This window comes from Micromonospora sp. NPDC049049, assembly GCF_040649115.1.
Taxonomy (GTDB): domain Bacteria; phylum Actinomycetota; class Actinomycetes; order Mycobacteriales; family Micromonosporaceae; genus Micromonospora.
Window position 1 is genome coordinate 38,271 of sequence record NZ_JBEZEX010000002.1, and the last position, 57,089, is coordinate 95,359.

A 57,089-nucleotide genomic window follows, 5' to 3' on the forward strand; every position below is an offset into this window, starting at 1 on the left:
CCGTAGCCGGCCTGGTCGTAGCCCCGGTCGTCGTAGCCGCCGCGCTGCTGCGGAGGCTCCTGACCGTAGTTGCCGCCCTGGTCGTAGCCGCCGGCGGGCTGGCCGTAGCCGGCCTGGTCGTAGCCCCGGTCGTCGTAGCCGCCGCGCTGCTGCGGAGGCTCCTGACCGTAGTTGCCGCCCTGGTCGTAGCCGCCGGCCGGTTGGCCGTAGCCGCCCTGGTCGTACCTGCCAGCCTCCGGAGCGCCGTATCCTGCGGTCGGCTCGGCGGCGCGACCGCCGTACGGGGCGGCATCGGGCTGGCCGTACCCCTGCCCCTGCTCGGGCTGGTAGACGCCGGTGGCGTACGGGTCGGCCGGGGCCGGGTACTGGGTGCTGTCGCCGGTGTAACGGCCGGTCGGCTCGTCGAACCGCTCGCCGTAGCCGGCTCCGCCAGCGGGAGCCGGCGGGTAGGCGGCGGTGCCGCCCGGGGCGTCGTAATCACGACCGCCGTAGCCGCCACCGGAGGCGGGGGCGTTCCCGTAGCCGGCACCGGAGGCCGGAGCATTGCCGTAACCGGCGCCGGGCGCGGCACCATAGCCGTCACCGGCCGCACCAGCGCCGTAACCGCCCTCGGGGCCGGCCGGGGAGCCGTAGCCGCCACCGGAGGCGGGGGCGTTGCCGTAGCCGCCGGCACCGTACCCAGCGGACGCTGGCTCCTCGCCGTAGCCCGCGCCACCCCAACCCTGCTGACCCGCGCCGCCGTAAGGCTGGGCGGGCGCGCCGTACGGGTCCGGCGGAACGTCGTCGACCACCGGGCGGTGCATCATCGTCGGCGCCTCGCTCAGCGCTGCGCCGCCGACCATCGTCGGATCCGCTCCACCGCCGGGCCGACCGCCGACCATGCGGGTCTGGTCGTCCGGACCGCGGAAACCGCCCCGTGAGGGAGGCACCACACCGCCGCCGCCGGCAGCCGCCGGAGCGTCGTCGTCGTCGCCGTTCTCCCTGCGCTTCATCCAGAGCAGCACGATCGTGCCGACGCCGGCGGCGACCAGGAGACCACCGAGCAGAATGATCAGGTACGAGCTGAAGCCGCCGCCGTCGTCCTCGCTGCTGTTCGCGGCGTTCGCCGGAGCACCCTGGCTGGCCTCCTCGGTGGGCTCCTCCTCGGTGCCCTCCTCGGTCACCTCGTCGGTGGGAGTGGCCTCGGGGGTGGCGGACGGCGTGGCGCTGGGCGTCGTCTCGACCTTGATCGCGAGGCTGAGCCGCTGACCGGTGACTGCCTGCCCGGCGCTGGCGTTCAGGGACTTGAACGCCTTGATGTTGTCGAACGACGCGCCCAGGTCGATCCGTCCGGGCGCGATCGGGTTCTGGGTGGTGCCGGTGAACCGGAAGTCGCCGCTGCCATTGCTGGTGGCGTCGTAACGGTGACCGGCGGTGTCCTGGAGGACCACGAAGGCGTTCGGGACGGCCTTGCCGTCGCCCTGCGCGACCACCTTGCCGGAGACCGACCGCACGGTCTGGTTCTGCGGCGGCGGCGGAGCGGCCTTGCCCTTCACAGTCAGCGAGACGGTGGCGGTGTCCGGGCCCGACTCGGCCTCGACGGCCACCGTGATGGTCGCGGTCGCGTCGCCAGCGTTGTCGTTGGCCGCGATCCTGACCAGCGCCGACCCTGTCGGGTTGCCCAGGCCGCCGCCGGAGAGTTTGACATCGCCGCAACCACTGGCGCAGCTGACGCCGGACGGCAGGCCGGCGAGGCTGACCTTCGCCGACTCGTCGCCATTACCCCCAGTGACGCGCACGGTGATTGTGGCGTCGCTGCCGGCGTTTACGGTGATCGAGCCGGGGGAAACGCTGACATCTGCGGCCATGGCTGGTGTGGCGGGGACGGCGAGCAGAGCGCCGGCAACCAGCGCTACGACCACACCGGCCCGCTGCTTCCAGGCACGTCGGTGTGTTGACACGTCCACCGCCTTCCGGGCTGACTTCCCTCTGACCGGCGGGGCGCCGGGCCGGGGATCATCACGGTACGAATACGCCGTCGGCAACTATGCCTTGTCCGACTGCATGAGCGCGACCCAGGGCCAGCGTCGCGTGTTTGGCCTGGGGGTCGTATCGTCCCGTCGTGTCCTCTCCGCACAGTAAGTCCGCTGCCGTTGTGGCCGCGTTGTCGGCGCTCGACGAGGGGCGTACGCCCGAACGGCCGGTGTTCCGAGAGGCGGTCCGGTCGCTGTTGGCCGTCCTCGCGGAGCGCGCCCCCGGCCGATCGGTGGAGGTGCGCGTTCCACCATACGGGGCGATCCAGTGCGTACCGGGGCCTCGACACACCAGGGGAAATCCACCAAACGTGGTCGAGATGGCCCCGAACACCTGGTTGGAGCTGGCAACCGGCAGGGTCGCCTGGGCTGAGGCGGTCACCGACGGTCGCGTCCAGATGAGTGGCAACCGCGCGGACCTCTCGGCCTATCTGCCCCTCTAGTTGTCCCGATGTCCACTCCCCGTAACGCTGAGCAGGGTAATCGTGACTTTCTGTATTGACGCCGATTCGCGTACACTGTCAGGCGATGACAGTGGTCCCGGCAGAGGAGAGTGGATCCGCCCGTGATCCCCGCCCGGCCGGTCCAGACCAGCATGAGGGAGCGGTAGGTGCCCCGAGGCGACGGCCGGCTGAGCCACGACCTTGATCCCCAACGACCTGGCCCCCAGGATGCCTGTGGCGTCTTCGGCGTCTGGGCCCCCGGCGAAGAGGTTGCCAATCTGACCTACTTCGGCCTCTACGCCCTACAGCACCGCGGCCAGGAGGCGGCGGGCATCGCGGTGAGCGATGGCTCGGGCGTGGTGGTCTACAAGGACCTCGGCCTCGTGGCGCAGGTCTTCGACGAGCCCACCCTGGCCAGCCTGCGTGGTCACCTGGCGATCGGGCACGCCCGATACTCCACCACCGGCGCGTCCAACTGGGAGAACGCCCAGCCGACGATCCGGTCGACGACCTCCGGCACGACCATCGCGCTGGCCCACAACGGCAACCTGGTCAACACGGCCGAGCTGGAGAAGGAGGTCGCCGAGCGCGGCCTCATCGCGGACGGCTCGACAAACGACACCTCCCTGGTGACGATGCTGCTCGCCAGCCGACCGGATCTGTCGGTCGAGGCGGCGGCGCTGGAGGTGCTGCCGCAGCTGCGCGGCGCGTTCAGCTTCGTCTTCATGGACGAGTCGACCCTCTACGCGGCCCGCGATCCGCACGGCGTCCGCCCGCTGGTGCTCGGCCGCCTTGAGCGCGGCTGGGTCGTCGCCAGCGAGACGGCCGCCCTGGACATCGTCGGCGCCAGCGTGGTGCGCGAGGTCGAGCCGGGCGAGTTGATCGCGATCGACGAGAACGGGCTGCGCTCCACCCGGTTCGCCGCGCCGGAGCCGAAGGGCTGCCTCTTCGAGTACGTCTACATCGCCCGCCCGGATGCCACCATCGCCGGGCGCAACGTCCACTCGGCGCGGGTGCAGATCGGCCGGCAGTTGGCCAAGGAGCACCCGGTCGAGGCCGACCTGGTGATCCCGGTGCCCGAGTCGGGCACCCCGGCCGCCATCGGGTACGCGGAGGCGTCCGGCATCACGTACGGCGCCGGCCTGATGAAGAACCCGTACGTGGGCCGTACCTTCATCCAGCCGTCGCAGACCCTGCGTCAGCTCGGCATCCGGCTCAAGCTCAACCCGCTGCGGGAGAACGTCCGCGGCAAGCGGTTGGTGGTGGTGGACGACTCGATCGTGCGCGGCAACACCCAGCGCGCCATCGTGCGGATGCTGCGTGAGGCGGGGGCGCTGGAGGTGCACGTCCGGATCTCCTCCCCGCCGGTCAGCTGGCCGTGCTTCTACGGCATCGACTTCGCCACCCGGGCGGAGCTGCTGGCCAACGGGTTGGACAACGACGGCATCCGGCGCTCCATCGGCGCCGACACGCTGGGCTTCGTTTCCCTTCCCGGTCTGATCGCCGCGACCGAGCAGCCGAAGACCAGGTTGTGTCGGGCGTGTTTCGATGGGGAGTACCCGATCGAGTTGCCAGCCGGCAACCTGATCGGTAAGCACGTGCTCGAAGGGGTGGGTCGACGCGTCGCCAACTCGGCGCCGGAGGCCCCGCTCACCAACGGCTCGTCCGTCGCCACTCCGGGTGGCGTTACCGCAAACCGCCCGTAGCACCAACCGGCGCGGCCCGGCTACCGCCGGCGGCACCGAGAACCAAAGGGGAGAACCGTGACGCACGTGTCCGAGCGCAGCGGCGCAGGAAGCAGCCCGACCGGCGCCGGCGGCGACCGCCAGCCGTGGACGGGCGGTGCTGGCCGCCAGGCGCGCAAACGCTCGGTCTCGTACGCCGACGCCGGTGTCTCCATCGACGCGGGTGACCGCGCGGTGGAGTTGCTCAAGTCGAAGGTGCGGCAGACCCGCCGTCCCGAGGTGCTCGGTGACCTCGGTGGCTTCGCCGGCCTGTTCCGGCTGGACACGAAGAAGTACAAGAGCCCGATCCTGGCGTCCTCCACCGACGGGGTGGGCACCAAGCTGGTGATCGCCCAGCAGATGGACATTCACGACACGGTCGGCATCGACCTCGTCGCGATGGTCGTCGACGACCTGGTGGCCTGCGGCGCCGAGCCGCTGTTCCTGCTCGACTACATCGCCACCGGCGAGGTGGTGCCGGACAAGGTCGCCGAGATTGGCGCGGGCATCGCCGACGGCTGCCGCTACGCCGGCTGCGCGCTGCTGGGCGGGGAGACCGCCGAGCACCCCGGCGTCCTGCGTCCGGACGAGTACGACATCTCCGCGACCGGCGTGGGCGTGGTCGAGGAAGCCGACATTCTGAGCCCCGAGCGGGTCGAGGTCGGCGACGTGGTGATCGCCATGCGCTCCTCCGGCCTGCACTCCAACGGGTACTCGCTGGTCCGGCACGTGCTGCTGGGCGCGGCCCGGATGCGTCTGGACATCGTGATCGACGACTTCGGTCGGCAGCGGACCCTCGGCGAGGAGCTGCTCACGCCGACCAAGATCTACGCCAAGGACTGCCTCAAGCTGATCGCCGAGGCCGAGGTGCGGGCGCTGTCCCACATCACCGGTGGCGGCATCCCCGGCAACCTGGTCCGGGTGCTGCCCGAGCACGTGGACGCGGTGGTCAACCGGTCCACCTGGAAGCCGCAGCCGATCTTCGACCTGATCCAGACGAAGGGTCGGATCGACGACCACGACATGGAGTCGACCTTCAACATGGGCGTCGGCATGTTCGCGATCGTCTCGGCCGAGGACGCCGACCGGGCGCTGGCCACCCTGACCGGCCGTGGCGTCGAGGCGTGGCAGGCCGGCGAGATCATCGAAGGCACCGGCAACGTGCAGATGGTCGGTCAGCACACCCGAGGATGATCACCCTCCGGTGATCGTACGGGCACCTGATCAGGGCTTCACCCGAGTGGCCAATGCCGCCTAGCCTGAAGGGCACCCTTCAGAGACGGTCGGAAAGCCCCGAGGCTTCCCGACCGCCTCTCAGGCTAGGCGGAGGAGGGCAATGGCTGCTCGGGGACAGTCGTTCAGCGGGATGCGCGGCCTTGCCGCCGTCCCGTCGTACGTCGTCATGCAGCCCACCACCCTCTGCAACCTCGACTGCGCGTACTGCTATCTGCCGTTTCGCGCCGCCGACCGCCGGATGCCGGTGGCGGTGGCCGAGGCGGTCGCGGCCGCTGTCAATCCGTGGGCGGCGACTGGTCGGTTCTCCGTCGTGTGGCATGGCGGCGAGCCCCTGGCCGCCGGTCGAGAGCACCTGGCCGATCTGATCGCCCCGTTCGGGCCGGCGGTCGAGCACCACGTGCAGACCAACGCCACCCTCATCGACGACGACTGGTGCGATTTCTTCGCCCGGCACGAGATGCGGGTGAGCGTGAGCGTCGACGGGCCCCGGGCGCGTAACGGCGACCGGGTCAACCGGGGCGGTCAGCCGGCGTACGACCGGATCCTGCACGGCATCTCGGTGCTGCGCCGGCGCGGTCTGCCCTTCTCCGCGCTGGCCGTGGTGTCCCGGCCCGAGCCGGGGCTCGCGACCGAGCTGTACGACTACTTCCTCGAGCTGGGCTGCGATGTGCTGGGCATCAACATCGAGGAGACCGAGGGGGTCAACACCCGCGACAACCGCCACGACCCGTCGGCGGTGTCCGCGTTCTGGGCGGAGTTGGTCGGGGCGTGGCGTCGGGAGCCCCGGATCCATCTCCGCGAGATCGAGTGGTCGTTGCGTTACGCCGCGGCGGTGCTGGACAACTCGGCGGACGGGGTGCTGCCCCGCCATCTGGACCCGATCCCGACGATCGGTCACGACGGCTCGGTGATCGTGCTGTCGCCGGAGTTGGCCGGGTTCACTGACCCCCGCTACGGCGACTTCAGCAGCGGCAACGTGCTGACGACCCCGTTGGCGCAGATCCTCGGCAACGCGGCGTCGACGCCGTGGGTGGGGGAGTTCCTGGCCGGTGTGGAGGCGTGTCGGGCGTCCTGCCCGTACTTCGGCTTCTGCGGTGGTGGTCATGCCGCCAACCGTTACTTCGAACTGGGGCGTTTTGACGGTACGGAGACCGAGCACTGCCGCAACAGCAAGATCCGCCTATTGGAGGGAGTGTTGGAGCATGCCCGAGACCACCAGTCACCGGCGGCCTGAGCGCGAAGCGAACGACGGAGTCACCGAACGGGTGCGGGACGCGGCTCCCGCCCTCGTCGCGCTGCTCCAGGAGGCCGAGGACGCACGGCTGCTGCGTTCGGAGGTGTCGGGCGGAGGGGACTCCAGCGCGGTCTGTGCCTGGAACCACTTCGAGAACATCCCGACGTTCTACAACTGGAACAATCGCCCGCGCTGAGGGAGCCGTTGTCAGGGGCCTGTCGAGCGGCCGGAGTGGATCCGGTCGGGCCAGGCCCCTGATCGTCGGCGACTGCACCTGCTCGGGACGTGCGTGAGCACGCGGGGGTTACCGCGTGCTCAGCTGCGTCGAGAGGTCAGCGGGTCGGACGGACCCAGGGATCTGGGTCGTCGTCAGCGTGATCCTCATCATCATCGCCGACGGACTCTTTAGAGTCGTCGTCGAAGTGGTGCTCAGACTTACCAGCACCCGCCAGTTCGCGCTGCAAAGCGGTGAGGTCGGTGTTCGGGGAGTGGTACTTCAACTCCCGCGCCACCTTAGTCTGCTTGGCCTTAGCACGGCCGCGCCCCATGGCTCGACCCCCTCGCACAGAATGCGGGGCAGCCCGAAGGCGGGCCCCGATGACGTCAGGCATCTCTCGTGGCTCTTACGGTACATGGGGATGCCATCGTTCGGCACCTCGGGTTACCGTCAGCCGGCTCTGCGCGTCGCGTCGATCCGGCCGTCACCCAGTGTACCGGGTAAGGGGCGGAACGGTTAGCACCCGTGACACCGGACAAACCGCATCAAATTTGACCCCGGCTCAGCTTACCCAGCGAGGCCCGGCACCGGGGCCCGGAGGCGGATCTCGTCGACCCGCCCCCGGGGACGCTCAGCGAAGGTGGATCGCGCGCAGCCGGCCGACGTCCGCCATCCGCCGCTCCGCCAGCCGGTCGGCGGCCACCGCCGGGGGCACGCCCTCCGCGTCAGCCAGGTGCAGGATCTCGCGGGTGGTGTCGTAGATCCGGGTCGCCCGCAGCTTCGCCCGGTCGAAGTTGAAGCCCTCGATCTCGTCGGCCACCTGGATCACGCCGCCCGCGTTGACCACGTAGTCCGGGGTGTAGAGGATGCCCCGGTCGGCCAGCAGCTTCTCGATGCCCGGGTGGGCGAGCTGGTTGTTCGCCGCCCCGGTGACCACCTTGGCGCGCAACGCCGGCACGGTGTCGTCGTTCAGGGCGCCACCCAGAGCGCACGGCGCGTACACGTCGATGTCCGCGGCGACCAGCGCGCTGGCGTCGTCGACGAGGGTGACCTCAGGGTGGTTGCTGCGCACCCACGCCAGCGCCTTCGGGTTGACGTCGGTGGCGACCACCTCGGCGCCATCCTCCAGCAGGTGCCCGGTGAGGTACTTGCCGACCTTGCCCAGCCCGGCCACGCCGACCCGCCGGCCCCGCAGGCTCGGAGTGCCCCACACGTGCTCGGCAGCGGCGCGCATCCCCTGGAAGACACCCCAGGCGGTGAGGATCGACGAGTCGCCGGCGCCGCCGTGCTCGACGCTGCGCCCGGTCACGTAGCGGGTCTCCCGGGCCACCACGTCCATGTCCGCCACGTACGTGCCGACGTCACAGGCGGTGTAGTAGCGACCGCCCAGCGACTCCACGAAGCGGCCGTACGCGCGCAGGAGCGCCTCGCTCTTGATCTGCTCCGGGTCGCCCCAGATGACGGCCTTGCCGCCGCCCAGGTCCAGCCCGGCGAGCGCGTTCTTGTACGCCATCCCGCGGGACAGGTCCAGTACGTCGGCGAGGGCGTCGTCCTCGCTCGCGTACGGGTAGAAGCGGGTGCCGCCGAGTGCCGGGCCCAGCGCGGTGGAGTAGATCCCGATGATCGCCTTCAGGCCGCTCTGCTTGTCCTGGCAGAACACGACCTGTTCGTGACCGGTCGATACCGGGTCGTCGGTGCTCGCGAATACGCCCATTGTTGGCTCCTACTGTGGTGTGCGTCCTTGTGGGACGCGGACCTGGTGGACCCCGGCGGGGATGCTGCCGGTGTGATCGAGCCTAGTATCGGCCGCCGGGCAGGCGCTCGACGTGCCGCCGCCGTCCCACGGTGCGGCGCGCGTGCTCCGGCCGCTGACCGCGTACGGGCGTGGTTCGTGGGAGGATCGCGCGGTGCCGTCGCTCTTCGCTTCTTACCTGCGCGTGTACGAACCGCTGGCCGCGTTCGATCGGGACCGGCAGAGCTACTGGCGCCGCTACGTCTCGGAGGGGCGCGCGATCGCCCCGGTCGAGGGGCCCGGTCGGCAGCGGACGGCGGTGATCGAGGCGCTGGGCGCTGGCTGGACCCGGCTGCCGGACCTGCCGGAGGAGGCGTACGTCCTGGAGACGGACGACGGCCTGCTGGTCTGCCCGTGGAACCTGCGCATCCGGGTCGCTGAGGCGGCGCTCAGCGCCCGGGACGGGGTGCCCTCGGTGCTCGCCGACGCCTTCGTGCCGCCGGTGCTCGCCGGGCAGGCCAGGGCGGTGGTGGACGACTGGCGCAGTGGCGCCCGGGTGCTGGAGCACGGGGTGCCCCGGGTGCACGAGCAGATCGCCACCTGGGGCGTGCCGCTGCGGTGGTTCGTGCTCTTCGACCCGGCGGAGCGGGACCTGGTCACCCAGCCGGGCCGGCGGGCGTTGCGCTACCGCACCGAGATCTCCAAGGCTCGACGCCGCTCGTCGCGGGCGCTGTCGGTGCTGCGCAAGTCGGTGGGCGAGGCGCCGATCACCGAGGCGGTGGAGGAGGCGGCCCGCTGGCTGGAGGAATTCCATCCGCGGTCCGTGGTCGAGCTGGACTACGGCGGCCTGGTCGACCTGCTCTCCGACGAGACGCTCGCCGCGGACGACTCGCCCGAGCTGGTCGCCAGTGGCCTCGCGGGGCTGTCGCGCGGCGAGGCCGAGGAGGCGTCGGCCGCGTACGACAAATTGGTGGCCCGGTGGCGCGCGGTGCAGCTGTTGGAGCGGTGCAACTAGGGCATATCGCACTAGGAGCGCTCCCAAGGCGAGTTGTGCTCGTAGTTGACGCATCACGAACCGTGATCATGAGTCCTAATAAGGTACTTTCTGCCGTGTAAAAGTCGTAAAAATCGGGCATGGTTCATCCGTCCGTCTAGGGACCTTCATCCGTTCGGCCCATGTCGGACATCGGGGACTAGCCGGACCATGGGAGACGCGTCGGCCGGCGGGACCCCGGCCGATGTCTATACATGTGGAGGAGTGACCGATGGCATCGCGAACGCACGAACCAGAGCCGCTACTCACGCCGGCCGAGGTGGCGTCGATGTTCCGGGTCGACCCGAAGACGGTGACCCGGTGGGCCAAGGCTGGCAAGCTCAGTGCCATCCGCACCCTGGGTGGCCACCGTCGGTACCGTGAGTCGGAGGTCAGGGCGCTTTTGCAGGGCCAGATCCCGCAGCAGCGGCAGGGCGACTGAGCAGCGATAGTTCTTCGAAAGGGGCGGTGGATCTCGATCCGCCGCCCCTTTTCATGCCCCCCGACCGCGCGCGGGGTCAGCGCCGTGGCTCGGCCAACGTCACCCTGATGCCCACCGTGCCGCCCTCGCCGCGACGCAACCGGCTGCTCAGCAGACTCAGTCGACCGATCACGCGGTACTTGTGCTTGAGCAGGTCGCGGATCCGGCCGGTGTCACCACCTCCGTAGAGCGTCGCGTGAGCTGGCACCTCCGCGCCGTGTGGTCGACCCCGGACGTCGCACGGGGCGACGGTCACCTCGCCGTTGCGGCGGATCCGCTTCACCTTGCCGGAGTCGGCCCGGGTCCAGACTGCCAACGCCTCGCCGTCGCGCACCGCCCAGACCGGGGTCGGCACCGCCCGACCGTCCTTGCGGAAGGTCGTGAGCAGGATGTACTTCTCGGCCGACAGCCGGTCCAGCATGGTCACGCCGCCAGGATACGGCCGGTGCGGGGCACTGAGTGGCCAGATAGCGTGAACGTCGTGACGGTGGAGCCCCAGATCGGTGACGTGGTCGGCGAACTGCTGCGGGACACGCTCGCCGTGGCCACCGGGGTGGGCCCCCGGCCCCTGGTCGGTGGTCGACTGCCGCGACCGGTCATCGAGATCATCGAACGGGACGACGGTCTGATCAACGGCGCTCCGTCCGCGCACTACCTGGACGGGCCGGCGGAGTGGCAGCCGTACGACCACCGCGCGGTGGACCGGGCGCACGGCGAGACGCTGGACATCGGCACCGGAGCCGGCCGGATCGCGCTGCTGCTCCAGGAGCGCGGCGTACCGGTCACCGGGCTGGACACCTCCGCCGGCGCGCTGGAGGTGAGCCGGCGTCGCGGTGTCCGGCGGCTGGTGCACGGCACCGTCGACACGCATGTCGCCGACGGGTCGCGGTACGACACGTTCCTGCTGCTCGGCAACAACCTCGGGCTGTTCGAGGGGCGGGGGCGTGCTCCCGAGTTCCTGGCCGCGCTGGCCGCGCTGGCCCGACCGGGGGCGCAGATCATCGCGCAGGGCACCAACCCGTACGGCACCCGCGACCCGCTGCACACCGGCTACCACGAGCGCAACCGTCGACGCGGCCGGTTCGGTGGCCAGCTGCGGCTGCGGCTGCGCTACCGCGAGTTGAGCACCGAGTGGTTCGACTACCTGGTCTGCTCGGCGGACGAGTTCGCCAGCCTGGTGCACGGCACCGGTTGGCGGCTCACCGATGTGGACGACCGTGACGCCCCCTACTACCTGGCCACCCTGCGCCTCGTCGACTGAGCAGGACGGCCCCCGCTCACCGCCGGGCGGAGAGCGGGGGCCGTCCGTACGTCTCAGACCTGGACGGTCGGGGGGAGCTGCTCGGGCGGAAGGCCGCCGTCGCCGTCGACCACCTCGTCCGGTTGGCCGTCCTCGTCGATGTCGACCATGGTGATGTCCACCTTGCCGTCACCGTCGGTGTCGAACTGGAACAGGTCCGCCTTGCCGTCGCCGTCGGTGTCGACCACCCACACGTCGGTCTTGCCGTCGTTGTTGGTGTCGGCGCGCAGCAGTTCGACCCGCTCGTCGCCTCGGGTCTCCACGGTCTCCCCGGCGGTGACGCTCTCCGGTGCCTGGCTCATGTCGATGCGGTCCTTCCCTCGGTTGACGGGGCGTCATTACCCGATCCGGCGCTCCCCCACGCATGGACCGGGTCGTCGCGCTGTCTAGGGTCGCACCATGAGCGAGCGGAGCGGGCGGGACACCCGGGCCGGCGTAGCGGGGACCCCGCGCGTCGGCGGGCGGGACAGGGAGGCGTGATGAGCGATCGTTTCGTGGTCGTCGGTGCCGGCACGATGGGGCTTGGCATCGCGTACGTGGCGGCCGGCGCCGGGCACGCCGTCGAGTTGGTCGAGGTGGACCCCGAGCGGGGTACGGCCGCGCTGAACCGGCTCGCCGAGCTGTGGGAGCGGGCGGTGCAGCGCGGGAAGTTGAGCGCCGACGAGGCCGCCACGAACCGGCAGCGGGTGACGCTGCGCCCAACCCTCGCCGATGTCGCTCCCGCCCCCCAGGTGATCGTGGAGGCGGTGCCGGAGCGCCTCGAGCTGAAGCGTGCGGTTCTCCGGGACGCCGCCGCGCTGCGTCCGGCACTGCTGGGCAGCAACACCTCCAGCATCGCCATCGGGGCGCTGGGCGCCGAGCTGGACGCGCCCGAGCGCTTCCTCGGCCTGCACTTCTTCAACCCGGTCTGGGCGATGGCGCTGCTGGAGATCGTGGTCGGCCCGGCCACCGCCGAGGAGACCACCGCCGCGGCCGTCGCGCTCGCCGGCCGGCTCGGCAAGGACCCCGTCGTCGTACGCGACATGCCCGGATTCGCCACCTCCCGGCTCGGGGTCACCCTCGGGCTGGAGGCCATCCGGATGGTCGCCGACGAGGTGGCCAGCCCGGCGGACATCGACAAGGCCATGGTGCTCGGCTACCGGCACCCGATCGGGCCGTTGGAGCTCACCGACCTGGTTGGGCTCGACGTGCGGCTGGACATCGCCCGCACCCTTCAGGCCGCGTACGGGGACCGTTTCGCGCCGCCGCCGCTGCTGGTGGAGATGGTGGCCGCCGGGCGGCTGGGCAAGAAGTCCGGGCAGGGCTTCTACCGCTGGGAAGGCGGGGTCAGGCAGTGAGCGGGTTGCGGATCGAGGAGCGTCCGGACCGGCTGGTGGTCACGCTGGACCGGCCGGAGAAGCGCAACGCCATCGACGCCGACCTGATCGCCGAGCTGCACCAGGTCTGCGCCGAGTTGGAGGCCCGCCCGCGCCTGCTGCTGCTCACCGGCGGCGCGTCGGGCATCTTCGCCGGTGGCGCCGACATCGGCCAACTTCGCGAACGGGGTCGCACGGACGCCCTCGCTGCGATCAACTCGGCTGCCTTCGCCCGTATCCGGGCGCTGCCGATGCCGACCGTGGCGGCCGTCGACGGCCCGGCGTTGGGCGGTGGCGCGGAGCTGGCGTACGCCTGCGATCTGCGAGTGTGCACGGCGCGGGCGGTCTTCGGGCAACCGGAGGTGCGGTTGGGCATCCTGGCCGGCGCCGGCGCGACCCACCGGCTGCCGGCGTTGATCGGCGAGGGCCGGGCCAAGGAGCTGCTCTTCACGGGCCGGCGGGTGGACGCCGCTGAGGCGCTGCGGATCGGCCTGGTGAACCGGGTGGTGGACGAGCCCGGCGAGCTGCTGACGGTGGCGCACGCGTTGCTGGACGAGATCGCCCTGGGCTCACCGTTGGCGGTGCGGCTGACCAAGCTGGCGGTGGACGCGCCGGCCGCCGCGCACCCGCACCTCGACCTGGTCAGCCAGGCGGTGCTCTTCGAGGACGACGAGAAGCAGCGCCGGATGACCGAGTTCCTGGAGCGCCGCCGGCCGCGCTGATCCCGCGTACGCAGAAACGGCCGCACCGGCGTGAAGCCGGTGCGGCCGTCGTCGTTTCTGGGCCTGCCTACTGCCGGATCTGCACCCCGGCGTCGGCCAGGCCGCGGATCACCTGGGCGGACTCACCGAAGCCGATGATCAGCACGGCGTCCGCGCCGAATGCCTTGATCTCCTTCGCGCCGCCGCTGAAGTCGACCGGGGCGGCCTTCGCGTCGGCCGGCGGCTCGTACGTCAACAGCTTGAGCCGGTCGTTGGCGATACCGGCCTTCTCCAGCTCGTCGCGGACGGTGCCCTGGAGGCCCTCACCGTAGGAGTCCTTGCGGGCGACGATGACGATCTTCTGCGACCCGTCGCGGAGGATCACGTCGGCCAGCGCCCGGCCCTGGAGGCTGTCCGGCGGGGCGGTGCGGAAGTAGAGGCCGTTGTCTTCCACGTCGGTCAGCCCGCTGTCGGTGTTGGACGGGGAGAAGAGGACCTTCCCGGCCTGCACCACGTCCGGCAGCACCGCCCGGGAGATGCCCGAACCGCCGGCACCGATGATCACGCTGACGCCGTCCGTCACGTGCTTGGCCACCGTCGCCTTGGCCACCGCCGGGTTGGTGCCGTCGTCGCCGTCGAGCCACGTCACCGGCTTGCCCAGTGCGCCGCCAGCGGCGTTGACCTCCTTGATCGCCAGCGCCGCGCCGGCGGCCATCGGCGGGTAGGCGATCGAGAGGTCACCGGTCTTCGGCAGCAGGCCACCCAGGATCAGTGGCTCCTGGTCGGCGGCGGCGCCACCCGGGCGCTGCTTCTTCGGCTTCGGCGGGGCCTTGGTGCTCGCCGCCGACTCGATGCCGGCACCGACGAACTCGGTCTTGCCGTCGTTGATCTGCTGCCCGTCGAAGGTCAGCGTCGCGTAGCTCGCGGTGGCCGGCTCACCCTTGTCGGTGAAGCCCGCCCGGGTCAGCGACACGCTGCGGTACTCGATGTCCTGCCCGTTGCGGGCCAGCGCGAGACAGCTCGTCGGGTTTTCGCAGCGCTGCCCGTCGTTGGTCACGGCGACGATCTGCTTCGCGATGTCGGTGGGGTCGGTGCTGCCGGCCAACTGGGCGGCGAGTACGGCGATCACCACCGCGTCGTACGTCTCGGCGGAGTAAAGATAGTCCGTCAGCGCCGGATTGACGGCCCGTAGCCGGCCCTTGAAGTCGTCTGGCAGCGGCACGAGGGGCGTGGTGCCCTTCATCCCGTCGACGAGACTCGCCCTTTCCTTCAACTCCGCTGGATAGGAGTTGAGCATGTTGCCGTCCGTGCCGTAGAGGCGCACCTGTTGGGCGCTGGCCTCTTCGGGCTTGTCATCCCCGCAAGCGCTTGTGGCGAGCAGGATCGTCGCGCAGGCAGCCAGTGTGGCTACCCGCGAGCGGCGTGATACGAACATGGTCGTCCTTCCTCCGGCGAAGGTCCGCTGCGCACATTAGCGTGCCGAGGCCGGCGGCGGGACCGTGGAGGTGGCGTAATGCGCAGGTAGCTCGCGTTGAACACGGACAGTGACGGTTGAGGGGGCACTTGACCACCCGTCCTACTGTGCGCTGCGTGACGGACCTACCACAGCAGACGTTCGATGACGCGGCCGCCGTGCTCCGTTCGGCGCTGACCGGCGATGGAGACGCGGTGGTGGGAGCCTTCGACGCGGTCGTCGACCGGGCCGGCCTGGACGGCGCGTACGACGTCGCCTGGTGCCTGGCCGCGACGATGCTCGGTGACGCGCCGGCAGCCAGCGGGGCGGCGCTCGACTTCCCGGGGATCGACCAGGCCGGGTACGACACCCGCTGGGTGGCCCGCTTCGTCAGCGCGTACGCGAATCGGGACGAGCCGACCGGGGAGGCGCTGTTCGGCGCGGCGGCCGCCGACGGGCTGCTCCCCGACTGCCTGCTCACACTCGCCGGTTCGACGATCGCCACACTGCGCAGCCGCGCGGAGTGAACCGCCACCGGGTCGCGGCGTCCGTCGGGGGGCGGACGCCGCGACCGTGCGGGTCGCTCAGAACGCGTGGTACGCGATGAGCGGTTCGTACTCGTAGCGCAGGTTCTCGAAGCGGACCCGGAAGTTGACGCCGTCCCGGACGTCGGTCGCCACCGTGATCCAGCCCGAGTTGGCCGGCAGGTACGTCCAGTAGTTGCAGGCGCTCGTCTTGTCGACGAAGATCACGCACGCGTCGGTGCCGTACACGCTCGCGTTGCGCACGTTGATGTCGCGGCAGCGCGTCGTGGTGCGGTACTGGCCGGCTGAGCCGCCGTAGCGGCCGGTCTCGAAGTACGACCGGACCGCCCCGCCGTAACAGGTGGCGAGCGGGGCGAACACGTTCGGCCCGGAGCTGACCGGCGTGGTCGGGGTGGTCGGCTCTGCCTGGGCGGGCGTGCCGACGGCGAGCAGTGCGATGGCCGTGGCGACGGCGAGCAGACGAGCGGTCGGGGATGGCATCCGTTCGTTCCTCCAAACAGTTGGTCAACGGTCCGTGTCGGACTGATCATCTGGCCGTGACGATGATACGTATCGATCGATTGCCGCGCGGCCCCGGTGGTGTCCGGCCCGTGTGGTAGCTCTGTAGGCATGTCCGAGGCCATGCTCAGCAAGGTGCGCAAGCTGTTGGCCCAGGCCGAGGACCCGGCCTGCACGCCGGCCGAGTCCGCCGCGTTCACCGCCAAGGCGACCGAGCTGATCGCCCGCTACGGCGTCGACCGGGCGCTGCTCGCCGCCCGGGACCCGACCACCGACCCGGTCGGCGATCGGGTGCTCGACGTCGTCGCCCCGTACGCCCGCGACAAGGTCGGCCTGCTCGCCGCGGTGGCCGAGCCGCTGCGCTGCCGCTGCGTACGCCGCCGGCAGGGCAACGGCTTCGCCCTGCACCTCTTCGGCTTCGCCAGTGACCTGGAACGGGTCGACCTGCTCTTCACCTCACTGCTCGTGCAGGCGGCGCACGGCCTGGCCGCCACCGAGGTGCCCGCCGACGACCACCCCGCCGCCTTCCGCCGCTCCTGGCTGGCCGGCTTCGCGGAGGTGGTCGGAGGGCGACTCTGGGCGGCGGAGTCGGCGGCGGCCAGCGAGTCGGGCACCCCGTCGGTGGCGCTGGTGCTGGCCGACCGGTCCGACCGGGTGCAGCGCCGGCTCACCGAGGAGTACCCACGGCTGCGTACGGCACCGCCACGTCGGTTGGGCGGCACCGGCTTCGGTTCGGGGGCGGAGGCCGGGGAACGCGCGAACCTCGGTGGTCGGGACCTCGGCGGTGCCGCTGCCGGTCGGCGGCTCGGCCAATGACCCGGTAGGCCCGTCAGGCCGCCGTGCTGGGGCGATGACGCGACACCGTGGCGACGTAGCGGGTGAGCAGCTCGTGCCAGCCGGCCGTGAGCGCCTTGCGGTAACCCTCGGCAGCCTCGCCGTGCCGGTCGAAGTGCCGGTGCTCCAGTTCGAGCCGGGTCTGTTCCGGCCCCTCGGCATGGAACAGCACCTCGACCTCGCTCGCGCGGGCCGGGTCCGGCACCGGTGCCCGGTCGGGGCCGATCTGCCACACGAAGACCAGTCGGCGAGGCGGATCCCAGGTGAGCACCCGGCCCCAGTCGGCCCGGAAACCGTACGGGCCGATCTCGTAGAGCATGCCGCCGGCCCGAGGCTCCATGCCCAGCTCGGCCAGTGCGTCCGGGCCGGACCAGGTGTATTCGGTGACCCACCAGTCGGTCAGCTCGTCGCTGAAGACCGCGAATGCGTGCTCGGCAGCACCCGGGACGAGAACGCTGCACCGGAGAGAGAACTGGCCGACGTCCTGCCGGATGTCGGCCGGATCAGTCAATTCCTGTCCCATAGGCCCGGACCATACCGGCTGATGCCTCGGTGTGCAGCTTCGCGCGGTGCCCGGTTCCAGACAGAGGGTCGTCGAGTCGTCACGGACGGGATGCCCGGCCGGAAAGCGGGTAACCGCGCGGACGACCGGGACTTTCGGGCGGGCGGGCGGGAGATCATGAGCGAGAACGCGCAGCAACGAGGGCCGGACCGGACCGTCGACGACGCAGCAGACCCGGACGTCCTGCTCGACATTCCGAAGGTCACCGTCGACTCCATCCGACTGGCGGTCGACGGTCTGGAGGCCGACCTGTCGCTGCGGGCCCGGGTGGCGAACCTGCTCCAGGTCGACGCCGGCGTACGGGTGCACCTCAACGGCGGTGAGTTGAACATCGACGGGGTGAACGCCGAGGCGCAGCTGCGGGTGCGGTTGGAGCAGTTGACCAGAATCCTGGGCCGCGCGCTCGACACGCTCGACCACAACCCACACATCATCGAGACGCTCGCGCGCACGGCCGGCACCGCCGTCGACGACGTGAACCGCGGCGCCCAGCAGCTGGCCGCAGGCTCAGCGGAGATCAAGGCATCGGCTCGACGCTCGGACGACGTCCGCGACGAGCCGAGCCGGCAGGTCGGTGCGGCCAGCCCAGTGGCCGACCGCGACCGGCTGGGCTCCGACCGGACTGGTCCAGGTTGGCCATCGGGCTCTGGTCAGACGGGTCCCGATCGCCGTGGTCTCGATCAGCCGGAGCTGGATCAGCCGGGTTCCGGGCGACCGGGTCCTGACCGGCCGGATGCGGATCGGGCGGATGCGGGTCGGGCGGATGCGGGTCGGTCCGGGGCTGGCCCGGTCGGCTCAGGACCGGGTGCCGGCGGTCCTGGACCGCGAGCCGGTGGCCCAGGACCGGCCGACCAGGCGCAGCCGCAGGGCCAGCGTCCGGAGGGCCAGCGTCCGGAGGGTCAGCGTCCGGAGGGCCAGCGTCCGGAGGGGCAGCAGCAGGAGGGCCAGCGTCCGGAGGGCCAGCGTCCGGAGGGGCAGCAGCAGGAGGGCCAGCGTCCGGAGGGCCGTGAGTCGGAGACCGGCCCGCCGGCTGCTGATGGCTCGGAAGGTCAGCGGCACGAGGGTCCGCGTCGCACCGAAGAAGCCCGCAAGCGGTCGGATGGGTCGGGTCCGAGCCCGTCCGGTGGCGGCGACGGTGGTCTGCCGGGCGCGGCGCAGGCTGCGGCGCAGAGCGCAGCCCAGTTCGCCGAGCAGGCGGGGGAGACGCTGCGAGAGGCCGGACGCAGCGTGTGGGAGGCGATCCAGGTCAGCGTGGCCCAGCATCGCCCGCAGGGTCGCCGCGACCACTGACGCCGTGCGGCCGTGCGGCATGTCCGCCGTCGCTGCCCTGATGCGGAGGTGACCGCAGGCATGATCGACTCGGTTTCCTTGAATACGCGGTGTCGCGCCAGCCGGGACCCCGCGACTTCCAGAAAGTCGTGTTGATCACGCCCGCCAAAGCAAGATCCCCACCTGCGTATTCGCTGGTGGGGATCTCTGTAGCCCGGCGAAAGGCTATGTGGCCAGGGGCGGGGTCGAACCGCCGACCTTCCGATTTTCAGTCGGACGCTCGTACCAACTGAGCTACCTGGCCGTGTCGCTCGGCTCATGTTACCCGGCAACCGGACGAACCGGCGGCAAGGCGACCTGCTCCGATACGCAGAACGCCGCGCGGGGCGCGGCGTCAGCGCTGCGGTCCTGACGGGACTTGAACCCGCGACCTCCGCCTTGACAGGGCGGCGAGCACTCCAACTGCTCCACAGGACCTAGCTTGTGTTGCTCCGGCTTGCGCCGGCCTTGCCCCGGCTTTCGCCGGTCGTGCCCCCAACGGGATTCGAACCCGTGCTACCGCCTTGAAAGGGCGGCGTCCTGGGCCGCTAGACGATGAGGGCGGCCCCGCCATCATTGCACACTCGCAACTTCAAGCGGACTTGCTCCCATCCGGCCCCGCCGGAGGCTCCGAAAGCATACGTGATGCTCCGTCGGTCGACAAAATCGGTGTCGGCAAGGGCTTGGGACGGGCAATAACAGCAGGTCAGAGCGGTTCTAGTGGAGTCGGGTGATGCCGAAGCGCTGCTTCAGATCGGCGATCATCTTTGGGCATGCGGCGAGTGTCGCGGCCCGATCACCGCCTCCGTCATGCAGAAGAACGATCGCACCGGGCCGGGTGGCGGCGTGGACACGCTTGCCGATCGTGGCTGCGGTCGGCTTGTCCCAGTCCTGCGGGTCGACCGACCAGTGCAGTGGACGCATGCCGAGGTCCTTAGCCACCCTGACCACCTCCGACGTCCACCGGCCGCCGGGCTGCCGGTAGAACGACACCTTCGCGCCGGGAACGGCCTTCTGGATGGCCTTGTTGGTGCGGTCCAGGTCGGCCCGGATTTCGCCGACGGGTCGACGGGCGAGCTCGAGGTCGTGTCGCCAGCTGTGGTTGCAGAGCTGGTGTCCCTCCCGGACGATCCGCCGGACCAACTCCGGGTGACGCTGTGCCTCGCGACCGACGACGCAGAAGGTCGCTGTCACCTTGGCGGCCTTCAGCTGGTCGAGCACCTTGGGTGTCCAGGCCGGGCTGGGCCCGTCGTCGAACGTCAGGGCCACCGGGCGTACGCCGGTGTTGCGCCCCAGGCCGGAGGGGAGCTTGGCCGGCAGCGGCCGCAGTGGCGGCTTGGCCGGCTTGGTGACGCTGGGGTGCGGTTTCGGGGTGGGCGGCGGTGTCGATGCCACCGGCTTCGGAGCGGCGGCGGGTGTGATGGTGCGGGTTGGCTGGGCGCAGCCGGACAGGAGCAGCGCCACGGCGAGGACGGACGCCAGGATGGCGCGGGCTTGCATGTGCTCGCTCCCGGAGGGTCGGGGTAGGCGGACCCGCCCGACGGTAGTTCACGCCGCGATCCGGCGACAGTGCGATCAGTCACGCCTCGACTGGTCCAGGGAGTCGCGGACGGCGGCGGAGAGCGAGACCGCCTCGGCCAGGTCGACCGGCCGCACCACCCCGGCGGGCAGTGTGTCGGCTCGCCAGCCGGGGCCGGCGGCGAGCACCAGCAACGGGCGCCGGGGGGCAGCGAGCAGTGCGCTGAGTTGGGTCGGGTCGGCGGTGGCCCGGGTGTGCGACCAGAGCACCACGGCGGCGGGTCCGGTCCGGTTGACCGCCTCGACGAGAGCGGCCACCGGCACCCGGGCGCCGAGCATCCGGTAGCTGACACCGGCTTCCGCGAGAGCTGCCGCCAACGCTTCCAGTGGCAGCGTGTGCTGTTCCTCGTCGGCGCAGGAGAGCAGGATCCGGGCCGGCCCGGTGGGGACCTTGGCCCGACTGGCCGCCGCGAGCGCTTCCGAGACGCAGCGGGACATCAGGTGTTCCACCTCGATCAGGCCGGCGGTGGCGGCGTGCCGTTCGCCGATGCCGGCGAGCACCGGGCGCAGCAGGCCCTCCCAGGTGGCCACGACCCCGTTGGTGGCCAGGGCGTGCGCGATCGTCTCGCTGATCGCCGCCGTGTCCAGTCGCATGGCGGCCCGGGCCAGGCCGCGCGCCGCCGGACCGGCGCGGCCGACCGGGATGGAGCCGCCGCCGTCCCGGCCGGTCGGGTGGATCCGGGCGGGGGCGACGGTGCCGTTGGGCATCGGGTCCGGTGCCTGGCGGGCCCAGCGGGCCGCCTCGGCGGGGCTCACTCCCTCGGCGGTGAGCCGTCGCATGATTTCGAGACGGGCCAGATCGGTGGGTGTGTACCGGCGGTGGTGACCGGGGATGTGTTCGCTGGGCCCGAGCCCGTAGCGCTGGTGCCAGGTGCGGAGGGTCGTCACCGCGACCCCCAACCGACGTGCGACGGCGCCCGCGCTCAGCGCCTCATCGACCACCCGACCGCTCCGCCGTGTCATCCGCCGACGATCCGGGCAGCGTCATGGCCGGGCCGGTTGCGCCCGACCGGGACTCCGCGGGGCGGAGCAGCCGGTGCACCACCCCGCCCAGCCAGGGCGCGTACGACCGGGGGTCGAGCTTCAACTCAGCCTCCAACGCGGCGGGGTCGGCCCACCGCAGCTCGGCTACCTCGTCCGGGTCGGGCAGCAGCGGAGCGCCGGGCAGGAACTCGCCGCGCAGCACGTGGTCGTACTCGAACTCGACCCGACCGGTCGCCGGGTCCTCGGCGTAGTAGACGTAGATTCCGACCTCGGTCAGCTCGACCGGGCCCGCGCCCAACTCCTCGCGCAGCCGTCGGTTGGCCGCCTCGGCGAGCGACTCGCCAGGCTGCGGGTGGCCGCAGCAGGAGTTGGCCCAGCGCAGCGGGAACCGGGTCTTGACGGCGGCTCGGCGCTGGAGCAGCACCTGGCCGTCCGGGTCCACCAGCAACACCGAGAAGGCCCGGTGCAACTGCCCCGGTGGTTGGTGCGCGGCCGCGACGGTCGTCTCGCCGTGGGCCGTGCCGGTCTCGTCGACCAGCTCGACAAGGTGCTTCTCGCGGCTGCTCATCGGCCTTCCCCGGTGATCCGGCCGGCGGCGAGCTTGCCGGAGATGAGCACCATCGGTACGCCGACGCCGGGTTGGGTCCCGGAGCCGACGAAGACCACGTTCGACAGGTCGCGGTGCAGGTTGGACGGGCGGAACGGGCCGGTCTGAAAGAGGGTGTGCGCGGCGGCGAACGGGGTGCCGGCGGCCATCCCCTGCTCCTCCCACTCGGCGGGGGTGATCGCCCGGAGCACCTCGACCCCGGCGCCGAAGCCGACGTAGCCGCGCTCCTCCAGGGTGCCGATGAGCTGGTCGGTGTAGCGCTGGGTCAGGTCGCCGCGCCACTCGAACGGCGCCCGGTGCAGGTTGGGCACCGGGGCGAGCACGTAGTAGGTGTGTCGGTCCGGCGGGGCCACCGCGGGGTCGGTCCGGCTGGGGTTGGTCACCAGCAGCGACGGATCGGTCATCAGCTCACCCCGTCGGATGACCTCATCGAAGGTGCCCTTCCACGCGCGCCCGAAGTGGATGTTGTGATGGGCGATCTTCGCATAGGCCTGTCGGGAGCCGACGTGCAGAACGACGCAGGACGGCGAGTAGGTGAGCCGGCGCTGCGGCGCGGCGGGGAGCAGGTCCCGGTAGGCGACTGGCAGGTCGGGGTTGAGCACCACCACGTCCGCCGGCACCAGGTCGCCGTCGGCGGTGAGCACGCCGGTGGCGCGGCCGTTGACGGTCTCCACCCGGGTCACTGTGGTGTCGTACCGGATCTGCACACCGTGCTTCTCGGCCGCGCCGGCCATCGCCCTGGAGACCGCGTGGATGCCGCCGCGTGGGAAGTAGACCCCGGCCACCGAGTCGAGGTACGCGATCACCGCGTAGATGGCCAGCGCGTCGTGTGGCGCGAGGCCGGCGTACATCGCCTGGAAGGAGAAGATCCGCTGGGTACGCGGGTCCCGGAAGAACTGGTTGATCTTCGTCTGGAGGCGTCGGAAAGCCCCGCCGCTGAGCAACTTGAGCAGGTTGCCGGTGATCAGGTCGGTCGGCGCGTCCAGGTTGCGCTCGATGAAGTCGGTGCGCTCCAGCCGCCACAGCTCTCGCGCGTACTCGACGAACCGCAGGTAGCCGTCGGCTTCCCGGGGCCCGCACACCCGGGAGATCTCGGCCGCCATCCGGGTGGTGTCGGTGAGCACGTCGAGGGTCGAGCCATCCGGGTAGTACGCCCGGTAGGCGGGGTCGAGCGGGGTCAGGTCCAGCCAGTCGTGCAGCTCCTCGCCGACCGCGCCGAGCGCCTCGGCGATCAGGTCGGGCATGGTGAGCACGGTCGGGCCCGTGTCGAACTCGTAGCCGTCCACGCCGAGGCGTCCGGCCCGCCCGCCGGGCACCGGCTCGCGTTCCAGCACCGTCACCTGTCGACCGCTGCCGGCCAGGTGCAGCGCGCAGGCGAGCCCGCCCAGCCCGGCCCCGACGACCACCACCCGGTCCGTCCGTCCTGTCACCGTCCGCACGTGACCACCTCCTTGCTCAAGTCGCTCATCAGGCCCGCCGGTTGGCAGCGGCGGTGGCCAGCCCCGTCAATGCGGTCCGCGCCGTCTGGTCCACGGGTGCGGTGTCGAGCGCGGCCAGCGCGTCGCTGACCCGCTCGGCGATCATCTGCTCCACCCGGGTCACCGCGCCGGTCTCGGCGACCAGCTCGGCGAATGTGTCGACCGATCCGTCGGCGGCCCGCTCCAACGCCGCGAGCTGGGCCGGGGTGGCCAGTTCACGGGCCAGCGTGAGCAGCGTGGTCGGCTTGCCGGTGCGCAGGTCGTCCCCGGCCGGTTTGCCGGTGGCCGCCGGGTCGCCGTAGACGCCCAGCAGGTCGTCGCGGAGCTGGAACGCTTCGCCGACAGCCAGGCCGTAGCGGGAGTACGCGGAGACCAGCGGGTCGTCGGCGGGCACCCCGGCCAGGCAGGCGCCGAAGAGCAGTGGTCGCTGGACTGTGTAGCTGGCGGTCTTGTAGCGGGCCACCCGTAGTGCCCGGTCGACCGACCAGCTGGCCGGGTCGTTCTCACCGAGCACGTCGAGATACTGCCCGGCGACCGTCTCGACCCGCATCTGGTCGTAGCAGCGGCGCACCTCGAAGAGCCGGCTCGACGGCACCGAGGCGTGGGCCAACAACTGGTCGGCCCAGACCATGCAGAGGTCGCCGATGAGCACGGCGACGGCCTCACCGAACCGGCCGGGATCTCCCCGGTGGCCGGCGGCGACGTGCTGTTCGGCGAGCGCGACGTGGGCGGTGGGCCGGCCACGGCGGGTGGTGGACGCGTCCATGACGTCGTCGTGCACCAGCGCGAAGGTGTGCAGCAGCTCGAGCGCGGCCAGCGCGGGCAGCACCGGTGGCAGCGCCGCGGTGCCGCCGACGGCCCCACGCCAGCCCCAGTAGGCGAACGTGGACCGGATCCGCTTGCCGCCGGTCAGGACGGCTTCCCGCGCGGTGGCGGCGAAGCTGCCCATCGACGCGTCGATCTCGTTGAGGGCGTCGACCTCGGCGGTGAGGAAAGTGTCAAGGGTTTCATCGACCGCCGTGACCAGATCGTGGGTATAAGCAGCCAGAACGGCGCGGACCGGATCGTCTCCGTCGGCCGGCCCTGCCGGCGCCACGCGGGTCACGTTGCCCGCAACTGCGTCGTTGGCCATGCGGCTGAGCGTACCCTAGGCTACGAGTTGCGTCGATTGGTGCGTCGATAATGGAGGAGGGCCCGGTGGAAACTGATCTCACCGCTGCCTATGACCGGTGCCGTGAGCTGCACAAACGCCACGGCCGCACCTACTATCTCGCCACCCGCCTGCTTCCCGCGTGGAAACGACGACATGTGCACGCCCTCTACGGGTTCACGCGCTACGCGGACGAGATCGTCGACAGCACCGAGGCCCTGCCGCCGGCCGAGCGGGCCGCTCTGCTGGACCGCTGGGCCAGCCAGTTCGTGGCCGGTCTGCACGGTGCGCCGGTCGACGACCCACTGTTGCCGGCGGTGCTGCACACGATCGCCGTCTTCGATCTCGACCGGGACGACTTTGCGTCGTTTCTGAAGAGCATGGCGATGGACCTGACCGTCACCGCGTACCCGACCTACGACCACCTGCTCGACTACATGGAGGGCTCGGCGGCGGTCATCGGCACCATGATGCTGCCGATCCTGGGCAGCTCCGACCCGGTGGCAGCCCGGGAGCCGGCCCGGCAACTCGGCTTCGCCTTCCAGCTCACCAACTTCATCCGGGACGTCGCCGAGGACCTCGACCGGGGCCGCACCTACCTGCCGGACGAGGACATGGCGAAGTTCGGGGTCACCCGCGAGGAGTTGGCCGAGGCCCGCGCCCGGGGCCGCGTCACCCCCCGGATCCGTGAGCTGATCGAGTACGAGGTGACCCGCGCCCAGGCGCACTACGCCGCCGCCGCGCCGGGCATCACCATGCTGGCGCCCGCCTCGCAGGCCTGCATGCGCACCGCGTACGCCCTCTATGGCGGCATCCTCGACGAGGTGGCCGCGCAGGACTACGACGTCTTCGTCCAGCGGGCCCTGGTGCCGCAGCGGCGACGGATGGCGGTGGCCGCGCGGGCCCTGCTCACCTCGACGGGTACGCCGGTCGTCATCCCCGGGCCGACGATCGAGCCGGAGAGCCGGTGACCGCGAGTACGGCGATCGTGCTCTTCACCCGCGACCTGCGGGTGAACGACCACCCGGCGCTGGCCACCACCTGTGTGGCGTTCGACCAGGTGGTGCCGCTGTACGTGCTCGACCCGGCGCTGGCCGACCTCTCCGCCAACCGCACCCGCTTCCTGCACCAGGCCCTCGCCGACCTGCGCGACCAACTCCGCGAGCGTGGCGGGGACCTTGTGGTCCGGCACGGCGACCCGGTGGCCGAGACGATCCGGCTGGCCGACGAGGTCGGGGCCACCGCCGTCGCGCTCTCGGCCGACGTCAGCCACTACGCCGGCCGCCGGGAGCGGCGACTACGCGCCGAGTGTGAGCGGCATGGGCTGCACCTGCGCCTGTTTCCCGGGTTGACGGTTGTCGAGCCGGGCGCGTTGCGCCCCGGTGGCGGCGGCGACCACTACCGGGTGTTCAGCCCGTACCACCGGGCCTGGGCGGCCAACCGGTGGCGCGAGGAGCTGGCCGCGCCTCGGCGGATCGCGCTGCCCGACCGGGTACGCGTGGGTCGGTTGCCGGCGCTGCCGAGCGGCGACTCGCCCGACGCGGCCATCGGAGGCGAGCGGGTCGCCCGCCAGCGGCTCACCGACTGGCTGCCCGACCTGAACCGGTACGGCGATCAGCACGACGACATGGCCGGCGACGACACCTCCCGGCTCAGCCCGTACCTGCGCTTCGGCTGCGTGTCGCCGCTGGCGGTGGCCAACCGCGCCGGCGACCGGTCCGGCCCGTTCGTCAGGCAGCTCTGCTGGCGGGACTTCTACTACCAGGTCACCGCCGCCTTCCCGGAGATCTCGACCGCGGCGTACCGGCGGGGTGCCACCGAGCAGTGGCGCTACGACGACGACGCGTTGGCGGCCTGGACCGAGGGACGCACCGGGATGCCGATCGTCGACGCCGGGATGCGGCAGATGCTGGCCCAGGGCTGGATGCACAACCGCGCCCGGCTGATCACCGCCGGCTACCTGACCAAGCACCTCGGGCAGGACTGGCGGTCCGGGGTGGCGGTCTTCTTCCGCTGGCTGCTCGACGGGGACGTGGCGAACAACTCCGGCAACTGGCAGTGGGTCGCCGGCACCGGCAACGACACGAAGCCCTACCGGGGGTTCAACCCGGTCCGGCAGGCCGAACGGTACGACCCGGACGGCGTCTACGTGCGCCGGTGGGTGCCGGAGCTGGCCGCGGTGCAGGGCAAGGCCGTCCACCAACCGTGGCGACTGCCCGAGGCCCTGCGCCAGACGCTCGACTACCCGCCGCCCCTCTCGGTGCCCGGCACCGACCCCGTCTGGCTGCGCTGATCAGAGCACCGAGTGCAACACCTCGACCAGTTCGTCGACCCGGTCGTGCTCGGCGAGATGCGCCGTGGCGTACGCGAAGGTGTAGCCCCGATCGGGGTCGGCCCACGCGCTGCTGCCGCCGATGCCGCCCATGCCCCAGCTGCCGTCCGGCTCCCGTTGCATACCCAACGTCCAGCGGGCGTCGCGGTCCAACACCAGGTCCGGTCCGTCGTACTGGACCCGGGTCGCCTCCGCGACCAGATCCGGGCTGAACAGCCGAACCCCGTCCAGGACACCACCGGCCAGCAGGCCGGCGTAGAGCCGGGCCAGGCTGGGAGCGGTGGCGTGCAGGTTGACGGCCGGCATCTCGGCGCCCCGCCACAGTGGGCTGTTCAGGACGGCCAGGTCCAGCCCGCCGGCCGGGTTGCCCAGCGCCCGCGCCCGCAGCGAGCCCGGCTCACCGAGCGCCCGGGTCGGCCACCCCGGGTCGCCGTACCGCAGGTCCGCGCAGCGCGACTGGTCCGCCTCGGTCAGCCCGAAGCCGAGGTCGAGCTGCCACCGGTCGGCGATCTCCTCGGCCAGGAAACGGCCCACCGGCCGCCCGTCGACGCGGCGGACCACCTCGCCCACCATGTGCCCGTACGTCCAGGCGTGTTCCCCGGCGACAGTGCCCGGCGACCACTCCGGGTCGGCGGCGGCCAGGTCGCCGGTGAGCAGCGCCCAGTCGGCGATCGCGGTGGTCGGTCGGGGCACCGGGAAGGCCGGCAGCCCGGCGGTGTGCGACAACACCTGACGCACTGTGGCGGGAGTGTGGAACTCCGACCAGTACCGGTCCACTGGCGCGTCGAGGTCGACGGCTCCCCGGTCGACGAGCAGCAACAGGCAGAGCGCGGCCACCGGCTTGCCCACCGAGTAGACGTTCACCAGCGAGTCCGGCAGCCACGGCTCGCCGCCCGGCCCGTGGCCGCTGCGGGAGCCGCCGGTCAGGTCCACGACCGGTTGCCCGTCGTACCAGATGCTCAGGGCGGCACCGGTTTCCCGGCCGGAGGCGAGCAGGTCGTGGAAGCAGTCCCGGACCGGAGCGAAGCGTGCGTGCATCCGGCCACGGTAGGCGTCCGGGCCCGGTGCGCGTGCCGACTTTTCCGGCGACCCCGGTGGTTGGGGTGGTGTCGCTGGGGGATGCTGTTCGGTGTGGCGGAACCGGAGCTGGTGGATGTGGTCGTGGTCGGGCTCGGGGTCGGCGGCGAGGAGGTGGCCGAGCGACTTGCCGAGGCCGGCCTGAGCGTGATCGGCGTCGAGCGGGATCTCGTCGGCGGGGAATGCCCGTACTGGGGCTGCATCCCGAGCAAGATGATGATCAGAGCCGCCAACGCGCTCGCCGAGGCTCGCCGGGTCGACGGGCTCGCCGGGACGGCCCAGGTCCAGCCGGACTGGGCACCGGTGGCGAAGCGGATCCGCGAGGAAGCCACCGACACCTGGGACGACACTGTCGCGGCGGAGCGGTTCATCGGCAAGGGTGGCCGACTCGTGCGGGGCAGCGGTCGGCTCGACGGTCCACGCCGGGTCCGCGTCGGTGACCAGGTGTTCGAGGCCCGACACGGGGTGGTGCTGGGCACCGGCACCCGCCCGTCGGTGCCGCCGATCGACGGCCTGGCCGACACGCCGTACTGGACCAACCACCAGGCGATCGAGGTCGAGGAGCTGCCAAAGACGCTGCTCGTGCTGGGCGGCGGCGCGATCGGCCTGGAGTTGGCGCAGGTCTTCGCCCGCTTCGGGGTCCGGGTCACAGTGGTCGAGGCGCTCGACCGTGTGCTGGCCATCGAGGAACCCGAGGCGTCCGAGGTCGCCGCCGCGGCGCTGCGCGCGGACGGCGTGGAGATCCACACCGGGGTACGCGCCGAACGGGTCGAGCACGACGGGACCAGATTCACCCTGCATGGTGGCGGCGGCGCGGAGTTCACCGCCGACCGGCTGCTGGTGGTGACCGGCCGCAAGGCCCACCTCGCCGAGCTGGGCCTGGACACGATCGGCCTGGACGCCAGCCAGCGTTACCTCCCGGTGGACGACCGTCTGCACGTCACCGACCACGTCTGGGCGGTCGGCGACATCACCGGCGAGGGTGCCTTCACGCACATCGCCATGTACCAGGCGGGGATCGTCATCGCCGACATCCTGGCCCGCGCCCGGCAGGCGAAGGCGGGCGCGGACGCCAGCGGCACCTCCAGCGTGGTCGGCGGAGCGATGGGCGCGTCCAGTTCGCTGGCCGCCAGCGGATCGAGCGGGTCAGCAGGCACCATCCCGCGAGCCGACTACCGCGCGCTGCCCCGGGTGACCTTCACCGATCCCGAGATCGGCGCGGTCGGGCTCACCGAGCAGCAGGCCCGTGACCGCGGCATCAACGTGCAGGTCGGTTTCACCAAACTGAGCAGTTCGACGCGGGGCTGGATCCACCGGGTCGGCGACGACGGTTTCATCAAGGTCGTGGCGGACGCCGACCAGGGAGTGCTGATCGGCGCGACCTCGGCCGGCCCGGCCGGCGGCGAGGTGCTGTCCGCGCTGGTGGTGGCGGTGCACGCGGCGGTGCCGCTGAGTCAGCTCCGGCACATGATCTACGCGTACCCGACCTTCCACAGGGCCATCGAAACCGCTCTACAAGACCTGTCCTGACCTCAGATCCGCCGGTGGGCAGCAAGCGCAGCGCATTTTGCTGTTCATTTCTTTCATGCAGGTGACGTACCATTGCGGCCGTGACCAAGCGGTTGACTGAAGTTGCCAAGAAGGCGGGCGTCAGCGAGGCCACCGTCAGCCGGGTGCTCAACGGCCGTGACGGGGTCTCCGAGGCGACCCGCACCGCAGTGCTCACGGCGCTGGACGTGCTCGGTTACGAGCGGCCGACCAAGCTGCGCGGCGAGCGCGCCCGGCTGGTCGGGCTGGTGCTGCCCGAGTTGCAGAACCCGATCTTCCCGGCGCTGGCCGAGGTGGTCACCGGCACTCTCGCCCAGCGCGGCTACACCCCGGCGCTCTGTGCCCGCACCATCGGCGGCGTCTCCGAGATGGACTATGTGGAGATGCTCCTCGACCACCAGGTCTCCGGGGTGATCTTCGCTGGTGGTTCGTACGCGCTCACCGACGCCCGACACGACCACTACCGTCGGCTCACCGACCGGGGCCTTCCGGTGGTGCTGGTCAACGCCGGCGTTGACGAGTTGGGGTTCCCCCGGGTCTCGACCGACGACGCGGTGGCGGTGGAGCAGGCGTACGGGCACCTGCGCTCGCTCGGGCACGAACGCATCGGCATGGTGCTGGGCCCGGAGGGGCATGTGCCGTCCCGGCGCAAGCTCGACGCGATGACCCAGGCTGCCGGCTGGGGCGAGGGCGACGCCGAGTGCGTCGAGCGCTCCAGCTTCTCGTTGGAGGGAGCGCGGGTCGCCGCGACGAAGTTGGTCGAGCGGGGCGTGACCGGCATCATCTGCGCCAGTGACGTGCTCGCGCTGGGCACGATCCGGGCGGCCCGCCGGCTGGGACGTTCGGTTCCGGCTGACGTGTCGGTGGTGGGTTTCGACGACTCCGCCTTCATGACGTGCACCGATCCGCCGTTGACCACTGTGCGGCAGCCGATCGAGACGATGGGGCAGGCCGCCGTGGATCTGCTGGTCACCCAGATCGAGGGTGCCGGCGTCCTCCAGGACGAGCTGCTGTTCGAGCCGGAGTTGGTGGTGCGGGGTTCCACCGCGCCCGCCCCCGGCCGCTAGGCACCACACCGAACGACGCTTCGGCCGTCGACCGCCTCTCGCGGTCGGCGGCCGTTTTCGTCGTTGCTCGCCGTCGTCGGCATCGACCGAGCCGAATGACCGGTCATAGGCCATCAATAGCTAACAAGTCGGGCGTCTTTCAGCGTCTTGCCAACATCTGTCGTAACCACGTCGTGTCCTTTCGGAACAGCGTCGATACCTTGCCGAAATGAGTCGGCCTCGTTACAGTGACTCCACTCACACCTGGCTCCGACGCAGCTACTGGGCGTCAGGTCGTATCACCGCAGATCAGCGAAGGTCATTGGAGTCACCCGTTCCCGAAGGGATGGACAGATGTCCGTACCGCACTACCGAAAGGCTGCGGCGGTTGCGCTCGTGGCCGGCCTGGGGCTCAGCCTCACGGCATGCTCCACGAAGAGCGACGACAAGGGCTCGAACGCCAGCGGCAAGGTCACCATCACTGTCGACTGCCAGCCGGTCGGCGCCCAGAAGGAGCTGCTGAAGAACTGGAACGACGACGTCGCCGAGTTCCAGAAGCAGAACCCGGACATCACCATCAAGAGCGTCAGCGTCGGCGAGCAGTGCAACAACCCGCCGGACTTCACCGCCCGCCTGGCCGGCGGCACCGTGACCGACGTGTTCTACGGGTACATGACCGATCTCCAGCAGGTGCTCGACTCCGGTCAGGCGATGGACATCAGCCAGTACGCCAACAAGGACACCGTCCCGACCTGGGACAGCGTCGACCCCGCGCTCAAGGAGGTCTTCACCGACGGCGGCAAGCTCTACGCCGTTCCGGTGAAGAACTACTCGATGGGTCTGGTCTACAACAAGGCCCTGTTCCAGCAGGCCGGGCTGGACGTGAACAGCCCGCCGAAGACCTGGGCCGAGGTCCGTGCCGCCGCCAAGAAGATCTCCGCGCTCGGCAACGGCATCGCCGGTTACTCCGAGTACAGCGCCGGCAACACCGGCGGCTGGCACTTCACCTCCCTGCTCTACTCGCAGGGCGGCAAGGTGCTCAGCGAGGACGGCAAGAAGGCCGACTTCAACAACCCCATGGGCAAGCAGGTCCTGCAGAACCTCAAGGACATGCGGTACGGCGACAACAGCATGGGCGCCCGTCAGCTGCTTCAGTGGGGTGACCTGCTGACGAACGCCGGCGCGGGCAAGGTCGGCATGTTCATCGGCGCGCCGGACGCCACCCAGGCGATCGTCAGCCAGTTCCAGGGCAAGTTCCAGGACTGGGCGATGGCTCCGCTTCCCGGCCAGGACGGCGCGGCGAAGGGGACGCTCGGTGGTGGCGAGGGCTACTTCTTCAAGAAGGACCTCTCTCCCGAGCAGGTCAAGGCCGGTCTGAAGTGGGTCGCGTACCAGAAGCTCACCCCGGGCAAGGGCCAGTTCGACTACGTCCGGGCCAAGCCGCAGAACTACCCGGTGGGTCTGCCCCAGCCGCTGCTCTTCGCCAACGGCAGTGACGCGCAGAAGCAGGAGTTGGAGCTGCGTAAGGCGAACGCGAACGTCGACACGACGAACTTCGCGCTCTTCGAGGCGACCCCGGTTCCGATCAAGGGTGAGCCGCGCAACGCGCAGGCCGTCTACGCGGTGCTCGATGCCGCGATGTCGGGTGTGCTGACCAACCCGAACTCGAACATCGACGCACTGCTCAAGACCGCCGAGGAGAAGGTCAACCAGCTCCTCGCCGCCGAGAGCTGACCGATCGTGTGGGGGCCGGTACGCCGACCCGGCCCCCACACTCCCCACCCCGCGCCGTCGACGTCACCGACTCACCCAGGAGTTGCTTTGGCGATCACCACCGTCCCGGAGACCCGCAGGAAACCGGGCCGCCCGCCGTCGCCGTACTCGGCGAGGCCGCAGCGCACCAGCCTCGGCCGCAAGGTACGGGACAACCTGACCGGTCACGCGTTCCTGATCGGGGCGGTGCTCTGCTTCGTCGTCTTCTCCTGGTACCCGATGATCCGTGGCATCGTCATGAGCTTCCAGCGGACCCGGCGCGGCGAGACCACCTGGGTGGGCTGGGACAACTACTCCCGCATCATCGCCGACCCGAGCTTCTGGACGGCCTGGCAGAACACCTTCTACTTCACTGTGCTCGCGCTCGCCCTCGGCTACGTGGTGCCGTTCTTCGTGGCGATCCTGCTCAACGAGTTCCGCCACGCCAAGGGGTACCTGCGGATCCTGGTCTACCTGCCGGTGATGCTGCCGCCGGCCTCGGCGCTGTTCCTCTTCAAGTTCTACGCGTACGACCCCAGCGAGGCCGGGCTCTTCAACGCGATCCTCAAGGCGCTGCACCTGCCCACCTCGCAGTGGATGCAGTCGCCCGAGATGACGATGCCGGCCATGGTGGTCGCGTCGACCTGGATGAACATGGGCGGCGCGGTGCTCATCTACCTGGCGTCGTTGCAGAACATCCCCGGCGAGCTCTACGAGGCCGCCGAGCTGGACGGCGCCGGGATCTGGCGGCGGATCGTGCACGTCACGATCCCGCAGACCCGGCTCATCCTCGCGCTCCTGGCGATGCTCCAGATCGTCGCCACCATGCAGCTCTTCATCGAGCCCCTGATCCTCGCCAACGGTGCGGGCGCGGAGGACTCCGCGACCTCGGTGGCGTACCTCATCTACCAGCACGGGTTCTTCCAGAACGACCTCAACGGCGCCGCCGCGCTGGGCGTGATCATGCTCGTGGTGCTGGCCGGCTTCTCCGCCGTGTACGTGCGGCTGACTGCGAAACAGGACTAGGACGGCGAGGAATGGCACAGGATTCCGGAACCCGGACCCTCATCTCCCACTCCCAGCTGAGCCGGGGGCGCGGCAAGGTCATCTACTGGACGCTGCTTGTCATCGTCGTGGCGGGGTTCACCCTCGTGTTCCTTGGCCCGCTCTACTGGATGGTCACCGGCGCGCTCAAGTCCGGCCAGGAGATCGCGCAGACCCCACCCTCGCTGTTCCCCAAGGACCCGCAGCCGCAGAACTACATCGACGCCTGGAACAACCTGGCCCTCGCCAAGCTGCTGTTCAACACCTTCTACTACGCGATCGGCGCGGTGCTGTTCCAACTGGTCTTCGACAGCGCGGCGGCGTACTCGTTGTCCAAGCTCCGGCCGATCTTCGGCAACGCGATCCTCGGCCTGATGCTGGCGACGCTGATGATCCCGGCAATGGTCCTCATCGTGCCGCAGTACGTGACGGTGCTCGACCTGCCGATCCTGCACATCAACCTGCTGGACTCGCCGTTCGCCATCTGGCTGCCGATGGTCGCCAACGCGTTCAACATCTTCCTGCTGAAGCGGTTCTTCGACTCGATCCCCGAGGAGTTGATGGCCGCTGCCCTCATGGACGGGGCATCGTCGCTGCGTACGCTCTGGTCGATCATCCTGCCGCTGTCGCGTCCCATCCTCGGCGTCGTCTCGATCTTCGCCGTGACGGCGGTGTGGAAGGACTTCCTCTGGCCGAAGCTGGTCATGCCCTCGCCCGAGACCCGGACGGTGAGCGTCGGCATCTACACCTTCGCCGGCGGCACACCGATGAACGTGGTGATCGCCGCGTCGGTCATCGCCGCGATCCCGACGGTCATCATCTTCCTGATCTTCCAACGGAACATCATGTCCGGTCTGACCACGGGCAGCATCAAGGGATAACCACCACCGCATCCTTCCGCGGCGAACAACGACCGTTCGCCCGACACATGACCAGGTCCGGCGGACCCGCCGACGTACTGACGCAGAAAGCAGGTGCTCGTGTCCACAGCTGACAGAAGTCCGTGGTGGCGTGGAGCCGTGATCTACCAGGTGTATCCCCGGAGCTTCGCCGACGGTAACGGCGACGGCATCGGAGACATCGCCGGCATCCGGTCCCGGCTGAACCACCTGTCCGCGCTCGGCGTCGACGCGATCTGGTTCAGCCCCTGGTACCCGTCGCCGATGGCGGACGCCGGCTACGACGTCTCCGACTACCGCGACATCGACCCGGTCTTCGGCACCCTGGCCGAGGTGGAGGCGCTGATCGCGGAGGCGCACGCGCTGGGCATCCGGACCATCGTCGACGTGGTGCCCAACCACTGCTCCGACGCGCACCCCTGGTTCCAGGCCGCGCTCGCCGGCGGACCCGGCGCGCCCGAACGGGACCTGTTCTGGTTCCGGCCCGGCCGGGGTCCCAACGGCGATGAGCGACCCACCGACTGGATCGGCGAGTTCGGCGGCGAGACCTGGACCCGCACCACCAACCCGGACGGCACCCCCGGCGACTGGTACCTGCACCTGTTCGCCCCCCAGCAGCCGGACTTCAACTGGGACCACCCCCGGGTGCGGGAGGAGTTCGAGGACATCCTGCGGTTCTGGTTCGACCGGGGCGTGGACGGCATCCGGATCGACTCGGCCGGGCTCCTGGTCAAGGACGGGACGCTGCCCGAGGTCCGCGAGGACGAGCCGCACCCGTTCCACGACCTCGACGGCGTACACGACATCTACCGGGGCTGGCGTCGGGTCGCCGACGAGTACGCCGACCGGGCGCTGATCGGTGAGGTGTGGCTGCCGGACCGGCAGCGGTTCGCCAACTACCTGCGCCCGGACGAGCTGCACGCCGCGTTCAACTTCGACTTTCTCGGCTGCGCCTGGGATGCGGCAGCGCTGCGGGAGAGCATCGACGGGACGTTGAGCGCGCACGCGCCCGTCAACGCGCCGGCCACCTGGGTGCTCTCGAACCACGACGTCACCCGGCACGTCACCCGCTACGGTCGCGCGGACACGCGGTTCAGCTTCGCCGCCAAGCGCGAGGGCACCCCCACCGACCTGGAGCTGGGCACCCGCCGGGCCCGCGCCGCCGCGCTGCTCTCGCTGTCGCTGCCCGGCGCCGCCTACGTCTACCAGGGCGAGGAACTGGGCCTCTACGAGGTCGAGGACATCCCGTACGCGATGCGGCAGGACCCCATGTGGGAGCGGTCCGGCCGGATCGACCCCGGCCGGGACGGCTGCCGCGTACCGCTGCCCTGGGCCGGGGACGAGCCGCCGTTCGAGTTCAGCCCCGAGGGTGCCGCGGCGCCCTGGCTGCCGCAGCCGGCCGACTGGAAGGAGCGGACGGCCAGCGCGCAGACCGGCGACTCGGCCTCGATGCTGGAGCTGTACCGGGCGGCGATCCAGGCCCGCAAGGCCGACCCGGCACTCGGTGACGGCGAGCTGACCTGGCTGCCCGCCCCGGACGGGGTGTTGGCGTTCAGCCGTGGCGGGGGCTTCACCTGCCTGGTCAACCTGTCCGCCGCGCCGGTGCCGATGCCAGCTCAGGGGGAGTTGCTGCTGGCCAGCGGGCCGCTCGACGACGGGTTGCTGCCGTCCGACACAGCGGTCTGGCTGCGTACCGCCGAATCCACCGACGGGCCGCGCGGGGCGGACGGCCCGGCCTGACCTGACTCTGCTCGCCGTGGTGCCGGCGGCCCGTCCCGGCCGCCGGCACCACGCCACCCAGGAAGGGAGAACCGAGGGGGGACGCGCGACACCGCACCGACACGGGGGGATCTGGCCTGCCTGACGAAAGGGAGAGCGCAGCTCATGGCCAACCACACCACCGGCACCCCGCACCACCTTCGACACCCGACCAGGGCACTGTTGGCCGCCATCTCCGCCACAGTGCTCGCCGCCACCTCGATGACCATCCTCGCGGTCACCGGCACCGCGACCCCGGCCTCGGCGGCGGGGTTGTCCCCCTTCGACATCCCCAACCGGGGCGCCACTGTGCCGTTCATCGAGCACGAGGCGGAGAAGGCCGCCCACAACGGCACGAAGATCGGCCCGGACCGGCGCTACGGCACGCTGCCGTCCGAGGCGTCCGGCCGGGAGGCGGTCACCCTGGACGCCGTCGGTGAGTACGTCGAGTTCACCCTCACCGCCCCGGCCAACGCTGTCACCTTCCGCTACAGCCTGCCGGACAACTCGGCCGGCACCGGCCGGGATGCCGCCATCGACCTGCGGGCCAACGGCAACCTGCTGAAGTCGGTCCCGGTGACGTCGAAGTACGGCTGGTACTACGGCGGATACCCGTTCAACAACAACCCGGGTGACACCAACCCGCACCACTTCTACGACGAGACCCGGGCGCTGTTCGGCAGCACCCAGCCGGCCGGCACGAAGATCCGGCTCCAGGTCTCCTCGACGGCGCAGTCGCCCACGTTCACCATCGACCTGGCCGACTTCGAGCTTGTCGCGCCGATCGCCAAGCCCTCCGGTGTCATCGACGTGGTCACCGACTTCGGGGCCGATCCGAGCGGCGCGACCGACTCGACGGCGAAGTTCCAGGCGGCTGTCGACGCCGGCAAGGCGCAGGGCCGGGCGGTCTGGATCCCGACCGGCACCTTCACCCTCTGGGATCACGTGGTGGTCGACGGGGTGACTCTGCGCGGCGCGGGCCCCTGGTACTCGGTGCTCGGCGGCCGGCACCCCACCGAGCGGAACAGGTCCGTCGGCATCTACGGCAAGTACGTCCCCGGTGGCGGCTACACCGGCCCGGTCCGCTCGCACGAGGCGAACGGGCCCAGCCGCAACGTCACGCTGCGGGACTTCGCCATCATCGGCGACATCCGCGAACGGGTCGACGACGACCAGGTCAACGCCCTGGGCGGGGCGATGACCAACTCGGTGGTGGACAACCTCTGGCTGGAGAACACGAAGGTCGGGGCGTGGATGGACGGCCCGATGGACAACTTCACGATCCGCAACAGCCGGATCCTGGACCAGACCGCGGACGGGGTGAACTTCCACACCGGGGTGACGAACTCGACGGTGACGAACACGTTCGTCCGCAACACCGGTGACGACGCGCTGGCGATGTGGGCGCAGAGCGTCCCGAACGTCAACAACTCGTTCACCCACAACACCATCGGTGTGACCCTGCTGGCGAACCACCTGGTCAGCTACGGCGGTCGGGACATCAAGATCACCGACAACGTGACCGCCGACTCGCTGACCAACGGCGGCGGCATCCACGTCGCGAACCGCTATCCGGGTGTGCAGGGCGACACCGCGGTCCGGGGCACCTGGACGATCGCCCGGAACACGTTGATCCGCAACGGCAACTCGGACTACAACTGGAACTTCGGCGTCGGGGCGATCTGGTTCTCCGCCCTCAACGAGTCGTTCCAGCAGGCCACCATCAACATCACCGACACCGACATCCTGGACAGCTCGTACGCGGCGCTGCACTGGATCGAGGGTCAGACCAGCGGCATCAACCTCTCCAACGTACGGATCGACGGCGCCGGCACGTACGCGCTCCAGGTGCAGGCACCCAGCCAGGTGTCCTTCACGAACGTACGGGCCACCAACATCGCGCAGAGCAACCCGATGCACAACTGCGTGGGCGGTGGCTTCCAGATCACCCAGGGCTCCGGCAACTCCGGCTGGTACACCCCGACCCCGTACTGCGGCCCGTGGCCGGACCCCCAGTGGGGTGGCGGACCCACCTCGCCGCCGCCCACCACGACCCCGCCCCCGACCACGACGCCGCCGACCACCCCACCGCCCACCACGCCGCCCCCGACCAGCGGGAACCTGGCGCTGGGCCGGTCGACGACCGCCACCAGCACCAACCAGAGCTACACGGCCGCCAACGTGGTGGACGGCAACGCGTCGACGTACTGGGAGAGCGCCAACAACGCCTTCCCCCAGTCGGTGACCATCGACCTGGGTGCGTCCCGGTCGGTCGACCGGGTGGTGCTCAAGCTGCCCAGCGGTTGGGAGCAACGCACCCAGACCCTGTCGGTGCTCGGCTCCACCGACGGTTCGTCCTACAGCACCCTGGCGTCGTCCGCCGGTCGGGTCTTCGCCCCCGGCTCGGGCAACACGGTGTCGATCGGGCTGCCCTCCGGTGACCGCCGCTACATCCGGGTCACCGTCACCGGCAACAGCGGCTGGCCGGCCGCGCAACTTTCCGAGGTCGAGGTGTACGGCGGCACCCAGACCACCCCGCCGCCGACCACCCCGCCGCCGACGACACCGCCCCCGACCACGCCGCCCCCGACCACGCCGCCGCCCAGCGGCAACCTCGCGGCCGGACGGTCGATCACCGAGACCAGCCACTCCGACGTGTACGCCGCACCCAACGCGGTGGACGGCAACGCGAACACCTACTGGGAGAGCGCCAACAACGCGTTCCCGCAGTCGCTGACGGTGGACCTGGGCGCCGACCGGTCGGTGTCCCGGGTCGTGCTCAAGCTCCCACCCTCATCGGCCTGGCAGACGCGTACGCAGACACTGGCGGTGCTCGGCTCCACGAACGGGTCGACGTTCAGCACGCTGAAGGCGTCCGCTGGCTACAGCTTCAACCCGGCCAGCGGCAACACGGTCACCGTGACCTTCACGGCGACCACCCAGCGGTACCTGCGGCTGACCGTCACCGGCAACAGCGGCTGGCCAGCCGGCCAGCTCAGCGAGTTCGAGATCTACTCCAGCTAGGTCCGGTGCCCCCGCCCGGACCGGGCGGGGGCACCCGGTCCGGGCGTCCCGGCGCAACGCCGCGCCGGCCGTCCAACCCGTCCCACCCAGCACCGTCCCCCACCTGTCGCGGAACGACGGGCGTACCCCTGCACCCGTCGCCGGGCAACGCACCCACACCCACCCCCGAAAGAGGTGTAGCGACCCCATGTCCAGTAACGGCACCAGACGAGGCACGCCGCCAACCGGCGCGCACAATCCCGTCTCCCGCACGGGCCACCGACGGCTGCTCGCCGGCGTACTCGCCGGCGTGCTCCTCGCCACCGCCCCGGTCGTCACCCCCATGGCGAGCGCGGCACCGGCGGCCGACCCGTCCGCAGCCGCCGCCCGCGTGGCCATGCTCGCCGGGCTCTCCGCCACCATGACCGCCAGCAGCTACAACCAGAACTACGTGGCGGGCAACGCCAACGACGGCAACGCGTCGACCTACTGGGAGAGCGCCAACAACGCGTTCCCGCAGTGGATCCAGGCCGACCTGGGCGCCACTGTCAGCGTGGACCGGGTGGTGCTCAAGCTGCCACCCGCGTCGGACTGGCAGACCCGTACGCAGACGCTGTCGATCCTGGGCTCGACGAACGGTTCGTCCTTCACCACCCTGAAGGCGTCCGCCGGCTACACCTTCAACCCGAGCAGCGGCAACACCGCGACCGTCAGCTTCACCGCCGCCAGCACCCGCTACGTACGCGTGGAGGTCACCGGCAACACCGGTTGGCCGGCCGCCCAGCTGTCCGAGGTCGAGGTGTACGGCGCGACCGGCAGCACCGACACCCAGGCTCCCAGCGTGCCGGGCAACCTGGCCTACACCCAGCCGGCCAGCGGGCAGATCCGGCTCGCCTGGTCGGCGTCGACCGACAACGTCGGGGTGACCGGCTACGACGTCTACGCCAACGGTGCGCTGCGCGGCAGCGTCAGCGGTTCGACGCTCACGTACACCGACAGCCAGGCGGACAGCGCCACGGTGTCGTACTACGTGCGGGCCAAGGACGCCGCCGGCAACCAGTCGGCGAACAGCAACACCGTGACCCGGACCGGCACCGGCAACCCGCCGACCGGCTCCAACCTGGCGATCGGCAAGCCGATCAGCGCCTCCGGGTTCGTGCACACGTTCGTGGCCGCCAACGCCAACGACAACAACGTGGCCACCTACTGGGAGGGCAACGGCAACCCGAGCACGCTGACCGTGCAGCTCGGCGCGAACGCCACCCTCAGCCAGGTCGTCGTGAAGCTCAACCCGGACTCGGCGTGGGGCGCGCGTACCCAGAACATCACTGTGCTCGGCCGGGACCAGGGCTCGTCGAGCTTCACCACCCTGGTCGGCGCGGCGAACTACAGCTTCAACCCGGGCAGCGGCAACACGGTGACCATCCCGGTCTCCGGCGCGGCGGCCGACGTACGGCTCTCGATCGCCTCGAACACCGGTGCCCCGGCCGGTCAGGTGGCCGAGTTCCAGGTCTTCGGCACCCCGGCCCCGAACCCGGACCTGACCGTGACCGGCATGTCGTTCAGCCCGTCCGCACCAGTGGAGACCAGCACCATCACGCTCTCCGCGACGGTACGTAACGCGGGCTCGGCGGCCTCCGGCGCGACCAACGTCAACTTCTACCTGGGCTCCACCCGGGTGGGCACGGCCTCGGTCGGCGGTCTCGCTGCCGGTGCCTCGACCACTGTCAGCGCCAGCATCGGCACCCGGGACTCGGGCAGCTACCCGCTCAGCGCCAAGGTCGACGAGTCGAACACCGTCGTCGAGCAGGACGACACCAACAACAGCTACACCAACCCCAGCCCGCTGGTCGTCGCCGCGGTCGCCAGCTCCGACCTCGTCGCCTCGGCGGTCGCCTGGTCGCCCGGCAACCCGTCGGCGGGCAACACGGTGACCTTCTCCGTGTCCGTCCGCAACGCCGGCAACCAGGCTTCCGCCTCCGGTGCGCACGGCATCACCCTGACCGTGCTCAACGAGTCCGGCACCGTGGTCCGTACCCTGACCGGCTCCTACTCCGGCGTGATCAACGCCGGTGCCACGGTCGGCCCGATCAGCCTGGGCACCTGGACCGCCGCGAACGGCAAGTACACCGTCCGGGTGGTGCTCGCCGTGGACGGCAACGAGCTGCCGGTGAAGCAGGTCAACAACACCAGTGACCGGCCGCTCTTCGTCGGTCGCGGTGCCAACATGCCGTACGACATGTACGAGGCCGAGGACGGCGTCGTCGGCGGCGGCGCGGCGGTCGTCGGGCCGAACCGGGAGATCGGCGACCTGGCCGGCGAGGCGTCCGGCCGGCGGGCGGTGACCCTCAACTCGACCGGCAGCTACGTCGAGTTCACCACCCGAGCCAGCACCAACACGCTGGTCACCCGCTTCTCCATCCCGGATGCGCCGGGCGGCGGTGGAATCAACTCGACAGTGAACGTCTACGTCAACGGCACCTTCCACAAGGCCATCGACCTGACGTCCCGGTACGCCTGGCTCTACGGCAGCGAGGCCAGCCCGGGCAACTCGCCGAGCGCGGGCGGACCGCGGCACATCTACGACGAAGCCAACGTCATGCTCAACTCCACCGTCCCGGCTGGCAGCAAGATCCGTCTTCAGAAGGACCCGGCCAACACCACCACGTACGCCATCGACTTCATCAACACGGAGCAGGTGGCGCCGATCGCCAACCCGGACCCGGCGCGCTACACCACGCCGACCGGCTTCACCCACCAGGACGTGCAGAACGCCCTGGACCGGGTGCGGATGGACACCACCGGCAACCTGGTCGGGGTGTACCTGCCGGCTGGTAACTACTCCACCTCGTCCAAGTTCCAGGTGTACGGCAAGGCCGTCCAGGTGACCGGTGCCGGACCCTGGTACACCCGGTTCAACGCTCCGTCGGGCCAGGACAACACCGACATCGGCTTCCGGGCCGAGAACTCGGCGGCGAACTCCTCCTTCAAGAACTTCGCCTACTTCGGCAACTACACCTCCCGGATCGACGGTCCGGGCAAGGTGTTCGACTTCGCCAACGTGTCGAACATCGTGATCGACAACATTTGGAACGAGCACATGGTGTGCCTCTACTGGGGCGCGAACACCGACTACATGACGATCAAGAACTCCCGGATCCGGAACATGTTCGCCGACGGCATCAACATGACCAACGGGAGCACCAACAACCTGGTCAGCAACAACGACGCCCGGGCTACCGGCGACGACAGCTTCGCGCTGTTCTCGGCCATCGACGCGGGCGGCGCCGACATGAAGGACAACATCTACGAGAACCTGACCTCGACCCTGACCTGGCGGGCCGCCGGTGTCGCCGTGTACGGCGGTTACGGCAATACGTTCCGCAACATCTACATCGCGGACACCCTGGTCTACTCGGGCATCACCATCAGCTCGCTCGACTTCGGCTACCCGATGAACGGCTTCGGTGCCAACCCGCCGACCCGGTTCGAGAACATCTCGATCGTGCGGGCCGGTGGGCACTTCTGGGGTGGGCAGACCTTCCCGGCGATCTGGGTCTTCTCCGCCTCGAAGGTGTTCCAGGGCATCCGGGTCAGCGACGTCGACATCATCGATCCGACCTACAGCGGCATCATGTTCCAGACCAACTACGTCGGTGGGCAGCCGCAGAACCCGATCACCGACACGGTCTTCACGAACGTCTCGATCAGCGGTGCCCGGAAGAGCGGGGACGCCTACGACGCGAAGTCCGGCTTCGCCATCTGGGCGAACCCCATGCCGGAGGCGGGGCAGGGGCCGGCCGTCGGGTCGGTCACCTTCAACAACCTGCGGCTGAGCAACAACGCCGTGGACATCCAGAACCCCACGACGACCTTCACCATCAACCGCAACTGATTCACCCGGTAGCCGACGCCGTCGGGGGGACCCACCCTCCCGGCGGCGTCGCGCCGTGTCGGCCCTCGCCCGCGGCGAACCGGGCCGCGCCGACCGCCGCGTCAGTGGCCAGCGAATCCATCCCGTACGCCAACTCGGTCGCCAGCGCCTCCGGCTCGGGTCGTCCCGTACCGGCCAGCAGCGCGGCGCGGTCGTTGCGCAGGCAGGTCTGCGGATGCCGGGCGATCGCCGCCGCCAACTCCTCGGCCGCGGCCCGCGCCTGGCCGGGTGGCACCAACCGATTGACCAACCCCATCGAGTACGCCTCGTCGGCCGGCACCGGCCGGCCGGTGAGGATCAGGTCCATGGCCCGACTCTCGCCGATCAACCGGGGCAGCCGGACGGTGCCACCGTCGATCAGCGGCACTCCCCAGCGGCGGCAGAAGACCCCGAGTGTCGCGTCGGACTCGGCGACCCGCAGGTCACACCAGAGCGCCAGTTCGAGCCCGCCCGCCACCGCGTACCCGGAGATCGCCGCGATCACCGGTTTGCTGAGCGTCATCCGGGTCGGACCCATCGGGCCGTCCCCCTCGGGCTCGACCCGGTTGCCGCTCGGTGTGCCGATCGCCTTGAGGTCGGCGCCGGCGCAGAACGTCCCACCGGCGCCCCAGAGCACTGCCACCAACGCGTCCGGATCAGCCTCGAAGGCCCGAAACGCGTCCGCCAGCGCCCGAGCAGTAGGACCGTCCACGGCGTTCCGCGCGTCCGCCCGGTCCAGCACCACAGTGGTGACCGCCCCGACCCGCTCCACCCGTACACCCATCCCGCCAGCATGCCGGCCCGGCCCCACCCCCACAATCCCCGTCGATCTTGCACTTTGGGTTGCCGATTCGCCCCCTGTGACCAGGATTTTGTGAGCACAAACTGCAAGATCGGCGGCCTGGGTGATGCGGCAGGTTTGTCGCCGCTGGCCGGTTTGCGACGGCGAACGCCGGGAAGTCGGTACTCGTGCGAGCACTTTTGACGAAAGTTGAGCAGGATTCCCGGCTGGACCGTGCGGGTGACCGGATGCAGAAGGTCGTCCTGGGGACGCTACGTCCACGTCGGCTGCGCGACCTGCTGCACGGGGTGACCCTCGGGCATCCGCTGCACCCGGCGATGGTGCAGGTCCCGGTCGGCGCGTGGATCAGCGCCGCGGTGCTGGACCTCATGCCCGGGCAGCGCCGGCCCGCCACGGTGCTGGTCGGGCTGGGCACCGTCAGCGCGCTGCCGGCGGCCGTCGCCGGTCTGAACGACTGGGCGGCACTCGCCCGGGACCAGCGCCGGGTCGGCCTGGTGCACGCCGCCGCCAACACCGTCGGCATGACGCTCTACGCCGGCTCGCTGGCCGCCCGGCTGTCCGGCCGCCACGGAATGGGTCGCGCCCTCGGCTTCCTCGGGCTCTCCACGGTGAGCCTCGGCGCGTACATCGGGGGTCACCTGGCGTACAAGCAGGGGGCGCAGGTCAACCAGAGCGTCTCCGAGCTGCACCGGATGACCGATGGCTGGCACTCGCTGGCCGACATGGCGACGCTGCCGCAACGCACCCTGATCACCCGAGAGGTGGACGACGACATCTCAGTGATCCTCTACCGGCACGGTGACGAGGTGACAGTGATGTTGGAGCGCTGCCCGCACCAGAGCGGGCCGCTCGGCGAGGGTGAAGTGCAGGAGATCGACGGCCACGCCTGCGTGGTCTGCCCGTGGCACGGCAGCGCCTTCCGGCTCAACGGCGGCGAGGTCGTACAGGGGCCCTCCGGCAACGACCAGCAGATCCTGCCCACCCGAATCCAGAACGGCGTGCTCCAGACCCGCCTGCCCTGACCCGCCAGTGCTGGCCCGATCCGCGCTGGCCCGCCCGCGCCGTGGCCCGGTCCGGGCGCCTCCGGCGTCGGGAGGCCTCACCTCACGCAGATGCTCCGCGCCCCAAGGCGGTAACTCCTCCGACACTGATGTCTGTGAGTCATCATGATGACTCACAGACATCACGCTCTTCGGGACGTCGCCCCGGCCGCCCCGCCAGGGCGACGTGACCAGACCGCCTCGGCGCGATCGGCGCGACGTGAAGGAACCAGGTCCAGCGTGGGGTGGCCGGCCGCGTGGCAGGCGCGGCGTGGGGTCCGGCGGACGCCGCCGACCGGGGGTGGCCAGCCGCGTCGCAGGCGCGGCGTGAGTCCGGTGGACGCCGCCGACCGGGGGTGGCCAGCCGCGTCGCAGGCGCGGCGTGGCGTGGCGTGCGGGCCGCTCAGGTGCGTCGGTGTCGGCCGACCGGCGGACCGTCCGGTACCGAGTCCAGGCCGTGCCCGCCGTCGAACAGCCCGCCCTCGCCGCCAGCACCGGCCCACCCCTCGTCACCACCCCAGCCCGCAGGGCCGGCGGCCGTCATTCCGCCGCCATGGGGTGCCGTGCCGCCGGAGAGTGCCATCCCGCTGCCCGGGAATGCCGTGCTGCCGGGCCAAGCCATTCCGCTGCCGGCGGGTGCCACCTCGCTGCCGGCGGGCATCGCCCCACTGCCGGTAGGTGCGACCCCGCTACTGGCGGGCGTCACCCCACTGGCGGGCGTCACCCCACTGCCGAGAGGTGCGAACCCACTGCCGACAGGCGTCGTCCCTCCGCCGCGAGGTGCGAAGTCGCTCCCGCCCGGTGTCGCGCCGCCGTGTGGTGTCGCCGGGCCTTCGATCGCCGCCGCCGCCCGGCTGGCAGCCCAGGCGGCACCGCTCCCGGCCGCCCCACCACCGCCACGCCGGCCCGCGCCACTGTCTTGGCCCGAGCCACTGCCACCCTGACCCGAGCCACTGCTTCGACCCGAGCTACTGCCACCCTGGCCCGTGCCACTGCTTCGACCCGAGCCACCGTTTCGGCCCGTGCCTGCACCGCTTCGGCCTGCGCCGCGGCGTGATGTGCGGGAGGACGCGGCCAGTCGAGGAGCCGCCCCTGCGGTGGCTGGACGGCGGCGCAGCCCCAGGACTGCGCCGATCTGAGCGCCGACGATGCTCGCCACGGCCAGCACGGCAGAGACCGCCAGCGGGCGGTTCACCCGATCGGCGGGACCGACCCGGGCTGCACCGACCGTCATCGCTGGTTGTTGGCCCGCTGACTCCGTACCGCTGGGTGGTGCCGGGGCCACCCGCGGCGGTGCGGCCCGCTCGGGCGCCGGCCGGGGCGCGGGCGGCTTCGGTGCCGCGGGCCTGTCGACGAGCCGACCGGTGGCGTGCTGCCGGGACCCCTGGTCGGCGGCCTCCGTGGGCAGTCGGAGCAGTTGGCCGGGGCGGATCCGGTCCGGGTCGTCGAGCTTGTTCAGCTTGGCGAGCTGTCGGTAGTCGTCGAACTCGTCCAGGTACCGTTCGGCCACCTCCCCGAGGTAGTCGCCCCGGGCCACCCGGTACACCGGCGCGGGCTCGTCGTTCGCCGCCGAGGCGCCTGGTGCGGCCAGCCCCGTCCCGGCCAGGCCGAGCAGGCCGCCCCGGGCTACCGGCGCTGCCGTGTCTGGTGTCGTCGCGGCTCGGCTCGGCGCGGCCAGGGTGGTGACGACGGACGTTGCGCTCGGACTCGCGTACACCGGAGTGTTGTAGACCGCTGCGGCGCTGGCGGCGGCCGGGCTGGCGATCAGGATCAGCGCGACCGAGCCGACCAGCGCGGCGGCGGCCTTCTGCTGGCGGCCCATCCCGGGCAGCTTCGGCGCCGGCCGGCGCAGGGTCTGTGCGCCCAGTTCGACGAGGACGGAGAAGGCGAACGTGGCCCAGCCGAACCACCCTGCCAGGGCCAACGCCCGTAGGAAGAGCTGACCGTCGTCCCGACTGGTCAGCGCGGTGCCCACCTCGCTGATCGTGGGGAGGTGATCGGGCAGCGGGTTACCGGCGAAGGCCAGCAGCGCGATCGGCGCGCCGACCAGCAGCACCAGGAGCACGGCCAGCGCGCCAATGCCGGTGAGGATCCGTCCGGTCCGCCGTACGACGGACCCACCCGATACGGGCATGGCTGCCTTCCTTCCTACGGTGTTGCGGTGATGGCACGCGCGGTCGCCTCGCCGGTGACGGTGACCGTCTTCTCCTGGATGAACGGCCCGATCATGGCGCGCTGGTAGGTGATGGAGACGGTCACCCGGATCAGGGTCTCCCCGTCGACATCGGGGAAGTTCACGGTGTGGCCTGCGGTCTTCACGGCGTTCAGGTAGTTGGCCACCGCCTTGCGCGCCTCCGGCTCGTCGATCCGCTTCGGCCCGCCCTCGATGGCGGTGGCCCGGTCGATGGCCTGACCGCCGGCCCGGGCCGCCTCGGCGGCCAGGTTCTGGGCGTGTTGCAGGGTGCGGAGCTGCCCGGCGGCGTCGAAGGAGAGGCCGATGATGGCAAGTACGCCGATCATCGTCACGGCGAGGAAGATGCTCACCCGGCCGTGCTCACCTGCCCGCGAGGGCCGGGCAGCCGACGTGGCCGCCGTCATTGCCGACTCCGGTAACGGTCAAGTGGGGAGGTGAACTCCGCGGTGATCAGCCGATCACTCTTCATCCCGGGCAGGATGCCGAGGGTGATGTCCTTGAAGGACACCAGGCAGCTGATCTTCACCGTCACGGTGGCGTTCGACCCGACCGAGCTGCTGAAGGCATCGTCGAAGCTGGAGGCATTGCCGGGCGACTTGCCGGTGAACGTCGGGTCCAGGTCGTTGGCGCAGGCCAGGCCATGCCAGTCCAGCTGGTCCTGGGCGGCTTCCAGCGCATTCTTCCGGGCGGTGTCGGAGTCCCGGGAGATCGAGGCGGCCCGGGCGGCGTCGTGCGCTGCGGCCTGGAGCGTCTCCGCTGCCACGGCGCTGCGCCCGACCACGCCGGCCAGCACCATCAGCGCGATGAACGCGGGCGCGAGGACCGCCACCTCGATGGAGACCGAGCCCCGCTCGGCGGTACGGGTCATGGCGGTGTCACCCTCTCCACCGTTCCATGGGCGGTCTGCTGAATTGCGAAGTCCACGCCCGGCACCACGGACAGGGACCGGCCGCTGACCGTGCAGGTCACGTCGGTCGTGGTGGTCTCGCAGGTCGGCCCGGCCTTCTCCCAGCCCACCAGCCAGCCGCCGGCGCCCTTCAGGAAGCGGGAGGCGCTTTCCACCCCGGCACCGTTGCCCGCCTGGTACGTCCGCTGCGCGTTGACGCCACTCTGCGCGGCGTTCAACGCGGTGGAGCGGGCGAGGAAGACGGCCGCGACCTGGATCGAGGCGAAGAGCAGCACCAGGATCAGCGGCATCATCACGGCGAGTTCCACCGGGTTGGCGCCCCGCTCGCGGTCGCCGGCCGCGAGGCGGCGCCGGGCGGCGGTGACCGCCCGGCTCCACCTCGGGTACGCGGCTCGACGCACGCCAGCTACTTCGTTTCGGTGTAGTTCGGGATGTTGGTCATCCAGTTGTTGGCCTTGGTCAGGGCCAGGGCGGTGACGGCGATGGCGACCCCGACCAGACCGGCGATGATCACCGCGGTGGGCACCGGGCTGTCGCCGCGCTCACCATCGCGGCGCAGTTCGGCCAGGCGCGTCGTCACCACGACGTGCAGGTAGCTGAGGATGGACATGGCGTTCTCCTTCAGGGGGCGGGGTCAGACACGGGCGATGAACGGATAGAGGACGAACCCGAGCAGCACGAAGACGAGCAGCGCGCCCGGGATGTCGAGCTTGCTGGTGATCCCCTCGGCGCGGGCGAGGTTGTCGGTGCGGATCTGGTCGCGCAGCGAGTCGGCCCGGCTGCGCAGCGTCTCGTGCACCTGCGCGCCCTCGCTGCCGGAGGAACGCATGATCGCGCCGACGTCGCCCAACTCGGGAATGCCGATCTTGTCGGCGAGGTCGCGCAGTTCGTCCCAGGGCGCGTGCATCTGCATCTGGGCGATCCGCAGCGACTCCTGGAGCCGGTCGAACACCCAGCCGTCGCAGACCGCAGCCGCCCGCTCCAGCGACTGCACCGGCCCGTGCGCCGCGGAGAGCTGCAACGCCACCAGGTCGAGGTAGGTACAGACCGCCTGGCGGAACTCGTCGCGGGCGGCGGCAGCCTTGGTCAGTACGGCGCGGTGCGCCAGCAGGGCGGCCAGCAACGCCAGGCCGAGGCTGCCCAACACCGGCACCACCAGCGGGAACGGAATGCCGAGCGACCACAGCACCACCCCGAGCACTGTCGGTGTGGCCAACCCGATCAGCGCGGAGAGCAGCACCGACAACGCGTACTGCTCGGGCGTCTGACCGATCAGGGCGAGCTGCATCTGCGGCGGCCGCATCCAGCGGGACGTCCCGCTCAGCCAGTCGAGTCGCCGGGACGCGGGCGTGGACACCCGGCCGGTGCCCGGCGGCTGATGCAGCCGGCGCAGCGCAGGCCCGAGCGCCGGTGTCGCCGGCACCAGCTCCCGGACCACCAGGAACACACCCAGACCGATCCCGGCGCCACCGCAGACCGCGAGGGCGAACTGCCAGTTCACGATCACGCGAGCCGCCTCTCGCTCGCGACTGCGGGGCTCCGCTGCGCTGCACTCCTCGCGCTCACGCGATCACCTCGCTCGGGTTGGGCGCCGGCAGGAACCGGGCCGGCCGTTGCGGCTGGCTCATCGACCGCACCCAGGCCAGCAGGCCGATGAAGGCGGCGCCGAGGGCGGCCATCACCAGCTGACCCACCGGGGTGCCGTACGGCCTGATGTACTCGGTGTTGATCAGCCCGTACGCCAGGGTCGCCAGCGTCATCCCGGTGAGGAAGCGGACCGCGAACCGGGGCTGGGTGCGCTTGGCCTCGATCTCCCGCCGGGTGGCCACCTCCGCGGACGCCGCGCCGGCGATCGAGCCGAGCACGTCACCCAGCCGCTCACCCCGGTCCGACAGGTGCAGGATCAACGCCGCGACCACCTGGTCGCAGACCGGGTCGGCGATCTCGTCGGCGAACGCCAGCAGGGCGGAGCGGGCCATCCAGCCGGCCTGGAGGCGGGCCGCGAGCAGCCGTACCTCGTCCTCGACGCCGGGTGGGACGCTGCCGATCGTGCCGATGATCGCCTGCTGGAGGCCCTGCCCGGTGCCGGAGACGTCCTTGAGTCGGCGGGTCCACTCGCCGACCGCCTCGATCCGGGCGATGGCCCGCTGTTCGGCCTTGCCGACTCCGAACAGCCACGGGGTGCCGGGCACCGCCACCGCCACCAGCAGGCCCACCACCGGCAACCCGGTCAGCAGGAACGCCAACGCGCCGGCGACCAGCGCGGCGACCAGCAGCGCCTGATAGGCCCGCTGCTCGGCCGGTGTGCTGCCCGGCCCGCGCCACAGTCGGCTCAGCCCCGGCCCGCTGCCCGGCCCTGGCCCGGGGGGTCGACGGGTGCCGACCAGGGCGACCACGGCCAGCAGTAGCCCGGCCACACAGGCGGCGCCGGAGACCACCGCGATCAACTCAAGGCTGTCGAACATCAGGTCACCGCCGGGCCAGTCGGGTCTGCCGAGGTCGCCGCCAGGCACCAGCACCGGCCTCGACCCACCGGGTCAGCAGCCGCGCGTCGTAACCCACCCGCAGCAACTGGTCGCGGACCCGCTCCGGCAGGTGCCGGGGGACCGCGCGACCGTCCGGGCCGGGCCCGAAGACGGTGGTGGTGGTGATCCGACCGGCTTCGCCGGCCCCGATCACCTCCTCCACATGCGAGACGAACCGGTGCTTCCGCCCGCCGATCGCGGTCTCGTCCTCGACGGTGACGTAGACGATCAGGTCGAGCGCGTTGCCGGCCATCCGCCGGGCCTGGTCGACTGTCATCTCGCGGCCGTGCGCCAGGGCCAGCTCGACGATCCGTTCACCCACACCGGCGGCGGTACGGGCGTGGATGGTGCACATCGACCCCCGGCTGGTGGTCATCGCCTGGAGCATCGGGACGATCTCCCGGGACCGCACCTCACCCACGATGATCCGTAGGACGCCCATCCGCAGGGACAACGGGATCAGGTCGGCGATGGTCACCTCACCGGCCGGGCGGCCGTCGAAGCCGCGCTCGCCGTGCCCCTCCCGGGCCTCGAAGCTCATCACCGCCCGGTGTCGCTCCCGGCGGCGGGCCGGGAGCAGCTCCCGACTCTCCTCCAGCAGCACGTACGGCTCATCCTGCGGGATCTCGTTCATCAGCGCGCGGATGACAGTGGTCTTTCCGGCACCGGCCAACCCGGCGACCATGATGTTCAGACCGGCACGCATCGCGGCGCGGAGGAAGTCGCGCAGCAGCGGGTCGATCATCTCGTCCAGGTCACCTCGGGCGCCCGCGAGGTCGTCGAGGCTCACGTCCAGGGTGTTGTGCTTGCGGATCACCGCGTACGGGCGGTGGCTGACCAGGAACACCGCGGCCAGCCGGCTGCCGTCGGGCAGTTGCAGGTCGAGGGTGGGTTTCACTGTGGAGAGGGACCGCTCGGTCGCGCCCGCCCGACGGGCCGCTGCCTGGAGGATCTCCACCAGCTCGGCGTCGCTGTCGGCGATCGGCTCGGCCCAGTCCACCCCACCGCCGTGCCGGGTGATGCGTACCTGGTCGCAGCCGAGGATGTGCACCTCTTCGATGGTGTCGTCGACGAGCAGCGTCTGTAGCCGGCCGAGCCCGACCAGCTCGGCGGTCACCTGGTCGAGCAGCATGCGTTCGTCGCCGGCGGCCATCGGCGTGCCGGACCGGCGCACCGAGTCCGCGTACGCGGCGACCACCGTGACGGCGAGCCGGGCCCGCTCGGTGTCCTCCTCGTCGACAGTGAACTCCCGGCCGCGCTGCCATACGGTGAGCCGTTCGGTGAGTTCGCGGCGCAGCTCCCGAACCACCTGGAAGTCCATCCGGGCCCGAGGTGGCGACTCGGGCGGCGGGTTGGTCGCGGGCGGCGACGGCGGCTGCGGCCCGGACTGGTGGTGCCGGCCGTTCGGCAGGGCCAGGGGCGGCGCGGTGGAGGTCACTGCCGGTGGCTGCTGGCGCGGATCGGTGGAGACCGGCTCAAACCGCATCCGGCACCCCCTGCTGCACGGGCCACGCCAACCGGGCCCGTCGCCGCTCCAGGAGCGACCCGATCGGGACTTCCAGCGCCGCCGCCGCGCGCATCAGCGGCCGACCGGCCCGCACGGTCCCGCCCAGGGCGAGCACCCCGGCGGTACGCGCATCGTGCGGCAGCCGTGCGATGACGGGCAGTTTCAGGGCGCGGCTGATCTCGGCCCGCCCGTGCCCGTCGCCGACCAGCAGCAGCCGCAGGGTGCCCGGGGGCACCCGGTGCTCGGCGAAGTCCCGTTCGATCGCGGTGACCACCGCGCGGGTGCCGGAGAGGTCCGGCAGGTTCGCCCGGGTCACCAACAGCACCACCGAGGCGGCCCGCAGCACCGGCCAGGGAGGCCCGGTCACGTGCAGCCGACCACAGTCGACAAGGACGTCATAGCCGGGGGTGCCACGGTCGAGGGCGTCGAAGTAGTCGGCGAAGCGCTGCCAGAGCGGGGTGACGCTGCCGCTCTGGGCCGGGTCCACGAGGCCGGGCAGCAGCAGTCGTTCCCGGCGGGGGGCGTCCAGGTCGACCAACTGGGACCAGAACGCGGTCTCCAGGTTGCCGTCGCGCAACTCGCCGACGGCCAGCTCTCCGATGCCGCGTGGGCCGTCCAGCTGGCCGCCGAGGTATCCGGCGAGGATCGAGCCGCCGGCCGGGTCGCATTCGGCTACCACCAGCCGCCGGTGCCAGGCCAGCGCGCAGGCCAGCGCCGAGGTGGTGACGCCGGGCGAACCCTTCGCGGACACCAGCGCGATGATCGCCATGCTCAGGCCGCCTCGGTCAGTACGACGGCGAGCCGTTCCTGTGCGGCGAGCGCCACCACCGCTGGCACATCACGGGTCAGTAGCGCCAGGTACAGGACCCTGTCGTCGTTGGCCGGGCTGACCATGTCGATGACGGTGGCCGCGAACCGGGTGCCGGTGGCGGCCGTGTCTTCGTCGGCATCGTTGTCCGGGGTGCTGACCAGCAGGACCTTGTCGCCGGGGTGCAGTTCGCGGGCCGGCACCTGGGCGGTCTTCAGGCCGAGCGCGATCTGCTGCTGGCCGGGGCCGAGCAGCGGGTCGTCGGTGACCTGTCCCAGGGTGAGCAGCGTGCCCGGAAGCAGCGCGACAGCGGCCCGTTTGCCGACCACCTCGTCGAGCCGTGCGGCGGGCACCGGGCGCAACCCCTGGCCGCCGGCGACCTGCACGGTGACCAGGTCGGCCGCGCTGATCTCCCGGCCGACCTCGACCGGTCGCGCGACCGCCAGATAGCTGCCGGTGGCTCGTACGGAGGTGACCGCGAAGGCCGCGCCCAGCCCGCCCAGCGCGATCAGGAGGACGGCGAGACCGAGCAGCCCGGGACGGACCCGGCGCTGGCGGACCACTGTGGGCGGGTTGACGGGTGCGTCCACCGACGGGGTTCCGTTGCGCGTCGCGAGGCTCATCTGGTGACCACCTGGAGTTCGTTGATCTGGATCTGCACGATGCCGCTTCTCCGGGTCTGCGGGATCACCCGCCTTGTGGCGTCGCTGTTGGTCCACCAGCTCACCGTCCAGTGCGTGGTGGCGGTGACGTCGTAGGTGTCTGCCTTCGGGTAGCCCTTGTCATAGCCGCAGTCCGGGGAGGTGGAACCCGCCCGGGTGCCTGTGGCCTTGTACTCGGTGCCGGCGCTGTAACAGGGGACCGTCTCGCCGTTGCCCATGTCCCAGTCGATCCGGTCGACCTTCGCTTCGATGTAGACGGTCAGACCCCGGTCGGACTCGTCGGCGTAGAGCGGACCGAAGTAGTTCTTCCCCGGGGTTGCCCACATCCAGACGGGCAGGCCGACCAGGCCGGGGCCGATGCTCTTTCGGGGTGCCACCTTCAGCCGGGCCGGCAGCAGACTGATCGACGCCAGGGCGCGACGGGCCAGCTCCTCCGGGTCCGGCGGTGCGCCGAAGCCGGCCGGCGGGTCGGCCAACGACACCACCTCCTGGGCACCCAGGTCGCCGCCGTTGCAGGTTTGCAGGTACCACTGCTCACCCTCGGGGGGTTCGACCGGCCCCTCGGTCAGCTTGTAGTAGCACCCGTCGCCGCTGTTGAACCAGCCCAGGTCCTCGTCGTAGCAGGGGATGGTCCGCCCGTTCCACTGGCAGACGCCGCTCCCGCCGCCGCCCCCGTCGTCCCCGCCCCCACCGTTGTCCCCGCCGCCGCCGGGGTCACCGGGGTTGCCGGGCTCGTCGTCCCAGACACTGCAGTCGGGTTGGTCGGGCGGGCAGCCGGCTCCCGGGTCGGCCCGTAGGGCGGCGGTGGCCGGCGGGGCTGCACCCACCACCAGCAGGAGCGTGAGGCCGATCCCGGCGAGCGCGCGTCGGGTTGTCACGGCCCGGCTCAGCACGGCTGGTCCCGGTGCGTCGCGCCGTAGTTGATCAGCCAGCGACCGTTCGGATATCGGGTCGCGGTGGCGGTGGAGAGGTGTCTGCCGCCACCGCTGCCCGGCACAGCGCGTTTGTCCTTGGCGTAGACCAGCCGGTAGCCGGTCGTGTCCAGGCAGTCCTGGATCTCCACCGTGGCCGGCTTCGCGTCCAGGCTGACGGCGGTCACGGTCGGGTCGGACTTGAACGTCCCGGTACGCATAGCGCCGTGCTCCTTGGCCTCGCGAATGGACACCCGGACCCGAGTCAAAAGTGGATCACCGAGAAAACGGGACAGTTCCGGCGATCGCGGATCACTGCGCAGGCCGGCCGTGCGCGAGGCCGCGAGATAACCGGAGTACGCGTCAAGTGCCGCCTTTTCGGCAGTGCGTCGTTCGACGTCGGAATCGGTCCGGGGTCCGTTGTCGCGGACTTCCGTCGGCCGTTCGACCGCTTCCCGTCCGCTGGCGCAGGCAGTGACCGGAATCGCCGCCACGCCCACCAGCAGGCAGATTGCCGCTCTTCTGAGCTGCCTTCCGCGCACCGTCGAGCCTCCTCGTGGTCGCCCGGAGTGGTGAGGGTTCACCGCCGTCGGGCATACGGAAGCGCGCCCGGATCAGCACATCCGGAGCGTTCATTGCGCTTCTGCATTCACCGTTACGGATCTTCTACAAATTGGGGGTCCTGTGTCGTCCGATGGTGAAGGTGAGGCTTGCGTCACACCCAAGGGGCGAGCATAGGCTGACGCTCGCCGATGCAACAGAGGCAATTCAAGCGAACACTCAGCGTGATGGCAGGTGGTGGTGGCAGGTGTCGACAATGCCCCCCGGGCAATGGGCGAGCGAACTGTCGTTATTGATGGGGCGTCGCCGGGCCGGACGGGTTCACCGCAGTCGCGTCACCGGTCGCGGGAGTGGGACATCGCGGTCTCATCCCGGCATTCGACCGACGTCGGCACCCCGTCGGTGGGCTGCCTCGTCCAACGGCACGCCTGACGCGGAACTGGTCGAAAGCGCCCGCGCTGGCTCGGGTCGGCAGGTCGCTTTCTGCGCCATCCGCTACACCGCAGCGAGCGTGCAATCACGATCCGTGTTCACCGTCGCAGGGGAGCAGTCAGCCGCAATGGAGGAGACATGGCGCTGACCGGCCCCCCGGCGGCCACCCCCGGTCGGGAAGACCGACCCGATCGGAGTCCGGCACCCCGGCCGTCCGGTGCCACGACGGCCCCCGCAGGCCAAGCGGCGCCCGCTCCGCCGCGCGAACGACCGGTCGACCCCGCCTCGGCGGTGGCACGCACCCGGGTCTCGACAGTGTTCGCGATCCTCGCGATCAGTCCGCTGATGCGCTTGGCGGCGCTGCGCTACGCCGTACCCCCGGGTCTGCCCAGCCGGAGTGGCTGCGACGCCTGCGGCGCGCCGGTCGGCCTGCCCCACCCCTGGCCGGCGCTGGGCCCGGCGGCCCGGTGCGGTCGGTGCCGGGCCCGGGTCGGCCCACCGCCGGCCACCGTCGAGCTGGCACTGCTCGCGGTGGCGGTGCTGCTGGCGATCGCCGGTCCGCCGGGCGGGGCGCTGCCGGCGCTGATCTGGTGGCTGGGTTGGACCATCCCGGCGATCCTCGTCGACCTGGCCGTGCACCGGTTGCCGGACCGGCTCACACTGCCCGCGGCGGCCGGCACCTGGCTGCTGCTCGGCGTGGCCGCGCTCGACGCCGACCCGGGGCACTGGCTGCGAGCCGTCATCGGCGGCGCCGGGCTGGCGCTCTTCTTCGCCAGCACCGCTGTGCTGCTCGGCCGCCGCGGCTTCGGGCTGGGCGACGCCAAGCTGGCGCTCAGCGTCGGTGCGCTGCTCGGCTGGTACAGCTGGCCGGTGCTGCTGTTCGGGCTGGTGCTCACCTTCGGGCTCTCCGCAGTGGTGAGTCTGGTCCTGCTGGCCACCCGCCGCGCCAACTGGAGCACCCACCTGCCGTTCGGCCCGTTCCTGCTGCTCGGCACAACTGCCGCACTCCTGCTGGCGACCTGACCCGCCTCGTCGCTGGTCAGGGGCGGGATCGGCTGGCCAGCTTGGGGGCCGGGCTGCCGGAACGGTTGGCCCGGCGGCGGAGCACCTCGCTGGTTGGGCGGGCCAGCAACGGGGTGAGCACCACGGCGACCAGGGCGCCGAGCAGCACACCCGCGATCACGTCGTGCGGGTAGTGCACGCCCACGAAGACCCGTGAGAAGGCGCCGAGCGCGGCCAGGGGCAGCGCGATCAGGCCGAGTCGGCGGGAGAGCAGCAACGTGGTGACCGCCAGCGCGCCGGCGATGGTGGCGTGGTTGCTGGGGAACGACCAGTCGCCCGGCGGTGGGCAGACGCCCGCGATGATCTCCCGACCGATCGACCGGCAAGGGCGATCCTCGTCCACCACGGTCTTGAGGAACTCACTGCCCACGTACGCCAGGACGGCCGGCACGGGCGCGATCAGGGCGAGTGCCCGGTCGTGCGGGCCGCCGGAACGGCGGCTCAGCGCGGCCATCACCAGCAGCGCGCCGAGTAGCAGGATCACCCCCTCGGTGGCGTGCCCGACGAACCACTGCACCGGCTCTGGGCTACCGGCGGCGGCGTCGACGACGTCGCTGTACCACTCGGCGCTGATCTCCGGAACGTCAATGCTGCCGTTGTCGACCATGCATCACCTCACTTCACGTTCATACCCCGTTCACCCTGGGAACACCCTAGGAACGCGGCAGAGGGCACTGCTCCTGTCGAAGGTCGGGTGGGCTGCACGACCTTCGTCCAGGATTCGCACAGCCGGCTCTGGTTGCCTGTTACAGGAGGACGTCGACATTCACAGGAGGCTTCGTGCAGACCGGTTCGGCCACCGAACAACCGCAGCCCACCGCCGCTACCGCAGACGACGAGA

The 57,089-nt window shown here is 70.9% G+C and carries 52 protein-coding genes, 3 tRNA genes and 1 pseudogene; 25 read left to right on the top strand and 31 right to left on the bottom strand.

Annotated features, from left to right (window positions below; genetic code table 11):
- A partial coding sequence (locus tag AB0B68_RS02535) for a carboxypeptidase regulatory-like domain-containing protein (protein ID WP_357257549.1) occupies positions 1-1,901 on the bottom strand: 1,901 nt, incomplete at its 3' end.
- Positions 1,902-2,101: 200 nt separating this feature from the next.
- Here AB0B68_RS02535 and AB0B68_RS02540 point away from each other — a divergent pair.
- The 5 genes from AB0B68_RS02540 to amcA all read left to right on the top strand — a co-directional run bounded on the left by AB0B68_RS02540 (position 2,102) and on the right by amcA (position 6,845).
- Positions 2,102-2,455: a sterol carrier family protein gene (locus AB0B68_RS02540; RefSeq protein ID WP_357257552.1), complete on the top strand. Its 354-nt coding sequence runs from the start codon at positions 2,102-2,104 to the stop codon at positions 2,453-2,455.
- Positions 2,456-2,622: 167 nt separating this feature from the next.
- Positions 2,623-4,161 (top strand): amidophosphoribosyltransferase, encoded by a 1,539-nt coding sequence (gene purF / locus AB0B68_RS02545; RefSeq protein ID WP_357206838.1) that lies wholly within the window; start codon positions 2,623-2,625, stop codon positions 4,159-4,161.
- A gap of 57 nt (positions 4,162-4,218) precedes the next feature.
- Positions 4,219-5,373 (top strand): phosphoribosylformylglycinamidine cyclo-ligase, encoded by a 1,155-nt coding sequence (gene purM, locus AB0B68_RS02550; protein ID WP_196920530.1) that lies wholly within the window; start codon positions 4,219-4,221, stop codon positions 5,371-5,373.
- A gap of 172 nt (positions 5,374-5,545) precedes the next feature.
- Positions 5,546-6,649 (top strand): cyclophane-forming radical SAM peptide maturase AmcB, encoded by a 1,104-nt coding sequence (gene amcB, locus AB0B68_RS02555; protein WP_357206849.1) that lies wholly within the window; start codon positions 5,546-5,548, stop codon positions 6,647-6,649.
- Positions 6,618-6,845: a multiple cyclophane-containing RiPP AmcA gene (amcA, locus tag AB0B68_RS02560; RefSeq protein ID WP_357206840.1), complete on the top strand. Its 228-nt coding sequence runs from the start codon at positions 6,618-6,620 to the stop codon at positions 6,843-6,845. Before amcB ends, amcA begins: the two co-directional genes overlap by 32 nt.
- 136 nt (positions 6,846-6,981) lie before the next feature.
- On the opposite strand, the gene AB0B68_RS02565 is transcribed toward amcA, so the two are convergent.
- Complete coding sequence (locus AB0B68_RS02565; protein WP_124821603.1) at positions 6,982-7,197, bottom strand: DUF3073 domain-containing protein; 216 nt, start codon at positions 7,195-7,197, stop codon at positions 6,982-6,984.
- A 300-nt stretch (positions 7,198-7,497) separates the two neighbouring features.
- On the bottom strand, positions 7,498-8,580 hold the full coding sequence (locus AB0B68_RS02570; RefSeq protein WP_145796214.1) for a Glu/Leu/Phe/Val dehydrogenase dimerization domain-containing protein: 1,083 nt from the start codon (positions 8,578-8,580) through the stop codon (positions 7,498-7,500).
- Between the two features lie 193 nt (positions 8,581-8,773).
- Between AB0B68_RS02570 and AB0B68_RS02575 the strand changes: the two genes are divergently transcribed.
- The gene (locus AB0B68_RS02575) at positions 8,774-9,613 is read left to right on the top strand and encodes a hypothetical protein (protein WP_124853509.1); all 840 of its coding nucleotides are present in this window, start codon (positions 8,774-8,776) and stop codon (positions 9,611-9,613) included.
- A 250-nt stretch (positions 9,614-9,863) separates the two neighbouring features.
- Positions 9,864-10,073, top strand: coding sequence for a BldC family transcriptional regulator (locus AB0B68_RS02580; protein ID WP_007073996.1), 210 nt, complete (start codon positions 9,864-9,866; stop codon positions 10,071-10,073).
- 76 nt (positions 10,074-10,149) lie between these two features.
- Here the strand turns inward: AB0B68_RS02580 and AB0B68_RS02585 are convergent, their stop codons facing one another.
- On the bottom strand, positions 10,150-10,539 hold the full coding sequence (locus AB0B68_RS02585; protein WP_357206845.1) for a PPOX class F420-dependent oxidoreductase: 390 nt from the start codon (positions 10,537-10,539) through the stop codon (positions 10,150-10,152).
- A 54-nt stretch (positions 10,540-10,593) separates the two neighbouring features.
- Here AB0B68_RS02585 and AB0B68_RS02590 point away from each other — a divergent pair, with 54 nt between their 5' ends.
- Positions 10,594-11,373 carry a class I SAM-dependent methyltransferase gene (locus AB0B68_RS02590; RefSeq protein ID WP_357257554.1) on the top strand — a complete coding sequence of 260 codons (780 nt, stop codon included), beginning with the start codon at positions 10,594-10,596 and terminating at the stop codon, positions 11,371-11,373.
- A 53-nt stretch (positions 11,374-11,426) separates the two neighbouring features.
- On the opposite strand, the gene AB0B68_RS02595 is transcribed toward AB0B68_RS02590, so the two are convergent.
- A complete protein-coding gene (locus AB0B68_RS02595; protein ID WP_355004718.1) occupies positions 11,427-11,714 on the bottom strand; it encodes a hypothetical protein in 288 nt (95 codons plus the stop codon).
- A gap of 177 nt (positions 11,715-11,891) precedes the next feature.
- Between AB0B68_RS02595 and AB0B68_RS02600 the strand changes: the two genes are divergently transcribed.
- Complete coding sequence (locus AB0B68_RS02600) at positions 11,892-12,749, top strand: 3-hydroxyacyl-CoA dehydrogenase family protein (protein ID WP_357257556.1); 858 nt, start codon at positions 11,892-11,894, stop codon at positions 12,747-12,749.
- A complete protein-coding gene (locus tag AB0B68_RS02605; RefSeq protein ID WP_357208494.1) occupies positions 12,746-13,489 on the top strand; it encodes an enoyl-CoA hydratase/isomerase family protein in 744 nt (247 codons plus the stop codon). Before AB0B68_RS02600 ends, AB0B68_RS02605 begins: the two co-directional genes overlap by 4 nt.
- Before the next feature lie 67 nt (positions 13,490-13,556).
- On the opposite strand, the gene AB0B68_RS02610 is transcribed toward AB0B68_RS02605, so the two are convergent.
- Positions 13,557-14,903 (bottom strand): ABC transporter substrate-binding protein, encoded by a 1,347-nt coding sequence (locus AB0B68_RS02610; protein WP_357208503.1) that lies wholly within the window; start codon positions 14,901-14,903, stop codon positions 13,557-13,559.
- A 155-nt stretch (positions 14,904-15,058) separates the two neighbouring features.
- Between AB0B68_RS02610 and AB0B68_RS02615 the strand changes: the two genes are divergently transcribed.
- Complete coding sequence (locus tag AB0B68_RS02615) at positions 15,059-15,448, top strand: hypothetical protein (RefSeq protein WP_357208505.1); 390 nt, start codon at positions 15,059-15,061, stop codon at positions 15,446-15,448.
- Positions 15,449-15,505: 57 nt separating this feature from the next.
- Here the strand turns inward: AB0B68_RS02615 and AB0B68_RS02620 are convergent, their stop codons facing one another.
- Entirely contained in the window at positions 15,506-15,946 is a 441-nt protein-coding gene (locus tag AB0B68_RS02620) for a hypothetical protein (protein WP_357203060.1), read from the bottom strand.
- A 129-nt stretch (positions 15,947-16,075) separates the two neighbouring features.
- Here AB0B68_RS02620 and AB0B68_RS02625 point away from each other — a divergent pair, with 129 nt between their 5' ends.
- Positions 16,076-16,780, top strand: a complete 705-nt coding sequence (locus AB0B68_RS02625) for a DUF2786 domain-containing protein (RefSeq protein ID WP_357257558.1) — start codon at positions 16,076-16,078, stop codon at positions 16,778-16,780.
- Between the two features lie 13 nt (positions 16,781-16,793).
- Here AB0B68_RS02625 and AB0B68_RS02630 read toward each other — a convergent pair whose 3' ends face one another.
- On the bottom strand, positions 16,794-17,321 hold the full coding sequence (locus AB0B68_RS02630; RefSeq protein ID WP_355004723.1) for an SRPBCC family protein: 528 nt from the start codon (positions 17,319-17,321) through the stop codon (positions 16,794-16,796).
- A 156-nt stretch (positions 17,322-17,477) separates the two neighbouring features.
- On the opposite strand from AB0B68_RS02630, the gene AB0B68_RS02635 reads away from it, so the two are divergent.
- On the top strand, positions 17,478-18,650 hold the full coding sequence (locus AB0B68_RS02635) for a hypothetical protein (protein ID WP_357257560.1): 1,173 nt from the start codon (positions 17,478-17,480) through the stop codon (positions 18,648-18,650).
- Between the two features lie 209 nt (positions 18,651-18,859).
- Here AB0B68_RS02635 and AB0B68_RS02640 read toward each other — a convergent pair.
- The 8 genes from AB0B68_RS02640 to AB0B68_RS02675 form a co-directional block, all read right to left on the bottom strand.
- Positions 18,860-18,933: transfer RNA gene (locus AB0B68_RS02640), tRNA-Phe, on the bottom strand.
- 99 nt (positions 18,934-19,032) lie between these two features.
- Positions 19,033-19,106 (bottom strand) — tRNA-Asp (locus tag AB0B68_RS02645).
- A gap of 52 nt (positions 19,107-19,158) precedes the next feature.
- A tRNA-Glu gene (locus AB0B68_RS02650) sits at positions 19,159-19,231 on the bottom strand.
- 154 nt (positions 19,232-19,385) lie between these two features.
- Positions 19,386-20,168 (bottom strand): polysaccharide deacetylase family protein, encoded by a 783-nt coding sequence (locus AB0B68_RS02655; RefSeq protein WP_357203068.1) that lies wholly within the window; start codon positions 20,166-20,168, stop codon positions 19,386-19,388.
- A gap of 75 nt (positions 20,169-20,243) precedes the next feature.
- Positions 20,244-21,188, bottom strand: a complete 945-nt coding sequence (locus tag AB0B68_RS02660; RefSeq protein WP_357203107.1) for a MerR family transcriptional regulator — start codon at positions 21,186-21,188, stop codon at positions 20,244-20,246.
- A complete protein-coding gene (idi, locus tag AB0B68_RS02665) occupies positions 21,178-21,798 on the bottom strand; it encodes an isopentenyl-diphosphate Delta-isomerase (RefSeq protein ID WP_355004726.1) in 621 nt (206 codons plus the stop codon). The genes AB0B68_RS02660 and idi overlap by 11 nt, the downstream gene beginning before the upstream one ends.
- Positions 21,795-23,276, bottom strand: coding sequence for a phytoene desaturase family protein (gene crtI, locus AB0B68_RS02670; RefSeq protein WP_357203073.1), 1,482 nt, complete (start codon positions 23,274-23,276; stop codon positions 21,795-21,797). Before crtI ends, idi begins: the two co-directional genes overlap by 4 nt.
- A 28-nt stretch (positions 23,277-23,304) precedes the next feature.
- Positions 23,305-24,447 (bottom strand): polyprenyl synthetase family protein, encoded by a 1,143-nt coding sequence (locus tag AB0B68_RS02675; protein ID WP_357257562.1) that lies wholly within the window; start codon positions 24,445-24,447, stop codon positions 23,305-23,307.
- A gap of 65 nt (positions 24,448-24,512) precedes the next feature.
- On the opposite strand from AB0B68_RS02675, the gene AB0B68_RS02680 reads away from it, so the two are divergent.
- Positions 24,513-25,436 (top strand): phytoene/squalene synthase family protein, encoded by a 924-nt coding sequence (locus AB0B68_RS02680; protein ID WP_357257564.1) that lies wholly within the window; start codon positions 24,513-24,515, stop codon positions 25,434-25,436.
- On the top strand, positions 25,433-26,758 hold the full coding sequence (locus AB0B68_RS02685; protein ID WP_357257566.1) for a deoxyribodipyrimidine photo-lyase: 1,326 nt from the start codon (positions 25,433-25,435) through the stop codon (positions 26,756-26,758). The genes AB0B68_RS02680 and AB0B68_RS02685 overlap by 4 nt, the downstream gene beginning before the upstream one ends.
- On the opposite strand, the gene AB0B68_RS02690 is transcribed toward AB0B68_RS02685, so the two are convergent.
- Positions 26,759-27,835 carry a serine hydrolase domain-containing protein gene (locus tag AB0B68_RS02690; protein WP_357257568.1) on the bottom strand — a complete coding sequence of 359 codons (1,077 nt, stop codon included), beginning with the start codon at positions 27,833-27,835 and terminating at the stop codon, positions 26,759-26,761.
- Between the two features lie 81 nt (positions 27,836-27,916).
- On the opposite strand from AB0B68_RS02690, the gene AB0B68_RS02695 reads away from it, so the two are divergent.
- The 8 genes from AB0B68_RS02695 to AB0B68_RS02730 all read left to right on the top strand — a co-directional run bounded on the left by AB0B68_RS02695 (position 27,917) and on the right by AB0B68_RS02730 (position 42,819).
- Positions 27,917-29,404, top strand: coding sequence for an FAD-dependent oxidoreductase (locus AB0B68_RS02695; protein WP_357203088.1), 1,488 nt, complete (start codon positions 27,917-27,919; stop codon positions 29,402-29,404).
- Between the two features lie 80 nt (positions 29,405-29,484).
- Positions 29,485-30,489, top strand: coding sequence for a LacI family DNA-binding transcriptional regulator (locus tag AB0B68_RS02700; protein ID WP_357203091.1), 1,005 nt, complete (start codon positions 29,485-29,487; stop codon positions 30,487-30,489).
- Between the two features lie 333 nt (positions 30,490-30,822).
- Positions 30,823-32,202 carry an extracellular solute-binding protein gene (locus AB0B68_RS02705; protein WP_357257571.1) on the top strand — a complete coding sequence of 460 codons (1,380 nt, stop codon included), beginning with the start codon at positions 30,823-30,825 and terminating at the stop codon, positions 32,200-32,202.
- 87 nt (positions 32,203-32,289) lie between these two features.
- Positions 32,290-33,246 (top strand): sugar ABC transporter permease, encoded by a 957-nt coding sequence (locus tag AB0B68_RS02710; protein ID WP_355004734.1) that lies wholly within the window; start codon positions 32,290-32,292, stop codon positions 33,244-33,246.
- 11 nt (positions 33,247-33,257) lie between these two features.
- Positions 33,258-34,145 (top strand): carbohydrate ABC transporter permease, encoded by an 888-nt coding sequence (locus AB0B68_RS02715; RefSeq protein WP_355004735.1) that lies wholly within the window; start codon positions 33,258-33,260, stop codon positions 34,143-34,145.
- A gap of 138 nt (positions 34,146-34,283) precedes the next feature.
- The gene (locus AB0B68_RS02720) at positions 34,284-35,903 is read left to right on the top strand and encodes a glycoside hydrolase family 13 protein (protein WP_357257573.1); all 1,620 of its coding nucleotides are present in this window, start codon (positions 34,284-34,286) and stop codon (positions 35,901-35,903) included.
- Positions 35,904-36,047: 144 nt separating this feature from the next.
- Entirely contained in the window at positions 36,048-38,945 is a 2,898-nt protein-coding gene (locus AB0B68_RS02725; RefSeq protein WP_357257575.1) for a discoidin domain-containing protein, read from the top strand.
- Positions 38,946-39,132: 187 nt separating this feature from the next.
- Positions 39,133-42,819: a discoidin domain-containing protein gene (locus AB0B68_RS02730; RefSeq protein WP_357257577.1), complete on the top strand. Its 3,687-nt coding sequence runs from the start codon at positions 39,133-39,135 to the stop codon at positions 42,817-42,819.
- Between the two features lies 1 nt (position 42,820).
- Here AB0B68_RS02730 and AB0B68_RS02735 read toward each other — a convergent pair whose 3' ends face one another.
- The gene (locus AB0B68_RS02735; RefSeq protein WP_357207950.1) at positions 42,821-43,621 is read right to left on the bottom strand and encodes a crotonase/enoyl-CoA hydratase family protein; all 801 of its coding nucleotides are present in this window, start codon (positions 43,619-43,621) and stop codon (positions 42,821-42,823) included.
- Between the two features lie 185 nt (positions 43,622-43,806).
- Here AB0B68_RS02735 and AB0B68_RS02740 point away from each other — a divergent pair, with 185 nt between their 5' ends.
- Positions 43,807-44,661, top strand: coding sequence for a Rieske 2Fe-2S domain-containing protein (locus AB0B68_RS02740; RefSeq protein WP_357257579.1), 855 nt, complete (start codon positions 43,807-43,809; stop codon positions 44,659-44,661).
- A 1,114-nt stretch (positions 44,662-45,775) separates the two neighbouring features.
- Here the strand turns inward: AB0B68_RS02740 and AB0B68_RS02745 are convergent.
- The 12 genes and pseudogenes from AB0B68_RS02745 to AB0B68_RS02800 form a co-directional block, all read right to left on the bottom strand.
- Positions 45,776-46,813 (bottom strand): annotated as a pseudogene (locus tag AB0B68_RS02745) (LysM domain-containing protein); the annotation flags it as partial.
- 14 nt (positions 46,814-46,827) lie between these two features.
- On the bottom strand, positions 46,828-47,277 hold the full coding sequence (locus AB0B68_RS02750; RefSeq protein ID WP_357257581.1) for a pilus assembly protein TadG-related protein: 450 nt from the start codon (positions 47,275-47,277) through the stop codon (positions 46,828-46,830).
- Entirely contained in the window at positions 47,274-47,741 is a 468-nt protein-coding gene (locus AB0B68_RS02755; RefSeq protein WP_357203837.1) for a TadE/TadG family type IV pilus assembly protein, read from the bottom strand. Before AB0B68_RS02755 ends, AB0B68_RS02750 begins: the two co-directional genes overlap by 4 nt.
- Positions 47,738-48,181: a TadE family protein gene (locus AB0B68_RS02760; RefSeq protein WP_357203835.1), complete on the bottom strand. Its 444-nt coding sequence runs from the start codon at positions 48,179-48,181 to the stop codon at positions 47,738-47,740. The genes AB0B68_RS02755 and AB0B68_RS02760 overlap by 4 nt, the downstream gene beginning before the upstream one ends.
- Before the next feature lie 5 nt (positions 48,182-48,186).
- Positions 48,187-48,390 carry a hypothetical protein gene (locus AB0B68_RS02765; RefSeq protein ID WP_124859831.1) on the bottom strand — a complete coding sequence of 68 codons (204 nt, stop codon included), beginning with the start codon at positions 48,388-48,390 and terminating at the stop codon, positions 48,187-48,189.
- Between the two features lie 24 nt (positions 48,391-48,414).
- A complete protein-coding gene (locus tag AB0B68_RS02770) occupies positions 48,415-49,287 on the bottom strand; it encodes a type II secretion system F family protein (protein ID WP_357257583.1) in 873 nt (290 codons plus the stop codon).
- A gap of 55 nt (positions 49,288-49,342) precedes the next feature.
- On the bottom strand, positions 49,343-50,245 hold the full coding sequence (locus AB0B68_RS02775; RefSeq protein WP_357203831.1) for a type II secretion system F family protein: 903 nt from the start codon (positions 50,243-50,245) through the stop codon (positions 49,343-49,345).
- A 4-nt stretch (positions 50,246-50,249) separates the two neighbouring features.
- Positions 50,250-51,791 carry an ATPase, T2SS/T4P/T4SS family gene (locus AB0B68_RS02780; RefSeq protein ID WP_357257585.1) on the bottom strand — a complete coding sequence of 514 codons (1,542 nt, stop codon included), beginning with the start codon at positions 51,789-51,791 and terminating at the stop codon, positions 50,250-50,252.
- A complete protein-coding gene (locus AB0B68_RS02785) occupies positions 51,781-52,581 on the bottom strand; it encodes a ParA family protein (RefSeq protein WP_355004748.1) in 801 nt (266 codons plus the stop codon). The genes AB0B68_RS02780 and AB0B68_RS02785 overlap by 11 nt, the downstream gene beginning before the upstream one ends.
- Positions 52,582-52,583: 2 nt before the next feature.
- Positions 52,584-53,243, bottom strand: a complete 660-nt coding sequence (locus AB0B68_RS02790) for an SAF domain-containing protein (protein WP_357203826.1) — start codon at positions 53,241-53,243, stop codon at positions 52,584-52,586.
- The gene (locus AB0B68_RS02795) at positions 53,240-54,175 is read right to left on the bottom strand and encodes a hypothetical protein (RefSeq protein ID WP_357203824.1); all 936 of its coding nucleotides are present in this window, start codon (positions 54,173-54,175) and stop codon (positions 53,240-53,242) included. Before AB0B68_RS02795 ends, AB0B68_RS02790 begins: the two co-directional genes overlap by 4 nt.
- A complete protein-coding gene (locus tag AB0B68_RS02800; RefSeq protein WP_357203822.1) occupies positions 54,169-54,735 on the bottom strand; it encodes a hypothetical protein in 567 nt (188 codons plus the stop codon). Before AB0B68_RS02800 ends, AB0B68_RS02795 begins: the two co-directional genes overlap by 7 nt.
- Positions 54,736-55,531: 796 nt before the next feature.
- Here AB0B68_RS02800 and AB0B68_RS02805 point away from each other — a divergent pair.
- Positions 55,532-56,209: an A24 family peptidase gene (locus AB0B68_RS02805; RefSeq protein WP_357257749.1), complete on the top strand. Its 678-nt coding sequence runs from the start codon at positions 55,532-55,534 to the stop codon at positions 56,207-56,209.
- A 16-nt stretch (positions 56,210-56,225) separates the two neighbouring features.
- Here AB0B68_RS02805 and AB0B68_RS02810 read toward each other — a convergent pair whose 3' ends face one another.
- Complete coding sequence (locus AB0B68_RS02810; RefSeq protein WP_355004752.1) at positions 56,226-56,855, bottom strand: phosphatase PAP2 family protein; 630 nt, start codon at positions 56,853-56,855, stop codon at positions 56,226-56,228.
- Positions 56,856-57,089 lie beyond the last annotated feature (234 nt).

Coding starts and splice junctions, on each gene's coding strand:
- AB0B68_RS02775 (WP_357203831.1), bottom strand. CDS start 50,245: ATGTTCGACAGCCTTGAGTTGATCGCGGTGGTCTCCGGCGCCGCCTGT.
- AB0B68_RS02690 (WP_357257568.1), bottom strand. CDS start 27,835: ATGCACGCACGCTTCGCTCCGGTCCGGGACTGCTTCCACGACCTGCTC.
- amcB (WP_357206849.1), top strand. CDS start 5,546: ATGCGCGGCCTTGCCGCCGTCCCGTCGTACGTCGTCATGCAGCCCACC.
- AB0B68_RS02635 (WP_357257560.1), top strand. CDS start 17,478: ATGAGCGAGAACGCGCAGCAACGAGGGCCGGACCGGACCGTCGACGAC.
- AB0B68_RS02730 (WP_357257577.1), top strand. CDS start 39,133: ATGTCCAGTAACGGCACCAGACGAGGCACGCCGCCAACCGGCGCGCAC.
- AB0B68_RS02725 (WP_357257575.1), top strand. CDS start 36,048: ATGGCCAACCACACCACCGGCACCCCGCACCACCTTCGACACCCGACC.
- AB0B68_RS02570 (WP_145796214.1), bottom strand. CDS start 8,580: ATGGGCGTATTCGCGAGCACCGACGACCCGGTATCGACCGGTCACGAA.
- AB0B68_RS02755 (WP_357203837.1), bottom strand. CDS start 47,741: ATGACCCGTACCGCCGAGCGGGGCTCGGTCTCCATCGAGGTGGCGGTC.
- AB0B68_RS02790 (WP_357203826.1), bottom strand. CDS start 53,243: ATGAGCCTCGCGACGCGCAACGGAACCCCGTCGGTGGACGCACCCGTC.
- AB0B68_RS02750 (WP_357257581.1), bottom strand. CDS start 47,277: ATGACGGCGGCCACGTCGGCTGCCCGGCCCTCGCGGGCAGGTGAGCAC.
- AB0B68_RS02805 (WP_357257749.1), top strand. CDS start 55,532: ATGCGCTTGGCGGCGCTGCGCTACGCCGTACCCCCGGGTCTGCCCAGC.
- AB0B68_RS02655 (WP_357203068.1), bottom strand. CDS start 20,168: ATGCAAGCCCGCGCCATCCTGGCGTCCGTCCTCGCCGTGGCGCTGCTC.
- AB0B68_RS02785 (WP_355004748.1), bottom strand. CDS start 52,581: ATGGCGATCATCGCGCTGGTGTCCGCGAAGGGTTCGCCCGGCGTCACC.
- AB0B68_RS02565 (WP_124821603.1), bottom strand. CDS start 7,197: ATGGGGCGCGGCCGTGCTAAGGCCAAGCAGACTAAGGTGGCGCGGGAG.
- AB0B68_RS02595 (WP_355004718.1), bottom strand. CDS start 11,714: ATGAGCCAGGCACCGGAGAGCGTCACCGCCGGGGAGACCGTGGAGACC.
- AB0B68_RS02705 (WP_357257571.1), top strand. CDS start 30,823: ATGTCCGTACCGCACTACCGAAAGGCTGCGGCGGTTGCGCTCGTGGCC.
- amcA (WP_357206840.1), top strand. CDS start 6,618: ATGCCCGAGACCACCAGTCACCGGCGGCCTGAGCGCGAAGCGAACGAC.
- AB0B68_RS02630 (WP_355004723.1), bottom strand. CDS start 17,321: ATGGGACAGGAATTGACTGATCCGGCCGACATCCGGCAGGACGTCGGC.
- AB0B68_RS02765 (WP_124859831.1), bottom strand. CDS start 48,390: ATGTCCATCCTCAGCTACCTGCACGTCGTGGTGACGACGCGCCTGGCC.
- AB0B68_RS02695 (WP_357203088.1), top strand. CDS start 27,917: ATGCTGTTCGGTGTGGCGGAACCGGAGCTGGTGGATGTGGTCGTGGTC.
- AB0B68_RS02620 (WP_357203060.1), bottom strand. CDS start 15,946: ATGCCATCCCCGACCGCTCGTCTGCTCGCCGTCGCCACGGCCATCGCA.
- AB0B68_RS02600 (WP_357257556.1), top strand. CDS start 11,892: ATGAGCGATCGTTTCGTGGTCGTCGGTGCCGGCACGATGGGGCTTGGC.
- AB0B68_RS02735 (WP_357207950.1), bottom strand. CDS start 43,621: ATGGGTGTACGGGTGGAGCGGGTCGGGGCGGTCACCACTGTGGTGCTG.
- AB0B68_RS02780 (WP_357257585.1), bottom strand. CDS start 51,791: ATGCGGTTTGAGCCGGTCTCCACCGATCCGCGCCAGCAGCCACCGGCA.
- AB0B68_RS02810 (WP_355004752.1), bottom strand. CDS start 56,855: ATGGTCGACAACGGCAGCATTGACGTTCCGGAGATCAGCGCCGAGTGG.
- idi (WP_355004726.1), bottom strand. CDS start 21,798: ATGAGCAGCCGCGAGAAGCACCTTGTCGAGCTGGTCGACGAGACCGGC.
- AB0B68_RS02675 (WP_357257562.1), bottom strand. CDS start 24,447: ATGGCCAACGACGCAGTTGCGGGCAACGTGACCCGCGTGGCGCCGGCA.
- AB0B68_RS02610 (WP_357208503.1), bottom strand. CDS start 14,903: ATGTTCGTATCACGCCGCTCGCGGGTAGCCACACTGGCTGCCTGCGCG.
- AB0B68_RS02715 (WP_355004735.1), top strand. CDS start 33,258: ATGGCACAGGATTCCGGAACCCGGACCCTCATCTCCCACTCCCAGCTG.
- AB0B68_RS02580 (WP_007073996.1), top strand. CDS start 9,864: ATGGCATCGCGAACGCACGAACCAGAGCCGCTACTCACGCCGGCCGAG.
- AB0B68_RS02625 (WP_357257558.1), top strand. CDS start 16,076: ATGTCCGAGGCCATGCTCAGCAAGGTGCGCAAGCTGTTGGCCCAGGCC.